Origin of the sequence: Proteus sp. fly-1067 (assembly GCF_040139345.1) — a bacterium.
GTDB lineage: Bacteria > Pseudomonadota > Gammaproteobacteria > Enterobacterales > Enterobacteriaceae > Proteus > Proteus vulgaris_B.
In genome coordinates this window covers 57,672-115,342 of sequence record NZ_JBEEUL010000005.1, presented here as the reverse complement: position 1 = coordinate 115,342, position 57,671 = coordinate 57,672, and the positions used below count along the sequence as shown (strand labels likewise).

Sequence of the window (57,671 nt, the reverse complement as noted above, 5' to 3'; positions counted from 1 at the left end):
GGTAACAACAAGGGTAATTGCAATGCCTGCGGGTAACATTTGCTCTGGGTGTAATACCATGACATTTTTTGCTTCACTAAGCATATTTCCCCATTCTGGCGTCGGTGGTTGTACACCTAATCCTAGAAAAGAGAGCGCCGAGATCATTAAAATAACACTACCGATATCGGTTGATGCTAAGACAATAGTTTCAGCAAAGGTAACGGGTAATAAATGACGTCGTAAAATATGGTGAGAAGGTGCACCAATCACCTGTGCATATGCAATGTAATTACGATGGGAATATTGGCGAACAACCCCTCTGATCATTCTGGCATACCACGCCCATTTCACTAAAATAACGGCAATTAAGATATTACCAATACCCGGCCCCATTATTCCCACTAATGCTAAGATCATAATTTCTGCAGGAAATGACAAAACCACATCACATAATCGCATAATCAAGGTGTCTGTTTTTCCATGGAAAAAACCAGCTAACATGCCCATTAACCAGCCAATAATTAATGTCACGCTCATGGCTAATAAGGCATAAAATACCGTCGTTCTTACACCAAACAATAATCTTGAAAAGATACAGCGCCCTAAATTATCCGTACCTAATGGATAATCAAAACTCATAGGCTTAAATTTCAAACGTATTGAAGTTAAAGAGGGATCATGCGGTGCTAACCAAGGAGCCAATATTCCTGCAATAACCACAATAGAGATCACCAATAAACACAATTGTGCACTTTTGTCTTTTGCAAGTCGTTGCCAAAACAGTTGCCACATGATTATCTCCTTAACCGCGGATCAGCCATCATCTGAATGACGTCCATCAAAAAGTTAAAAAAGAGAAATAGCAATGACATCAATAAAATATAGGCCTGTATCATCGGATAATCACGACCAAATATAGCACTGATACATAGTCGCCCAATTCCCGGCCATGCAAAAATATTTTCAATCACGACTGTACCGGCAATAAGCTTTGGAATACTCATACCCAATGCCGTTAAACTGGAATACAACGAATTACGTAAAATATGGCGACGTAAAATAAGGTTATCCGGTAATCCGCGAGCTTTGGCATAAAAGACATAAGGTTGATGCCATTGATTTAACATCGCACCTCTTAACAGCCGTAAATAAGTACCGATATATCCTAAAGAAAGCGCCAATGCAGGCAAAATAACAGATTGTGGTGATAACATTCCACTGACAGGGAGCCAATTTAAATAAACAGCGACTCCCCAAATCAATAGCAATCCCAGCCAATAATTCGGTATAGCCGTTAGAATAAAGACAATAAAACGAATGCTTTTATCTGTAAAACTTTGGGGTTTAACCACACACCACAATGCTAAAGGCAGTGCCAAAACAATCGTAAAAAATAAGGCTGTTGAAGCCAACCAAAGCGTTGGAGGTAATGCTCTTAGCATCTCTTGAATAACTGGGGTTCTGGTAAGAAAAGAAGTACCAAAATCAAGCTGGAACCCTGCTATTAACCATAAAAAATAACGGGTAAAGAAAGGTTTATCTAAACCTAACTCATGACGCATACCCTCAATGGCTTCAGGGGTTGGAACAATTTCATTAACACGTAATGCGACTTCCGCAGGATCAGACGGCGCTAATTCCAACAGAATAAAAGCAATAAATGAAATCATCAGTGCCAGCGGAAATATCGCCAACACTCTCCAAAATATATAACGTAGCATAAAGTTTAATTAGTGTGACACTTTCATGTAAGGTGCCACACATATCTAAGTTAGCGTTTTAACTACGGCTTAAAATGCATTTTTTCAAACGGTATTTCATATTGAGACGGATTAAAGCCAACATTTTCTAATTCACTTCGGTGGATAGCCTTAGTACGAGAATAGGTTAATGGGATATAGACAGCTTGATCAGCTAATGACGTAAATAAGGTTTTATATAATGCCTGACGTCGCGTTTCATCAGGTGTAATTAATAGCTCACCAATCATGGCATCTAATTGTGCTTTATTCGCTAATCCTTTTTGTCCTTGGTAATCCGCATGAGCGGGTATTCTAAAAGATGAAACAAAGGAAGCGGGATCATAAGGTGTTCCCCATGAAAGCGAATATTGTAAATCAAAATCACCATTTTTTTGTCTATCTAAATAAGCTTGTTTTTCTTCACCTAAAATCGTCAGACCAACACCAATCTTTTTAAAATCATCTTGAATGAGTTCGGCAATTTCTTTTTCTACTGCGTTATTTACATTATAAGAGAGCAATAATTGTAGTTTCTGACCATCTTTTTGACGGATAGTCTCACCTTTTGGTAATACCCAGCCCGCGGCCTCTAATAATTCAACCGCTTTTGCCGGCTGATAAGCATAGATTGGCGAGCTAAAATCACAATAAGGCACACTGCGCGCCATTAAGGTATCTGCGACTCTTTCACTGCCCGCTAAAATACCTTGTGCAATTCCCTCTTTATCGACTGCATATTGCAATGCTTGGCGAACATGTTGGTTTGATGTCATTGGACGACTACTGTTTAGCACAATAGCACGAGACGCAATTGGAGCGCTCATTTCAGTTTTAAATTTATCTGATGCCATAAGGGCTTCAAATGAATCCATATCTAACATGTCACCATCAGCACCAAATATAAGCTGAATATCTCCCTTTTGTAGAGAAAGTAGCATCGTTTGTCGGTCTGGGATCACTCGCCACATTACCCCATTTAATACAGGTTTTTCTCCCCAATAATTTGGGTTAACTTTAAACTCTGCGTATTGGTCTTTTTTATGTTCAGTTAATACCCAAGGCCCCGTACCAATATAGTTCGCAACGCCTGTTTTTGTTTTGCCATTAATAAATGAATTTGGCGAAATAAAGCGGAATGGGCGAGTTAAACCTAATTCAGTTAATGTTGGGTAGTAAGGGTTTTTTAAATTTAATTTAACGGTAAATTCATCAACAACTTCAACGCTATCAATTTGACGAACTAACTCTAGCCACGCATGTCGTTCATAGTTATCTAATACAGCTTCAATATTTAATTTTACGGCTTTGGCATTAAACGGTTCGCCATCACTAAAGGTCACATCATGGCGTAAATAAAAGGTATAACTTTTGCCGTCAGGGGAAATATCCCAACGCTGAGCTAAATAAGGTGCAACACCTTTTTCGGTATTTAATACAAGGGATTCAAATACCATGTTTTGAGCGGCCATCTCACCAGAGTAGAGATGAGGGTTAATATCACGAATATCTTTTGTGCTGGCATAATCCAATATGTTATTGCTTTTATCTGCAAGTGCTGGAAATACACATGCAAGTGTTAATAACAGGGTTGGGATCACCGAAAATAAAGGCTTCACGTTATTCTCCTTTCATTATTTATATGTTGTTTTTTGTGCGTGGATCATAAACATCGGTGTTGATCCATAATTAATTTTTTCTTCTTCATTCCACACAAAATCACCAATGCGAGTGTCTATCATGTATCGATTAAAACCAATCTCTAGCAAGGTATTAATGTCCCATTGAGGACGTTTTATTTGACTCAATGGAAGTTGGCGTGCAATTCGCTCCATCTCTTTTGTATCAGTATTTACATAGTGATCTTCAACTTGTTCTTCTATTGAACGAGCTCTATCTGCCACAAAACCTTGCCAATATGCCTCATCAAAAAGGTGTAAATACCAGTTAGCATCAAAATTAATTAAACTACCGCCCGACTTTAATACACGAAACCATTCTGAATACGCCACTTGTGGTGCTTTTAAATTCCAAGTGACATTACGGCTGACAACAAGATCAAACTGCTCATTGGCAAAAGGCAGTTGATGTACATCTCCACGAATAAATTGAATATTTACCTGATGTGTTTGTGCATTCTGTTTGGCTTCCTGCAACATGCCTTCAGTTGCATCAATTGCTGTTACATCATGTCCAGATAACGCTAATAAAATGGCAAAAAAGCCTGGGCCAGTTCCAATATCTAGTACTTTTAAAGTTTCGCCCTCTTTAACATGCCCCAATAATAAATGACGCCATTTTTGTTGTTTTTCACTCAGCAATTCTTGTTGATTAGATTCACTATAACTTTCTGCTCTGATATTCCAGTAACGAGTTACATCATTAAGTAATGGGCTATTATTTATTTTATTTGTCATCAGAAACCTACGGTTGTATCTACGTAAAGAGGGGAAATAAATTCCCTCAAAAGCGAATGATTTGGCTATTTTATAGTGTGGGTAACATACCTTGTAACCCGTCGATACTCTATGTGCTATATCAATATTCATCAGCACTCAATGGTGAGAGTTAGTTGATTTGTAATCTTCGCCTTTAACATAAAGGCGTCATCCTAAAGGGTAAAAAGAGAAATAAGCAAATAGATTATTTTGTCTGTTAAAATAGAGAAATAAATTGAGCGAATTTAGCAATAAACTAAAGCCTAAGTACTATAAAAATTTATTTTGCCTTAGATTAAAAAAATGAACGCTTTAATTTCACCTTTTCAATAAAACCGTTATAGTCAGTAATATTGATATCTTAAATTTCTCTCTTTAAACGAATATAGCCGTCACAAAGGCTCTCTAAAATATGAATCGAATTTCACGATTAACAGCTGATATTTCCCGCGCCGATTTTGCCTTAACTCATCAACAGCAGTTACTTCAATTGCTGATACAACATTTTCCGACTAAGTATCGAGCACTATTTGCCACGCCAGAAAAGAAATCGGATGACGTTATTGAATGGTATTCTGCAATTTCTGGTAATCCTGTTGCTTTGACCTCGTTACAAGGCCAAGAACAACAAGAAATAAGACGTATTTTAGATGAACGCCTTAACGATATTAAAACACAAACAGCGTTATTAGCTTCGCAAAACAGAATTACAGATGAAGAGCGCCATCTTTTAGATACGGCATCAACGCTACCTGATAGCGAAAGTGTCTATGTGATTAATGGGCAACCTGTTATTACATGGTGGCCACGCACAACCCCATTACCACCACCAATTGCACAAGTTACCGCTGGTGCAAGTGCCGCAGCTGCGGGTGCCGCACTCGCGGATGTGCCAGCCAAAACACGCAATCGCTGGTTACGTTGGCTATTACTCTTCTTATTCTTGCTGTTTTTAATTTTATTGGCATCTTGGCTAAAAGGGTGTTTTGATCCCACGGCCGTTCCTCCTGTTGTGGAAGAAAAACCTGCCGTTGTAATACCACCAGAACCCGTACCTGAGCCAGAGCCCATTCCTGAGCCAGAACCAGTACCAGAACCTATTCCAGAGCCGATCCCTGAACCCGTTCCAGTACCTGAACCTATTCCTGAACCAAAACCTGTGCCAAAACCTGTGCCAGTGAAAAAACTTACGCCACTAGAAGCTTGTGTACAAGATGAATTAAAAAAAACGGGTGTAACAGAAAAGGCAGCTAATGCAACCTGTGAAAATCGCTTAGCCAGCAAGATAAAACAAATGTGTCCAGCTGATCGCCCACCAGAACTAGCACCACAAGTAATTATTATCTTTGATGCTTCAGGCTCAATGGCGCTGAGTATGAGTTTAACAGAAGACGATTTAGACTTTATTTCAAGCACAGGAAAGCTCTTCGCGGGCTATGATGCCGAACCTCGTCGAATCACTGTAGCAAGAAATGCAGCGACAAAGATTATTAATAGTATTCCTTCAGATATGAAAATTACTACCGTTGTGGCATCAGACTGCGGTGTAGTGAAATCAAGTCCTGCTTACGGCGGCAATGAACGCTCAAAATTGCTTAACTACATTAAACGTATTGAACCTGATAGCGGTACACCATTAGCCGAATCTATTCAACGAGCTGGCTCTCTAATCAAAGGTAATAATCGTGACACTATTATTGTCTTATTATCTGACGGTTTAGAGTCTTGCGATCAAGATCCATGCGCAGCTGCCAGAACATTAAAACGAGCTCATCCTCGCGCCGTAATTAACGTTGTTGATATTTTAGGTACAGGCGCAGGCAACTGTGTGGCGAATGCAACGGGAGGGAAAGTCTTCACTGCGCGTAATGCCAATGAAGTCAGTTTAATGACTCGAAAAGCAATTGAAGATTATATTCCGAAGAACTGTAAATAATGATTGATTACTATTTTTAATATTTATTTCACCCTCTTTGTTTCAACATTGAGGGTGAAGTTTTTCACGTATTTCGCGTAATTTATTATTATATTGAAGCTAGTAGGTGCTATATCTTATCTATTTAAGACTCTTCTTTAATTGATTATTTTTGTTTCTTTTCTTATTCACTCATTATTAAGAATAAACCTATTTTGTGATTACTATCACAACGACCAGATGTTACCTGATGGTTTACCTTTTTATATTTTGTCTTTTTTTTCTCCCATTTCATTATTTTTTAATGTAAAAATCAATATATCGGTGATTTTATCCATATATTTAAGAAAATATAGCGCAACCTGTAACGTCATTATTTAATTAACATAATCGTTATCTCAATATTCCTCTTTTACTCAAGAAAAATAAAAAAGTCTTTAATAATAATCAGTTAATTAACCCTAAATAATCCGCTAGATAGACACTCAATTTCTGATAATATAAAATGTATATAAATTTTATATCTTTATTTTTAGCCTTAAAGCCTATTTACGGATAAGCCAACTTACCCATAGATAATCTTGCCTAGCGGAATGATCGTCGTGAATAAAGCATTCTTACGAAGTGGTAAATTAGAAAGTTACCTCCCTATGGGAGAAAATGGACAGGCTGTTTATATCTCTGCACTGCAGCTACGTGAAACTTTGCGTTTAAGAGGAAAGGTACATATTTCTCAATGCCTTGCCATTCCTCAGCCGAATGAAACCGGCGAACGCATTGATTGGTATTCACCGATTGACGGCTCTGTTATCCCTTGGTCTGCGGCTTCAGAAGAAGAGCGTACTGCCGCTTATGCTGTGCTGAAAAAAAATCAAGATGATTTAATCGCCTTTAGCGAACAAGAACAGCAAAGAGCTGGAAATAAAGAAAGTCAGCTTTTTGGCGCACTCCTCAGTAAGACAATCCAATTTCCTGACGAAAACCATATTTTTATTGTTGATGGCCAACCGATTATTACCTTTTGGGGATTTGTCAGCGCCAATCAACAACTAAGAGTTGACCCTGTTGCTTGCTTAAAACCTATTGTTGCGCCAATCGCACCAACATCAACAGCCGTTCCACCCGTACAAGAAAAAGTCATCATTACTGATACAAAGCGCCCTTGGTGGCGTTTTTTATGGTGGCTGTTACCTTTATTATTACTTCTACTCGCTATTTTCTTCTTAAGAGGCTGTTTCTCAACACCCACATTACCGACAATCGATATTAAAACACCCGATATTGAAGCGCCTAAATTACCTGATCCTACGCTTGAAAAGCCAAGAGTCCCCACTGTGGTTACTAATGGGCATACAGTTGGCGTACCAACAGGCACCGTTCACACAGGAACATTAGGCACCGTCGATGCAAATGGAAATGTGATTAATGCCACTGATGGGAACGGCGCAGTAATTGATCCTAATACAGGTTTACCGGTGGTTGATCCTCAAATAGACAATAACCAAGGTGCTTTACCTGAAGGAGTAGCGCCCGACGATGCGCAACAACCGAATGTGTCTCCCGTTGATCCCGCAACACAAAATGAGCAACCGAAAACAGATACTCCTCAAAATGCAGGAAATGAGAACAATACTGCGATTCCTCCGGTTGATCCTAATGCGCCACCAGATGTCACACCACCAGCCACTGCTGATAACACAACACCACTGACTATTCCTGCAAATGCGCTAGCTAACGGCTCAACCCAATTCCTTAATGGCCAATGGAAAGCAGGTGCAGGTATTCAAGATCAAAAAACAGGTAAACCACTGAGCCTGAACTATCAATTAGATAATGGCAAAGGACAAGTCGTAATGACACGCAGTGATGGGGTGACCTGTAAAGCCCCTGTTAACGCAGCCGTCAATCAAGGTGGGCTGAATATAAATAACCAAGGCCAGGCTCTGTGTAGTGATGGTTCAAACTATTTGATGCCAAACATTATTTGCCAACCAGGAAGCCAAAATATTGCTGATTGCCAAGGGAAATATGAGAACAGTCAGCCATTCCCATTATCAATGAAGCGGGAGAATAATTAATTCATGTTAGCGCCACTGACCGATTATAAAGATAAAATAACCCTTATCCGTGACAGCAATATTCAGTTTCTGGATTTTGGTTTTACGCTACCACAGCGCAAAGAGTACGGTGAGTTTGTTAAAAAAGGTGAAAACGGTCCGTTAATGCGACTCATCTACAATGAGCGAGACGATAACTATCTTTACCCAGCGCCGAAAAATCAACCACAAACACCGAGAGAAGCAGAATTTAGCTTCTCTCTTGATGAATCATTAAATTTACTCAATGACACTTGGTTGCCAGTGCCATTTTTCCGCTTTAATCCGCCTCGTTCATTCTCTCAAGGCCCTGATAACTGGGTGAGAATGATGTTTCACCAACTGCCAGAGCCAGATGAAGACGGGCATACGCATCGCATTGTCGTGGCTTTTGATACTCGTATTGAACCCAATCGCACCAATACGGCTTATCTAGCACCAAACGAAGAAGATGTTCGCTCTGGTGTTGCTTTTGCACTAGCCTATCTAGGTTATGAGGTAGAAAATTTCCTTGAAACACCGTGGATTGATGGTTGGTTAAAGGAAGTCTTTAGTGAAAGAGCGCTGGCGGTCACTAAGATATATCACGATGAACTTGAGGAAGCGCTTAAAGAGTTTCAACATCAAGCACATTATCTCAATTTGCTCAATATATTAGGTGAGAAACTCCACTTACCTGAAATCAAAATTAATGAAACCAAACCACAAGAGCCGGCCATTGAAGTCGACCTTATCCTTGATGTGGGTAACTCACGTACATGTGGGATCTTAATTGAAGATCATATCAATGATAATAAAGGGTTAACTCAACTTTATGAAATGACATTGCGTGATTTAAGCCACCCTTATCAAATCTACAACGAACCTTTTGAAAGCCGTGTTGAATTTGCACAAGCGGAATTTGGTAAACAAGACTTTTCAGTCAGTAGTGGTCGAAATAATGCCTTTATGTGGCCAACTATTGGTCGTGTTGGCCCTGAAGCTAACCGCATGGCAGCGCAACGCTTAGGAACTGAAGGCTCAACGGGTATTTCAAGCCCTAAACGCTATTTATGGGATGACTCTCCTTATTCTCCAGGTTGGCGCTTTAGTCGCTCTTTTGGTCAAACAGACAGAGAGCCTCTGGCAACTGCTGTACCTATGACCTATCTGCTTAACGATCACGGTGAACCGTTATTCCGTTTAGAGCCTGACTTTCGTATGCCTGTCTTTACGCCAAACTACACGCGTAGTTCATTAATGACCATGATGTTAACCGAAGTGTTAGCTCAGGCATTAACACAAATGAACAGCCCGGCTCAGCGTCTTAAAATGAGCCATGCTAGTGCGCCTCGTCAATTACGTAATATCATTTTGACTATTCCACCCGCTATGCCAAAACCAGAGCGTGCTATTTTTGAAACATGCATGGAAAACGCATTAGGGCTAATTTGGAAAGCAATGAATTGGGATCCAACTGATGAAAAACTGAATTTTGATGGTAAAGATACCCAATGTCGTATACCGATGCCCAATATCCACGTTAAATGGGATGAAGCCACTTGTGGTCAGTTAGTTTACCTCTACAACGAAACACAAATTAAATTTGGTGAACGTACTGAAGCTTTTTTTGCTAGCCAAGTGCGAGAGGATAACCGCGCATTAACAGGTGATAGCACGTTAAAAATTGCATCAATTGATATTGGTGGTGGCACAACCGATCTCGTTATCACTCGCTATAAACTGGATACGGGAACAGGAAGCAACGTCAAAATTATTCCAACACAATTATTCCGCGAAGGATTCAAAATTGCAGGTGATGATATTTTATTAGATATCATCCAGATTTGTGTTTTGCCTGCATTACGCACAGCATTAACGGATATTGGCATTTCTGATGCCGATGCCCTAATGTCTTCTCTTTTTGGTAGTGAAGGTTTAGATGCAGGTCAGCAAGTATTGCGTCAACAGCTTACCTTACAAATCTTCAATCCAATTGGATTACGTATTTTAAGCCAGTACGAAAATTTCGATCCATTAGTGCCTCATGAAGGTATTAACAGCACCTTTGGAGAATTGCTAGATGTCCAACCAACAGAGCATGTGCGTCGTTATATTGACGACGCTGCCAATAAAGAGTTAGGTGGCGGAGAGAGTTTTTCTATCTTGAACGTGCCAGTGCAAATTAATTTTACACAACTACATGCTGAATTTATTTCAGGTGAACGTATTAATATCACCCGTAGCTTAAAAGCGCTATGTGAGGTGCTTTATTACTACTCATGTGATGTTTTACTGCTCACAGGCCGCCCTTCTCGCTTACCGGGTATTCAAGCACTATTAAAAGTATTACAGCCTGTACCACCTTCTCGTATATTGCCATTACATGGTTACAAAACAGGGGGTTGGTATCCGTTCAACAAAAAAGGCCGCATTGACGATCCCAAATCAACCGCAGCAGTTGGTGCGATGTTGTGTTTAATGGCTGAAAATGCACGTTTGCTCAACTTCTATTTCTCAACAGGTAACTTTAAAACTTACTCAACAGTGCGTTATTTAGGAATGTTAGATAATAACAACACCATTTCCGATAATGACGTTTATTACCGAGATATTCAGGATAAGTTTGAGCCTGATCCAGATACCTATTTTGAAGTCAGAGGCGGGATACGTTTAGGTTTCCGTCAATTAGATAATGCCCGTTGGCCAGCCTCACCACTCTATACATTACGCATTAAAAATCCAAAATTGGCACAACAATTAAGCCAAGAGGACAGTGTATTACATATCAAGCTAGGAGAAGAGCGCGGAGCCTCTAGCCATAATAATGACAACAAATCTGAAAAATTACGTATTGAAGAAATGGAACTTATTAATGGTAAAGGTGGCGTTAATAAGAGTGGTTTAAGCTTCAAACTCAATACGTTAGCAGACAGTGGTATTGGCGAAACATCCTATTGGCTGGATAGCGGGAGTGTATTAGGTAAATGAATATGATGGATGAAAAACAGTTAACAGCTAAATGGGATGCCATTTATCAAGGCGCAGGCAAAGCTATTGATTGGGTTAGCGCAGTAAGAGGCAATGCACCTCGTTTAAATACAGAAGCTGATAGCCTTATCTATCGCCTGCGTCGTAGCCGTAATATGGCGAAGAATCTCAGCTTAGCGACCCAACGCCCAATGTCAGTCGGCTTTTTTGGCCTGTCTCAGGCAGGAAAATCGTACCTGATCTCAGCCCTTGCTGCTGGGCAAGAAGGACGATTAAGAACCAGCATGTCAGGTAAAACTCTTGATTTTATCGACCATATCAACCCACCAGGGGGTGGCAAAGAGGCTACGGGATTAGTCACTCGCTTTAGTCGCAAAGCAACAAAAGGTACGCAAGAGTTTCCAGTAGAGCTACACCTTTTTAGCGAAATTGAAATTGTTAAGATCCTTGCTAATGCTTACCTGTATGACTTTAATCAGGAAAAAATTGATTTTGAATTAGATGAAGAAAAAATCTCTCGTTTAATCAATTCATTAAGTTCACAATGTAGTGCCACCGCTGTCGCAGGTATTACGCACGATGATGTCGTTTCATTATGGGATTACCTGCAACGTCACGCTGAAAAAAGTCAGAAGAAATTAGCGACAACCTATTGGCCTAAAGCGATTGAATTAGCACCTTATCTCAGCATAGCTCAACGTGCTAAGTTATTTTCAGTGTTATGGGGCGACATTGCAGAACTGACATCTGCTTATCAGCGTTTTAGCACCACACTTGCCTCTTTAGGCAATGCATCCTTGGTTTTGGCTCCGCTTTCTTCTTTAGTCAAAGAACAAGACGGTGTGTTAATACAAAACGACAGTATTATGAACGTAGATATATTAGAACGTCTCAATACTGCCAATGATAACCAGATCAGTATTTGTCCTATTCATGGTGATCGTATTGATGCCCCTGTAACCCTTTCTTTAGCGGAACTGACTGCACTCACCGTTGAATTAGTCGTACCGTTATTAGATGCACCAAGCAAAACACTATTTGAACAGGTTGAGCTACTGGATTTTCCGGGTTATCGCGGGCGTTTAGGTGTTGAAACCATGGCGGATGTGCGCCGTCAAGTCAATGATGATAGCGCAAACCCACTCGCTCAACTTATTCTTCGAGGCAAAGTCGCCTATCTGTTTGAACGTTATACCGATAACCAAGAAATGAATGTGCTGGTGGTTTGTACTGCATCAAACAAACAATCCGATGTAAAAGAAGTCGGCGCAGTACTCACAGAATGGATCAATAACACACAAGGTAAAGATGCACAAACTCGTGCTAAACGCCCTTCTGGCTTGATTTGGGCGATGACTATGTTTGATATGCGTATTACCAACTCCTTAACCATGAATGAAGCGTTATTACGCCAATCATGGGGTAAAGGTGGCATGATAAAAATGGCGATGTTAGAGCGCTTTGGTCAATACGAATGGATGTCATCGGATTGGATCAATGGTGAAGCGTTTAATAATACCTTTTTAGTACGTAAACCGGGTGTCCCAACACCGTTTATTCAAATCAGCAATGGCAAAGAAACGGTTCTAAATGAAGACAGTATTTCACAATTACATCTGATGAAAACAACATTTGCTGAAGATGAAACTGTCCAACGTTATATTCGTGATCCAGACCAAGCATGGGATGCCATGTTGTCGCTTAACGATGGTGGTATGCAACGCCTTGCTGATTATATTGAAACCGTTGCCTTAAAATCACTAAAGCTTGAACGTATCAATGAGCAACTACAAGAAATTCAACGTGATTTAATCGGTCATCATCTTGAAAAATGGTATCAATCAGGTGGTGAAGAAGAATTACAGGTAAAACGCCGTAATGCCGCGACTATTTTGCGTTTTATGCAAAGTCGTCCTTATTTACAAGGTGCATTACTCGACTATCTGTTGCCTTCTCGCAAATCTCTCTACGACCTATATATGCAGGAAAAAGAGGTTATCGATACCCTTTCAGACAACAAAAAAGCAACACAAGCCCCAGTTTCTGCCTTTGCTGCTATGGAACAACCGACATTTGATCTCTTTAGCGATGCACCAATCTCTTTGGTACCAGAAGAAGCCCCCAAAGGCCACGGCAATGAGGTTAGCTACCCTAAAAAAGTGATGGCATTATGGATAAACCATCTGCGTAGTCTGCCAGATAACAGTACATTGTTAACCTATTTAGGTATCGACCAAGAAATTATGGTGCTGTTAGTCGATGAACTTATTACAGCTATCAATCGTCTTGGTGTTGAACAACGTATGTTGAAAACTCTAGCAGGAACAGAAGCCATTGCCCGTCGTGATGACTTAGCCGAACAACAATCATCTCGCGTTTATAATGTACTGGGTGATTTTATTACTTGGTTTAATTTCAAAGATAACGGTGTTGAGAAGCCAGATAGCAAAATCAATGTGGGTCATAAGATCTTTGAAAGACCCGATAACACTAGCGTGCAATGGGGTGATGATGAGCGTTTGGTCCGCTTACCCACCAACCCTGTTAACTACACCCTTTTATTTGTGATTGATTGGCTTATCGCTTTATCAGCGGTTATTACTGAGAATGCAGGGCATTCTGCGGGAAGAGAGATCAGTGCTGAACAAAACGCACTATTAGGCCAAATCATTCAAACCATGAAATCATCCGTTGTGGAGTCATAATTCGTGTTTAATCCAGAATTAAAACCCGTACAACCAGCTCGTCCCGGCTTTGCGGTATTAAGTATTCGTAATTGGGAAGGTGACGCTTCCCCTGTTTATTTAAGCATTCAGCGTAACCAAGATCGCTATTTCTTAAATGATAAAGGGGAATGGGTAGGTAATGCCTTTTTCCACCAGCTTTCACTTGAAGATGCTGATGATGGTTATCAAATCGTTCTTGATAAAACGTTAGTTGATCCACTTGTTAGTAACTTACAAATGGCGTATCAATTTACGTTAAAAGACGATAACGAAACACAAGATATCGGGCGACTACGTATTCGTGATGGTGTATTAGCCTCTCAAGCACAAGGTCAAAGCGAAGCATTAAAATCAACGGCGACATTAGATACTCAAACTGTTCCACCTGCTCCCATTGTCGAAACATCACCGGAGCCGGAACCCGAATCAATCAAAGAGCCTGAGCCTGAGCCGATTATTCCTGAAATTAAGGTAGATGAACCGCCACAACGGCCAACACCACCTGCACCGAAAAAATCTAAAATTGGTTTAATTTTAGCGATTATCCTGATCTTAATTTTAGCGGGTATCTTAACGTGGTTCTTCTTACTAAGAGGCAACCCAGCAGGTGAACCAGCCACACAACCGACAACAGAATCATCAACACCAAGTGTGTGTAGTGTTGAAAATATGAAATCAGGTACGGCACTCGCTTTTGTACAAAGTTGTATACAGAGCCAACCAGATAGCAAAACCATTCTTACAACGATTGAACAAGCTAAACAGAACAATCAATGTGACGTTGCTCAGCGTTTATATGCATATAAAGCGCAATCAGGTGATGTTGAAATCGCACTAAATTATGCTCGTGAATACGATCCAGAAACAGCATCAGCACAAGGTTGCTTTGGTGCAGACAAAGAAACAGCTATCTATTGGTACGAAGCTGTTCTTAATCATGACTCACAAAACAGTGACGCAAAAGCGCGTCTTGAAGCACTGAAAAAATAGGAAAGTCGTATGAAAAAGGCGCATTGGCTTACTCTTATTCTCAGTGGTTTAATTCTGACAGCACCGGCAAGTGCTGAAGAGAAAAAACCGCTATTACAAGAGGGTAAAAAGACTCTCTATCAGCGTGTATTAACCTACCCAGGTTGCCAAGTGGCAGACACAATTGGCGCAGCAGGTAAAGAACAACCCGCATTTAGCCGTTTTTATGTATATCAGCGTCAAAAACAAGGCGCTAATGAGTGGTTACAAGTCGGCCCTGATAGCTTGGGTCATATCAGTGGATGGATGAATGCAAGCTGTACATCTGAATGGAAAATGCAATTAACGCTGGCTTTTACTAACCCAGCGGGTCGTAACCCAATGCTATTTTTCAAAGATAAACAAACGGTTGAAGGCTTACTTGAAAGCCCGACACCCGAAAAACAGTATCAACCTTTTTTAGCTGATATCAAAAATCAAAAAGTCAATCCTGCTGTTTTAGCTAAAGAGCCGGATTATATGATTGATCAGAAAAGTAATTTTTATCTGTTACCTGTACTAGGTTCAGATGAAGTCTTTACTGATGCGGGCTATAAAGTGCGAGTCCTCAATGTGGCCTCTGTCTCTTCTCAAACCAAAGACAGCAAAGAGGCACAGAATACAAATGCAACCGCAAACAATACAAAACCGGCCACGCCAGACAGCAAAGATGCTGACAATATGATGCAAGGTTTTTCTGCGGCTGTCGTGTTTGTTATCGACTCAACAATATCAATGGATCCTTATATTGATAGAACCAAAGAAGCGATTCAGAAGGTTTATGCTCAAGTCGAAAAAGACAATATGTTGGATAAGGTAAAATTTGGTTTAGTGGCATTTCGCTCTAATATCAAAGCTGTCCCCGCATTGGAATACGACAGCAAAATGTTTGTAAACCCCAATGACGTAAAAGATGGCCCTGATTTCCTAAATAAAGTAAAAGAGTTGCGCCAAGCAAAAGTCTCAAGTAGTCGTTTTGATGAAGATGCATATGCTGGTGTTATGCAAGCCCTTGATGATGTTGATTGGACACGTTTTGGTGCACGTTACGTTATTTTAATCACTGACGCGGGGGCATTAACGGGAGATGATCCTCTTTCATCAACTAAGCTCGATGCTGAACAAATTCGCCAAGAAGCCGCTTATCGTGGTGTTGCACTTTATACACTGCACTTAAAAACCCCATCGGGGGTAAAAAATCATGCTTCTGCACAAGCGCAATATGAGACATTGACGCTGAATCCGTTCTTACACAAATCCCTTTACTACCCTATTAACTCAGGGGATGTAAATAGTTTTGGTCGGATGGTCGATAGTCTTGCAACCGCAGTAACCACGCAAATTCAAACCGCTTATCGCGGTGAAGCCACCGTAGGCAGTGCACTAAATGCCGATCCTACTTATAGCAAAAATAAAGAAACTGATGCCTTACTTAATGATGCGCATGATTTAGGTTATGCCATGCGTTTAGCATATTTAGGTGAAAAACAGGGCACAAAAGCACCTCCGGTCTTTAAAGCATGGATTAGTGATCGAGACTTATTACAACAAAATATCCCAACAACAGAAGTACAAGTATTACTCACCAAAAGTGAACTTAGCGATTTAAGTGATGTGATGAAAAAAATCGTGAATGCTGCTAATGAAGGGTTGATCTCTCCTGACAATATGTTTGCTGATTTACGTTCGATTGCCGCAACAATGGGTAACGATCCAAATCAAATCAAACAAGGCTCTGCGACTAAATTGGGTGAAATGGGCTTGTTGGGTGAATATATTGAAAACCTGCCCTACTTAAGTGAAGTGCTTGGTTTAGATGAAGAGACTTGGAAAAGTTGGGATGGTCTTGAGCAAGAGAAATTTATCCGCCGATTAAATACAAAGTTACAATATTATCAACGTTATAATGAAGATGTTGATCGTTGGATATCCCTTGCGCCACAAAGTGATCCACGCGATCACGTTTACCCTGTTCCACTGGAAAACCTGCCTTAATGATCCAGATTGAAGGCATGGCAATTACGCGTGGTGATGCGCAACATGGTTTTCGTGTTGCGCTTCCTTCATTGATCCTTGAAAAAGGAGAAATTGGCGCACTAACCGGATTAAGTGGCTGTGGAAAAAGTACCTTGTTGGAAATGATTGGGCTTATTTTACGCCCTGATGAATTAACCCATTTTCAACTCGATGATGATTTAACTCTCACACAATTCGTACTAAGTAATGAGCAAGCACAACTCGCATCATTGCGAGCAGAGAAATTGGGTTTTATGCTTCAAAGTGGCGGGTTACTGCCTTTTTTAACCGTTATGCAAAATATTCAATTACCTCGCAAAATGCTGGGGTTAACACCGCACTCCGCTTGGCTCGATCATGCAATTGACCATCTGCAATTACGCCCACTGTTAACTCGTCTTCCACGCCAACTCTCCATTGGTGAGCGCCAACGCGCAGCGTTTATTCGCGCTATCGCACACGAGCCAGCATTATTACTTGCTGATGAACCCACAGCAGCCCTTGATCCCCATAATGCACAAGCGCTGTATGCACTCATTGTAGAGATGGTAAAACAACTGGAGATCTCTGCACTGGTTGTTAGTCACGATTGGTCTTTAATCAAGCGTTTTGGGTTTAGCCACTATCACGCGCAACTCGAAGGAGGCGGTAGTGTCTTTATCAAACAATAGTGCCAATCCTAATCGTCTTGGCTTACTCAGCTCACTTGCTTGGCGTGACTTAATTTACGATCGCAAAGTTGCACTCTGTATTGTGTTTTCACTCGTTTCTGTGATTGCCCCATTGTTACTGCTGTTTGGCTTAAAAAATGGCATTGTGACACAGCTTCATAATCAGCTACTCAACGATCCCCGTAATCTTGAAATACGTATGTTAGGCAATGGTAATTACCCACAAAGTTGGTTTAATGAAATTGCACAAAAAGAAGAAGTCCGCTTTGTTATCCCATTAACACGAAGTTTAAATACACAAGCTGATATTGTGATTGATGGACAACATTTTATTGATAACGCAGAAATCATACCAACAGCAGAAAACGATCCTTTATTAGAGGGTGTGGCTATACCTAACAATGCAGACACGTTAGTACTCTCCGCCAATGCTGCGCAAAAATTACAGGCTAATGTCGGTGATAACATCCGATTATTTATCAGCCGCAAACTTAATGGCGTCAATGAACGCGCAAAGCGTACCTTTACTGTGGGCGCCATTATCAGTGATAGCAAATTTTCAAGAGCAGCAGCCTTTGTTTCTCTTGATGTTTTAGTCGCAATGGAAGATTACCGAGATGGTTATCAAGCCCCTCTTTTTGGTATTACACAAGGTGTTGAGGCAAAACCAAGAACTCAGTTTGCTAAAGCTCGTCTTTATGCCAAAAATTTAGATAGCATCGCACCATTAGATGATTGGTTTCGGCAACAACACATTGATGTGATAACACAAAAAAGCCAAATAGATTCTGTAAAAGCAATCAGTTATGTTCTTAATGTTATTTTCTCTGTCATTGCTTGGGTCTCACTATTAGGTTGTATCGCCTCATTAATTGGGGCCTTTCTTGCCAATATTGACCGCAAACGCAAAGATATGGCGATCCTACGCCTGCTGGGTTTCCGTCAATTTGCTGTTTCTTTATATATTGTATTGCAAGCGCTGCTATTAACGAGTGTTGCCTTTATTTTAGCCCTTGGGCTTTATGGGATTGGTAGTCGCTTATTTACCACATTATTAGGCACCCATTTACCTGAACAAGCCTTTGTTTGCCAGTTAACGTTTTGGGATCTCTTGATTGCTATGTGCAGCGCCTTACTTGTGGCCTTAGTCGTTGCCAGTATTGGGGCATTACGTGCCGTTTCAATTGAACCTGCGGAGAGCTTACGTGAAATTTAATTTATCGCTTTTAACTTTATCATTTGCGCTGTTATCTAGCAGTTTTATGGCATCAGCCAAATGGGATGATAAATTTGTTAACCCAAAAGCCTTACCTGATGATGTGATATTGCCATTCCCTTGTGAAGGTTCTATGGTCTTTCGGCAAGTGACTATCCCTCTCAGTCAGCCTTTACAAGACTACAGCGTTACATTAGGGCAAGAAGGCGATGAATGGGGTTATTTAGAGCAATCAAGAGCTGAACATATTGCGGGTAGCTTCCCACTAAAAGGCAAAGAAAAAGGCCGCTATTACCTTATGGCGAAATATCCCGTTACTGATCTGCAATATAACGCTATGCAAAGCACCATTAATGGTAAAGAGTGCCCTGTTGCTTCCAATAAATTACGTTTACCGAAAGTGAATATTAGCTGGTATGAAGCCATGCAGTTCGCTGATCAATATAATCAATGGTTAAGAAGCCATCATCCAGAAGCATTACCCATTGAAGATGGCGCAAAAGGTTTTGCTCGATTACCAACAGAAACGGAGTGGGAATTTGCCGCCCGCGGCGGTTTAAAAGTCTCAGCCTCCGAATTTCGTGATGTGCGCTTTCCAATGCCAGAAGGCACCAAAAACTATATTTGGTCAGCAGGTAGCCAATCTGCTAACGGCTCTTTACAGCTAACGGGTCTGTTATCGCCAAATCCTCTAGGCTTACATGACATGTTGGGTAATGTCGCTGAAATGATGTTTGAACCTTTCAGACTCAATAAACTCGATCGCTTACATGGACAAGCAGGTGGCTTTATTGTGCGTGGTGGTAGTTATCTCACCCCAGAAAGCGATATGCGCAGTTCATGGCGCCAAGAAGAGCCTTATTACACCAATACGGGTGCGAATAAAAATAAATACACAGGCTTTCGTTTAGCAGTTGTTGCTCCAGCATTAACATCACGCGATAAGATCAAAGAAATAGAAAAAGAGTGGCAGCAATTAGGTAATGAGAAACCTGCCAGCAACAACTCAAAAACTAATAGCGATAGCTCCATCAATAGCCTGAATACACTCTCAACCCAAGTGCAAGATGAAGCATTGAAAAAACAATTAGCTGAATTAAAAAATACCTTACGGGCAAATGCACAACTACGAGATGAACAGCGTGATCAAGCTATCCGTACCTCACTACAATTAGGTGCTTTTTTATGTACCAAATTAAAAGATGATGGCGAGTTCTATGACAGATTAATCGCATTACATGAAAAAAACTGTCCTTCAGGCACTAAAGATGCCACATGTGAACGACGTCAAGAACAAGTTAACGACCATAAAAAAACGCTCGACTTTGTTGTGAGCTATTACGCTGACACATTAGTGGATATGGCAACCACATATGACGCCTCTTTAGTCAAACCGCAAATTGACGTTGTACGCCAATTAATGGAAGCCAGAGGTAAATCAAATTTAAATACGTACCTTTCAACGTATATGCAGGGGCTACAAGGATATTGGGCTAACGGTAAAGTATCACGGAATGAATGGCTCGAAGCATGTAAAAAACAATAACAGAGACTTGGGATAATAGGTGTGGTATGAACAAACAACTTATGGCGGTACTTGGCATTAGTGCATTACTTGCCTTATCAGGATGCCAAAGTAATAACGGTACTGATCCTCGTTTGAAAAATAATAGTGATATGGAGTTTTTCAGCAAATCAGGTATTACTGCTTGTGCAGGCGGTGCGGCAATTGGTGCATTAGGCTGTTTAGTCTCAAACTCCAGCAATAAAGGCGCTTGTATGCTCATTGCAGCTGTAGCTGGTTGTGGTGTCGGTATTGGTGCAAATGCCTATTTAGACAACAAACGCCAAAATTACGCGACAAAAGAAGAGATGCTCAATTCTATGATTGCTGATATTCAAAATGAAAATCAGCGCTTACAAAGCGCCTCTAATACGGCAAAAGCGGTTATTGCTGATGATAAAAAAGCCCTTGCAAAAATTGAGCAAGATATGAAACAACAACGCCTTAATAAAGCCGCAGCTGAAAAACAATTAAAAGGTATTGATGCCAATATCGCAGCACTTCGTTCTCGTTTAGCGGATATGAAAAAACGTGAAGGTGAATGGCGTGATATTGCTGCGCAAAGTCGCCAAGATGGCCTAAAAACGGCACAGCTTGATAAACAAATCAATGGGATGAAACAACAAGTAACCTCTTTACAAGAAGAACTTGATAGCCTTTATACCCAACGTACAGCAATAAAACTTAGTTAACGTTAAAAAGGATGATAATGAAACTTTTACCTCTTTCCCTTGTTGGCATGACCTTACTTTTAAGCGGTTGTGTCACCAATCCTGCTGATTGTGATCCAACAACGGGTGATGTCAGTATAATTACTAAATTTAACTGTAATTATTCAGGGACTTATGATAATCGCATTGAACAAAAAAAAGCGATTTTAGGTAATGAACAAGCATTAAACACCGAATTTAAAGCTGTTCTTGCTGCCATTGAGAAAGAAAAACAACAGACCAATGCAGATCTAAAAAGTAAACAAGCTAGCCAGCGTGCATTAAGCCAATCAATGAATAATCTGTTAAATCAAATTCGCCAAAAAACTAAAGGGCAAAATGATATTCAAAAGCAGATCAATGAAATTGATAAGCAAATGAAAGTGGCACAAAACAATCCATCAAAATCAGTGATGGAAAAACAACTTGAGTTAGAGAATTTACAAAATCAAATCATTAGTCTACAAAGTGATCTAGGACTTAAATAAATCCCCAAAGGCTCTCTAGAAAATAGAGAGCCTTCCTTTTATGTCAACTTTTTCGTTTTATTATTGATTCTTATTACTAGTTATATTTATTTCACATTAATTATTAATAAATTTATTAATAATTAAATAGACACTTTAATAAAATAACCTTATTTAAGTATATGTACTATTTTTTATTCCATTAAAAACAAACTCATTATTATAATCTCCTCGCTTCATAATACGTTCTCCGTTTTTTATTTATGGGATATAACTAATGAAAAAAAAATTATTATCAACTTTATTTATTAGTGGCTTATTATCGACCTCTTCTGTTTATGCTCAAGATGATTTTAAATTAGATAAAACCACACTTTCAGCGGGTTATGCACAAGTCAAAATGGCAGGTCAAAATCCAATGCATGGTGGTGTCTTTTCTATTCGTCAAGAAATCAATTCACAATTTGGTATTTTAGCAACAGCCACTTATGCTCAAAATGAATATGATTTAAATAAACCTGTTAATACTTTTTTTAAAGATGTGAATGCACGTTATTATTCTGTAATGGCGGGTCCTACATTACGTTTAAATGATTTTATGAGTGTTTATGGCACCGCAGGTATGAGCCAAATTCAATTTAAATCTGAAAGTTCAGAATTAAAACAATTAAAGAAAAATGCATTTAGTTGGGGTGCTGGCTTAATCATTAATCCAGCAGAAATGGTTTCGATTTCTGTTGGATATGAAAATAGCCGTTTTAAATTCAAAGATACCGACAATAAAATTATTTTAGACGGTTTTATTGCTAATATCGGTTATCGTTTTTAAATAAACTTAAGCACATATTATTTTATGATATGTGCTTTCTATTAACTTATCATTTAAAACTATATTTATGAAAAATATTTTATTATGAGCTTGCTTACCTTTTTCTTTATTTTTCACTACATCAATTTATGCAAAGAAATAGTGATACTCTAGTTTCTATTGGCTACGCCCATATCAAAATAAAAGATTTACCCACAGCTAATGGGATCAATTTGAAGTATCAGTTTACTAATACGAATAAAAAATCTCTCTGCAACTTTCAGGATCGATAGCCTACAAATCGTAATCTCATAATGAGAGATTACGTTATGCCTCACTTGCAGTGGTCCAGCCTATGTATTAACACCTTTCGTTGAGCTATATGGCGTTATTGGGGTAAGTGGTATGAGTTATCAAACACTAGGAAATATAAATAAAGATCACTCATCTAAATCAGTAAGTTGGGGAACGGGTATCACGTTAACATCACCACAAAATATTACACTTGCTTTAAGCTATGAGGGCAGTTATTTCAAAATGGAAGGAAAAAACCATCCAAGTAAGGTGCTTATCGCCAGTATTGGTTATAGGTTTTGATTAATAAGAATAATTTTTATTTCATTGTTACATTCTATTTTCTGATTATTCTCTCAATTATTAGATTACCCTCTAGATTTTATATCTATTTAGTATAAAGTTTTCATCTTCAAGCTATTAAATATAAAATATTTAATTAACCTCATGAATTCTAATAAAAAAATGTTTTTTATTTAGCGAGTAGTATCATGATACAATCATAATTAATTATGAATAATTATCGGATATATATTGAAATGAATAATAGATCAAATAAACATAATTCACTTAAAAGCAAAATGGCTTCACAGCTTTTTACGAGTCAATCTATTCATAAGATTACTCAAGGTGACTTTTCATTTCTTTATACATTGATAAATAATTATCTTTCGTTAAATAATCATCCAATAAAAATCGCTGATATCTTTGAATCAACATTTAAACAGTGTAAAAAAGATTATAAATCAGAATATTTTTTTAAGAATATTGTTGCACAAAAACTATTTTTAAAAAAACACAATAATAATGCAACCATGATAACAGAATTGAGAGTAGGTAATAACAAAGCCGATTGTGTCATCGTGAATGGATGTACTACTTGTTATGAAATAAAAACTAAATTTGATTCTCTAGTTCGATTACCAGAACAAATATCAACCTACCTCAAAATCTTTGAAAAAGTATATGTTGTATGTGATAAAAGTCATACTCAAAAAGTAATATCTATAGTTCCTGAAAATGTTGGAATTATTGAATTAACCGATAGAGATGCACTGATAGAAATTCGAAAAGCTAATAAAATACAAGTAGACATTGATAGAGAGATAATGATTAATTCATTAAGAAAAGCAGAATACGTATATATTGCTGAAAATTTATCAAATAGAAAAATAGTATCATCAAATATGTATTTATTTAATCACTGTTTATCTATTTTCAATCAATCATCAAATGATGACATAAGAAAACTATATATAGCTGCACTAAAAAAATATAGAAAAGTAAATTTTTCCATGCTCGAATCACTACCATCATCATTAATTAACTCGGCTATTAGCTTCAAGTTATCTCCAACTCAACAAGAAGCTTTTAGAAATATTTTATCTTTATATCTAAATAAGGATGATTTATGTACTTCCCCTTTATAAGAGGTAAGCAGTTCGAACTTAATGCATTACGTGAATTAGCTCCTTTATTAAATAATAAAATTTACAAACCTATAATAGAACCCGTTAGAAAAAATTTATTACCACTAGTAAGAACAATTAAAGAATTAAATGAAAACAATATTATCCCAATAATTATTATTAATCCAAACTTAGGTGATTTTGAAAACGAATGTATTAATTTAATTATAAAATTATCTTCGATGGATAATAAAATAAAATTTATTCCCTGTGTAAAGATAGCAGATAATACAATTAACTATAGTCTAGTACTTAATGAATTGCCTACTGTAAATGCTATATTTATAGCTGATATCCTAGAGAAAAAACACTTCCAATATTTAAATCGTTCTACTTACTCTATCATTCCAAAACAAACTGTAGATGATGAACTGTATCAATTAAAGAATAACATTATTCTAATAGATGATCCTTTTCAAAAGAAAACAAGAAATGCTGATTATAAAGAACGTTCAAGTTTTTCCAACTTACATATTAATTATTTGACTAGACCGAATGTTATTGGTTTCAGTGACTATGCAATTGTTGGTGCTGAATATTCTGAAGCAGGAGGCCCTGCTTATGTGGTAACAATACACCTTTCTTATATAGAAAAAGACTATAACCAAATGTTTATTAGACATTTTTCCTCTGAGAAAAGTAATAGCCCAGCAAACCCTGGTGGTAAATTCCATGAGGCTCTAGCTAGATATATTAATTTTATAAATTCATATCCTAATACTTTTGATAATACTCTTGGAACCAGAGAACTTGCATATTTATATAATGAAAAACATTTTCCAGGACTTGGCCAATTAAAGAAAATCTCTATTGAGCATCATATCGAAACTCTTTGTAATTATTTATCTTCTAATATCGAGGTGGATAAATGACACTATGCTGTTCTAATTGTTTTCATGATTCTGCCATTATTAAAACTATTGGCCTTAATCATACTAATGATAGATGTGGATATTGTAAAAAAGAAAATGCATTTACAATAAATCCTAAAGATTTATCTCGATTTTTTGAACCATTTTTAGGAATTGTAGTTGAAAGCGAAAAAGGGGAGTTATTATCTGATATTCTACAAAATACTTTTAATATCTTTAATGAAAAAATACATAACACAAAGAAATTACTTGGTGAAATATTAGGAAATGAATATATAATAAAAAAATACCTATTAAAAGAAGATTATTTAGGCCATATAAGCAAATGGGAAGAGTTCAAAAAAGAGATTAAGTTTAAAAATAGATTTTTCCCTAAAAACTCAATTTACTCTTCCCTGTTTAACATACAAAATAATAATGCTGATGAGGATTTTTTCCAAATTATAGAGCAGCTAAAAGTAAAGTATGATAAAGATGAATTTTTCTTTAGGGCAAGAATACATGAGCATCAATTAGAAAAGACAAAAATGGGAAAACCTCCCGCAGGAAATGCTACAGCAGGCCGCGCAAATCCGATTGGAATATCCTATTTATATTTAGCTAATAACGAAGAAACTTGTATTTCAGAAGTTAGACCTAATAATACTAGCATTATTTATATATCTAAGCTAATTTTGGAAGAAGATGTTTCTTTAATTGACTTAACATCTCCAAGAAAAAAAATATCAATATGTTCTTTTGATGAAACAAGATACAACAATGTTATAAGTATTTTAAATTTATTAGAAATGCTTTCTAGTGAATTATCCAAACCTGTTAGACCAGAAAGTTCTAATATAGATTATATTCCTACTCAGTTTTTGTGTGAATTTCTAAAAAGCTTTAGTAACTGTGATGGAATAATATTTGAAAGTTCATTTGGCATGGGTAAAAACTTTGTTTTTTATGATGACTTATGTTTTAAAATTGAAGATCCAATATCTTATAAAATAACAGAAATAGTCCACTCGTTTGAAAAAATTACAACTTAGTTTTTTTCTTCTGAAAACAAAAATGCCTCTGCTTTATAAAAACAGAGGCAAAATAATTCAAAAGACCCACACCAGGGGAATAACACAGACTCCGATTGTCTAAAAACCACTACATTAAATCTTGATACGTGCCTAGCTGATAATCTCTTTCCAAAATAGCATGCTTTAATGCGCTATCTGTTAATACTTCAAGTTCAGTTAGACGCTGAAAACAATAACCACTTGCGCGTAATGGATTATCGACAAAAGCAGGATGCGTCATCACTTCTAACGATTGCTCATGACGTGCTTTAGACTCATCAAGCACCTTTAAAAAGAGGGCTTGTGTAATTTCATCACCATAAAATTGACTATCAAAACCATCACTGCTTATTACACCTTGGGTATCAATCCCTTCTTTTTGTGCTAACGGTCTATCAACCCGCATTGGTAATGACTTTTCTTTGGCAAACTCCGCCACAATAGGAAAGATTTGCTTAAACATATGCACATGGTGATGACTATCAATATGGTCGGGAGCACAACCAAAGATCTCAATGAAACGCTGATATTGTGCGTTAAGCTCAACACGAATTTCATCAAGCGGTAAATTGCCCTCTTCTGCCATTTGCCACACCCATTTTCCTAATACACCTTCACGAGTTAAAGAAGGTAAAGGAGACAGTGGTTTACCCATCGTCAAAGTAAAGTGAAGCCCAACACCTAAGTCAGGCAACTCATGACGCAATTGTGCTGCGTGTTCAATTCCCTCAGCATTGACAAGTGCCGTTGTTGAGCTAACAACACCATGACGAAAACACTCTGCAATACCGTAGTTTTGGCCTTTACTAAGCCCAAAATCATCCGCATTCACAATCAATAAACCAGCCATTCTGTCTCCTTATTACTTATATTTATCCGCCGACAATTAATGAGAGGCTTTTTCTAACGCTGCAATTGCTTTAGCAAAATGAGGTAGATGGGTTTTATGCGCTAATAACATTTCACGTGTAAGCACTTCTGCATCTTTGTCGGAAAGCACTAATGGCGTTAAATTCATGGCTAATAAAGCGTCATTTAATTCACCGCTAATAGCCGCTTTACTGGCTGCGATTTCAAAGGCTTTAATGGTGTGAATTAATCCCATTACTTTTTCATCAAAATGCGTTAAACGAGGATGAGGTTTAGCACCATCTCGACCTAAAATAGCAGTCACTTCAATTGACCAATCTGCGGGAATATTATCAATATGACCATGATGTGGAATATTCACATAATGCTCAGCTTGTTTATCATTATAAATAGCATTAATCACTTCACAGGCCGCATCAGAATAATAGGCACCACCACGTAATTCCAACTCTTTCGGTTTGATATTTAAATCAGGATCTTTATATAACTCAAACAGTTGTTTCTCGACCTTTTGAACTACTTTAGCACGAGCCCCGCCTTTGTAATATTCACCCATTTCTATAGCCAACATCTCTTTTTGCTTAAAGTAATAAAGCAAATAAGAACACGGCAACATATTAAGAGAACGGATTAGCCCTTCACTAAAAGGTAAATCGAAAATATTTTTCACCGAGCCTGCGGTTAATGTTCCTGAAGCAACACCATCCAATAATTCAGGAAAACGGGATTGACCATTTACAATGACATCTTTAATAAACACCATATGATTTAAACCAAACAAATCAATGGAGAGTTCATCTTTATCTGTTAACTTAAGAACATCTGTAATAAACATCTTCATGCCAATTGGGATATTGCAAACCCCAATAAATTTCTTAAAGTTAGTATGACGATAAACGGCTTCAGTTACCATGCCCGCTGGATTGGTAAAGTTAATGATCCATGCATTAGGGCAAATGTCTTCAACATCTTTAATAATATCGAAAATAACAGGGATCGTGCGTAGACCTTTAAATAGCCCACCCGCGCCATTGGTTTCTTGTCCTAAATAGCCGTGACTTAACGGGATCGACTCATCAAGCTCTCTTGCTTTCAATTGACCCACCCGCAATTGTGTTGTGACAAAATCAGCATCTTTTAACGCTTCACGGCGATTAAGAGTTTTATAAACGGTTAAAGGAATACCCGCTTTTTTTACCATGCGTTGGCAAAGCTCAAAAATAATATCAAGCTTCTCTTTTCCTTCTTCTACATCCACCAGCCATAATTCAGTGATTGGTAATTCATGATAACGCTTAATAAAACCTTCTAACAATTCAGGCGTATAACTGCTTCCACCACCAATGGTAACGATTTTTAATTTATGACTCATAAAATACTCCCATACAGCACAATAATGCTGTTATTTGTGTATTAATGGCGAAATTAAGACGTAAAGAGCCCTGAAGAAAATAAGCTTATTTTCTTCTTTCTCTCTATTTCAAATTAAATCAATCTTTATTATTGATTAATTTTTTACGCTTAATAATGAATTAGTTTGTTTCTTTAATACTGCACAAATTTTTTCGATAACTATTTGGCGTCAATGATGTTATTTTCTTAAATGTCTTAATAAATAGACTTGGGCTACTATAGCCAGAATCAAAAGCAATATCGGTTATCGAATAATTTGTTATTTCTAACTGTTTTTTTGCAAAATTAATTCTAATATCATGAATAATTTGCATAGGCGTTTTATCGTAATAACGCCGTGTTGCCCGTGTTAAATACTCTTGTGATTTTCCTGATAGCATCACCATATTAACCAGTGCATTTTCACCAAACTTTTGTTTATCATGCATCTCGCTTACGGTATCTCTTAGCCATAAGGGAATATCATCTTCAATACGATTATCTCGATGGTGTCGTAATCTGTTCACCACATTAAAGGTGACAATTTCAATAAATTCATTAAATTCCGTATGGCGAAAATTTAATGAGCTAATAACAGATTCAATATAAGAGAGAAACTCATTTTTTAATTCATAAACCTGTGAGGCAATAAAATAAGAAGGTAATAACGAGAAATAATGTTTATCAAAAAAAGCTTTACTGATCCCTACATTTAAAATACGTGTCGCACCAAAATCATAAAAACTCTGATGGTGAGAGCCAATGGGAATAAAAACAAAATCACCACGCTCTAATAAAACCTTTTTGCCATTTATCTCTTGATAATAACGCCCTGTTAAAACAATGGTGAATTCATAATAATCATGTTGATGCAGTCCACTGACACTTTCTGTTTTATTATAAATAAAGACATGAAAATTTTTGCCATTAAATAGCTGATCTTCATAGACCATACGTATTTCGCTTTGTGCTCTCAATGACTCCACCACAGCATTCACCTTATTTTATCTTTTCATGCAACTCGATTAATTCTGTCACTAACTCTCTGGCTAACATTGAAGTCATTAAATGATCTTGTGCATGGACTAAAACTAAACTGACTTTCGTTTTTCCGATACCTTGGTCATCACCAATTAAACGTGTCTGTATTTTATGAGCTTCATTTAAGGCTTCGCGTGATTGCTCCATTAACTTTCTAGCACCTTCAAAATCACCTTCTTTGGCTTTTTTTAATGCACCATAAGCGACACTGCGTGCTTGGCCTGAATTAATGATAAGGCCCATGATTATCTCTTCAAATTCATCTTCTGTAGCACTGCTATCAACTGCATTTTCAATATCTAACATGGTATATCCTCTTTGACTCTAAGAAGTGCAGATAAACCTCTGCACTTCTTTTTCTATGACTTAAAATTTCAATGCATTGGCAATATCTTCTTCACTCTCCTCTTTCTCAATTTCAGTTTGTGCTTTGTTTGAGATGATGACAAAAGGAAGATAAATCAGTGTTGCTACACCCAAGTTAAACAGCGCTAATAACAGTGCTGCAATACTGCCGTTAGTATTAAAGAATGCACCTAACCCCGTTGGCATCGTCCATGGCGCTATATTTGTTACTGGTGGGATTATCCCTAAGTAATAAGCAGTCACAGTAATTGCAGCAAGAATAGGTTGAATAAGAATAAAAGGAATAAACATCACTGGATTCATAATCACAGGTAAACCAAAAATAATCGGCTCATTAATTTGGAATAAACCTGCGGGTAATGCCAGTTTAGCAACTTGGCGATGATCCGCACGACGGGATGCGATAAAGATTGCAATAATAAGCCCCAGTGTTGCCCCTGTACCGCCTAAGAAGATAAAGGAGTCTAACATCGGTTTCGCCCAGAGATGGAACGTTTTACCGGCTGCCAAAGCGGCTTCTACTGAACCGTATTCGGTATAAAGTGATACGTTTTCTAATGCCCACGGTGTCATAATGCCACTATCAAGTGCAGCAAGTGCCAGTGAACCATGAATACCAAAGAACCACAGTAGAGAGGTAAAAATAACGTATGCCCAACCTACAACAGAACCCATTGATGCTAATGGTGTTGAGATAGAATCTAAAATAATTTGATGGAAGTTTGTTTCATACGTCGCTAATCCCCACGAAATAATCCCCATAATTGATAAAATAATAAAACCGGGAATTAACGCAGAAAAAGAACGCGAAACAGAAGCGGGGACACTATCAGGTAATCGAATAACCCAATTACGACGCACAATAAAGGTAAACATTTCAGCCACAACAAGACCAATAATGATCCCTGAAATAATATTTGCCCCACCTAGCCAATTAGCGCCAACAGCATAAGCCCCAGCTGCATTGTAAGGTGTTACCGTCATAAAGGCAGCAATAGAGAGTAAGCCTGCTGCAATTGGATCAACTTTTCGCTCTTCTGCCAATGCCATTCCGATAAAGAACGGCGCCATCAACGACATTATACCTAATGTACCGTTATAGACATTCCCTCCAATAGCTTTAAATCCATTGAGTGTTTCTATTGTTGACGCATCAAGGCGGATACCTAGAGAATAAAAAAAGGAGCCATCACCAAAACTAAGAAAAACGTTATTGATAAGTACAAACATTGCCCCTGCAAGGGTTAACGGCATTAAACGAATAAAGCCATTTTTAATCGCATTAACGTGAGGTTGCTTTCCAATTTTAACCGCAAAAGGAAGGAGTACCTTTTCAAGTGAACCAATGAACTTACTCATAGAAAAATACCCTTTAAATGCCGCTAATTACTCGGCTTGCTGAAAAATTCGCTCTTTGACTGGAATAAAAAATTTAAATAATAAAAAAATAAAATTAATTTGTTGTTGCAGATGCTTTTTTAATAGAGGCAACAGCGGCTTTTAACACGCCTAAGCCATCTACTTTTCCATATAACAGAGAATCGATCACTTCGACCGGTTTATTCGGGAGTAATTTTTGGATATCAGGTAACATCCAGCTAATTTGTGGACCCAGCAAAATCAGATCCGCATCCTGCCCTTTTTGTGCAGCTAACGTTTCAGGAAAAGCTTCAATGACCACAGGCACATCATATTTTTCTGCTTGTGCTCGCATTTTGGTCACGAGAAGGGATGTTGACATGCCAGCAGAACAAAATAAGTAAATATATTTCTTTTGCATAAAACCCTCTTGAATTGGCAACGATTTACCTTAGAGATAACAAGGTTTTCTCTTGTGCATTCATTACTGTGTCAGTACAGAAACCAAAGTAAGATTAAAATAAGGATTGTTTCTGCTTGAATGAAGTATACGCAATGATACTAGCTAACGATATTTCTTATAGGTTAAGAATTGTCTCTCCTTGACCTGCTCTTTTGACACTCTTCACAAATTGAGCAAATAATCTTAAGAGTTCTTTCACGTCACAAAATTTGTTCTTTATTTTCCTTTAATGATCTCTCGCAAAATTTCGCCATTTTAGTCAAGTTAACCCTTTATTATTATGAGAATGTGAATTAGTATCATTACTCTTTATACTTTTGATGGTATTATCATCTTCTTTGTGGATCGACATTTAAGCCACTGCTGTAAAGATCCGTCTTATTTCGTGTTGCAACAATATGGGAAAGAGAATGTTTAAAAAGTCATTAAGCCCACTGTTTTTACTGCTTTCTTCACTTGTTATCGCTGGTTGTGATAACGCTCAAGACACATCAACAGCACAATCAGCAGAGAAACAAACTCTCACGATTGAACATTTTCAAGGGACAACTGAAATTCCAGCTCACCCACAGAAAGTGGTTGTGATGAATATGGAAACCCTTGATATTATTGATGCATTAGGTGCTCCTATTGTTGGTCTGCCACAAACCAATGTTCATTTACCTAAATTCTTAGAAAAATACACCAACCCAAACGACTACATCAATGAAGGTGCGTTATTCGAGCCAAACTATGAAAAGCTCAGCACAACAGCGCCTGATTTAATTTTAAGTGGTAGTCGTGCTCGCGATGCGTATGCGAAATTAAGTGAAATTGCGCCTGCGATTTCAATGGATATCGACCCTAAACGTTTTGTTGAAAGCCTTGCTGAACGCACAACAACATTAGGTCAAATTTTTGGCAAAGAAGAACAAGCCAAAAAATTACTGGCTGATTTCAATAGTAAAATTGATACTGTAAAAGCCAAAACACCGGATGCTGGTAAAGCAATGGTTGTGTTAGTCAGTGGTGGTAAGATTTCAGCGTATGGCCCAGGCTCTCGCTTTGGCTTTATCTATGACGTATTAGGTTTTGAACCTGCTTATGTTTTTGATAGCCCAGGTTCACACGGCAACATCGTCAACTCTGAATTACTGTTAAAACTTAACCCAGATTGGATGTTTGTTATTGACCGTGACGCTGCGATTGGTCGTGAAGATTCACAACCTGCGCAACAAGTCCTTGATAATGCGCTGGTAAGAAAAGTAAATGCTTGGAATAAAGACCAAGTTATCTATCTTGATGCAAGCTCTATTTATATTTCCGGCGGGATCCAAACTTACTCTCGCTTAATGGATACTATCAATCAAGCACTGGATCAAAAAAAATAAAGTAACTGAATGAAAACGTTCCATTTATCATTGGGGATAGGACTTGTTGCTATCCTCTCAATGATCAGTCTATTTGTCGGCGCAGGAGATATTACTCCTGCTTCGCTTTTTTCTGATCCCGATATGCGCGATATCTTTTTTATCAGCCGTGTTCCAAGAACCCTATCATTATTACTCGCCGGTGGTGCCATTAGTGTTGCAGGCTTAATTATGCAACTACTAACCCAAAATCGTTTTGTCGAACCCTCTCTTGCGGGAACCACTCAATCGGCAAGCCTTGGATTATTAGTCGTTATGTTGCTCTTTCCAGCAGCTGGCATCTTTACCAAAATGTTGGTAGCGACCGTTTTCGCCCTTCTTGGTACTTTGTTATTTATGTTGCTTCTACAAAGGATCACATTAAAAACGACACTAATAGTGCCTTTAGTGGGGATTATGCTTAGCGCTGTTATCGGTGCATTGACTATCTTCTTAGCTGTTTATTTCGATTTATTGCAATCTTTAGATGCATGGACAAGTGGCGATTTTTCAAGTGTATTACAAGGCCGCTATGAACTCTTATGGCTTGTTGGTGCACTTGCGTTAATGGCATGTTGGGTTGCTGATAGCTTTACTGTGGCTGGTATGGGACGTGAATTCTCCATTAATGTGGGACTTAATTACCGCAAGGTGATGATCATTGGATTATCCATTATCGCACTGATTAGTGGTGTAGTTGTGTCTGTTGTTGGCGCCTTACCTTTCCTTGGCTTAATTGTACCTAATCTAGTGAGCTTAGTGATGGGTGATAATATTCGTAAAACTATTCCGTGGGTTTGCTTGAGTGGTGGTGCGATTGTTTTATTGTGTGATGTGATTGGCCGACTTATTCGCTACCCATTTGAAATTCCTGCCAGTGTTATTTTAGGCGCTGTGGGTGCCGTCATTTTCCTTTTTTTACTACTAAAGCAGCAACGTTATGCAAAAAGTTAATTCATCCATAATTAGCAAATGTACTGGCGCTGCCGAACATAAGAAAATGCGCCTTTCACCCATGTCTCGTATCTGGTTATTGTTAGGGGCATCGTTATTATCTATTGTGTTATTTATGACGATAAACCTAAACGGCAATATCTCTTATATTCTGACTCATCGTGCCTACATTATTCTCACCATGATTGTAGTGGCATTTGCAGCTGGTGTTTCGACTATCCTGTTTCAAACCATTGCCAACAACCGTATTTTGACTCCTTCATTAATGGGTTTAGAAGCGCTGTTTGTATTATTACAAACCGTGTTTGTCTTTTTTGAAGGCGATATGCCTGCATCATGGATGTTGAACTTATCAAAATTCTTTTTAGAATCAACATTATTGGTGCTATTTTCGGTTGTACTTTATCGTTGGTTGTTTAGCTCCGTACGTTTTAACATCAATTTAGTCCTGATGATTGGGATTATCTTAGGTACGTTATTTCGTAGTTCAGCCACACTATTACAACGTTTAATGGATCCTAATGAGTTCTCCATTTTACAGGGTCGCATGTTTGCTACTTTCACTCGAGCAACGCCTGATCTTATCTTTTGCGCTTTAGCCATTATCATTGTCGTCGGTATCTTACTTTGGCGGATGCGCTATAGTTTTGATGTAATGGCATTAGGTCAAGCGAATGCGATTAACCTTGGTATTAATTACCGCAAGCAAACCACTTATATCTTATTACTGATTTCTGTTTTAGTCGCTGTTTCGACCGCTTTAGTCGGCCCATTAACCTTCTTAGGTTTAATTGTCGCTAACCTTGCTTACCATATCAGTGGTAGTAGTCAGCACCGTTTCTTAATGCCTGTTGCCTTTTTACTGGGTACTATCGCCTTAATTGGTGGGCAACTCGTTTTAGAATATGGTTTAAAAATGACAGGAACACTTTCTGTTGTGATTGAGTTTGTCGGTGGGATGTTCTTTATCTATTTGGTGTTAAGAAGACTTTAATATGATTGAAATCAGCAAGATATCAAAGCATTATCAAGATATAACCGTTCTCGATAATATTACAACGACTATTCAACGTGGCGGTATTACTTCGATTATTGGTCCTAATGGTGCAGGTAAATCTACACTGCTGTCTGTTATTGGACGTTTATTAATTCCTGAAAGTGGCATGGTCAGTGTTAACGGCATGGATGTTGCGGCAACAGATAGTGATGTGCTGGCAAAAAATCTCTCAATACTGCGCCAAGAAAACCAATTCGTCAGCCGTTTAACCGTAGAAGAATTAGTTGGATTTGGGCGTTATCCTTACAGCAAAGGCCGTTTAACGCTTGAGGATAAAAAAGTGATTGATGAGTCATTAGCTTTTTTAAATCTAACTGAATTTCGTCATCGCTATCTAGATGAATTATCGGGTGGGCAACGTCAACGTACCTATGTTGCGATGGTACTATGCCAAGATACAGAATATGTCATGCTTGATGAGCCACTGAATAATCTTGATATGAAACATGCGGTAATAATGATGAAACTTCTGCGAAAAGCTGCAGATGAATTAGGGAAAACTATTATTATCGTTATTCATGACATCAATTTTGCCTCTGTTTACTCTGACTATATTTTAGCCATGCGTAATGGACAACTGTATTATCACGGCTCACCTAAAGAGATCATGAAAGCAGACATTATCGAAGATATTTTCGACACACCCGTTGACGTTAAAGAGATCGACAATAAGCTAATTGCTATGTATTACTAATTCTAGCCCATTATCATCAATAAAAAGCATGTTGTTCTCTTAACAATATGCTTTTTTATTGCCTTTTTTCTTTTTCAATCAGTACTGAATCAATATCGTCAAAGATAGATTGCCACTCATTATCGTTAATATCCATTAAGCCTAAATAGCGTAATAAAAATGTTCCCTCTGTTGCTAAAAAAGCCAATCTTGCACGTTTTCCTGTTTCTGTCGTGAGATCTAAACCCGCTAATCGCTGTTGATACCACGCTTTGGTACCTTGTAGATATTCAGGGGTTTGTAACAGAGCCGCTAATAAACTTGCCCCTTTAGCAAAAGAGATTTGATCATGAGCCTGAGTGGCATAAATATGTGCTGTGACGCGATTTTCAGGTGAGTCATCCTGTTTAATGACTTCCTTAAATTTGGTTTCATAACTCTCTTCCCAATGCTCAAACATTGCATCAATCATCGCTTCTTTACTGCTAAAACAGTATTGGACGCCCCCTTTTGATATTCCCATTCTTTTCGCCACCGTATCGATGGTTAATGCCGCAGCACCTTGCTCCATTACAATGTCGAAGATAACTTCTAACAGTTTTTCTCTATCAATAGTTCTTTGACGCCCCATAAAAAAACCTCTTTTAAATACGGTCGTATGGATTTATATTATAGCCGCTAGTAAAAATAATACACATAAAAATAACTGAGATTTCTATGATAAAAGATTATAAACGTTGGATAGTATTACTTTTGGTATCTAGCATGCTGTTTCTCATTGTTGTTGATGTAACCGTGCTTTATACCGCATTGCCACGTTTAACTCATGATTTAAACGCAAGTGCTTCAGAAAAACTTTGGATAATGAATGCTTATCCATTAATTGTTGCTGGATTATTACCCGCAGCAGGTATGCTGACCGATAGGATTGGTCATAAAACGCTGTTTATCTGTGGTCTTCCTCTTTTTGCAATTGCCTCTCTATGTGCTGCTTTCTCACCGACAGCAACCACTTTAATTGCTTCCCGAGGTTTTTTAGCCGTGGGTGCTGCAATGAGTATGCCTGCAACACTATCAATAGTTCGCCAAGTTTTTAGCGACCCACAAGAGCGAGCTATTGCGATTGGCATTTGGTCTGCGGTTGCTTCTGGCGGGGCGGCTTTAGGCCCTTTAATTGGTGGTATGTTACTTGAACATTTTTGGTGGGGCTCTGTCTTTTTAATTAACGTCCCTATTGTGCTGATTGTCTTGCCGTTCTCTATTTGGCTTATTCCTACATTTGCAGGACATGGTCGCCATAAAATCGATTATTTAAGCTCAGTACTTATCTTAATTGGTTTGATCAGTGCCATTTATGCCTTAAAAGAGATAGGAAAACCTTATACACAGTGGGATGAAGCTACTATTGCCACCATTATTGCCGTCGTTTTCCTCACTCTATTTACTCTACGCCAACGTAAACAGGCTTATCCGATGATTGACTTTAGGTTATTTAAAAACCGCTTTTTTAGTATCGGTATTTTAATGGCCATACTTTCAATGGTAATTATTGTTGGGATTGAACTACTGCTAAGTCAGCGCTTACAGCTCGTCGCCGGATTTACACCTTTAAATGCGGCATTAGCCATATTACCTATTCCTATTGGCTCTGTATTAGCATCACCTTTAGCGGGCTATTTTTTAACACGGCTAGGTGAAGTTCGCCTGATCATCAGTGGATTTCTACTCACTTTAGTGGGAAATCTATGGTTAATTGCTATTTATCAAACAACATCTCCAATAGTATTAATTGGTAGCTTATTCTTAATCGGCTTTGGTTTAGGTCTGATTTTTACCACGGCATCTACGTCAATTATGTTAAGTGTCGCAGATAGGCAAGCAGGAATGGCGGCCTCAATTGAAGATGTGGCTTATGAGCTGGGCAGTGTGATTGGTGTAACATTTATGGGCAGTTTGATGAGTACGGTGTATACCTTAAAACTGATATTACCTGACTCATTAGCTATCAACGATGCAGCTTATGACAGTTTAGATGAAGCCCTGATTGTGGCAGAAAAATTACCCATTGATATGGCTTCTCTTGTGATATCTCAAGCAAATTTAGCCTTTGAAAATGCCTTTTTTGTGGTATTAGTTACTACCGCAATTATTACAACACTTAGTTTGATTTTTTTACCTTATTGCTTACGCCATTCTGTTAGGAAAACCATCGTTTAATAGAGTAGGCATATTATGCAAAAACGCACTTAATAAGTGCGTTTTTATCATAATTATCTGATATATACATTAACTAAAACCTATCGATATCCAGCGCATCCATACTAAAATGAGAAGGCGATTGCCCCATCTGTTTTTTGAACATTGTCGAGAATGAACCAGCACTGTTATAACCCAAGTCAAAGGCAATTTCAGTAATACCGCGTCCAGATAAGATTTGTGTTAATGAATTCAATAAGCAGACTTGTTGTCGCCATTGTGAAAACGACATTCCTGTTTGTTGGCGGAAAAAACGGCTAAAAGAGCGCTCACTTTTATGTAATCTATCTGCCCACTGTTGCGGTAAAGAATCTATTTTCGGGTTACGAATAAAATCACGACATAATTTAGCTAATTTACTATCTTGTGGAATAGGCGCAAAAAATGGTAACGGTTTTGCTTTCGCTAATTCGCATAAGATTAACTGCATTAAAAGGCCATCTCGCCCTTTTTTATCATATTCTGCAGGCACATCTACAGCTTCAAGCAATAGTTGACGAAAAAGAGGGGAAACACTAACTACTTCACATTGTTTACTATGGCGAGGTGCGGCGGAAGGCTCGATATACAAGCTTCGAGTACTCACATCTAACATACGAGTTTCATGCCCAGTTTCTGGTGGGATCCACACACCACAAGATGGTGGAATAACCCACTCACCATCATCTGTACTCACTTCAATTAATCCCGTAGCAGGGTATAAAAATTGCGCTCGACGATGTTGGTGTGTTTCTAGCAACGTATTGGGCAAATAGTCTGTACCCAGCGCAATAACATCTCGGTCAAGTGAATCAACGCTTTTTAACGGTACATTTCTCACACTTTGGGCCACTCTCTTTTTATTTTCGTCCTTTTTAATATAGCAGTTCTCACGCACTCTACACACTGGCAAATAATGAGCTATATAATTAAAATCGCTATATATTTAAATAAATAGCGAAAGTGTATTATGTGAAATTTCAACCTTCTTGATATCTATTTTACAAACCCTATTAACAATCAAAAAACGAGCCCTTAACACCCTTAGTAAATAGGCTGAAATTCAAATGTCATTGTCTGGTTTTAGAATGTTGGCAAAAGATTAATCAACTACTATCCCTCTCGCAGATGTTATTTCGAGCATGCTGCACTTATCTATGCATTCAATAATAATGCAGCGGATACCAGACATTCCCTTTATTCATAGCCTAGAAAAATCACGCACATTCTTTATATCAAGTATCGGGTATATCGGGATCCGCCTATTATGTTTAAGGTAGAGTTCATTATGAGCAATCAGTCCGATCACGATAGTGATACAAAGAGCATTCTCAACGATGTTAGCCGCCGTCACTTTATTCAAGCGAGTTCAGCATTAGTTACCCTTCCTTTTCTCGCATCAAACTCTTTTGCTGCGACAACAGATGACGCTATTCCCGTAAAACCAATAACAACTGAAGATGGTGAACGCGTTGTTTCAACTTGCAGTAGCTTTGACTGTGGCGGTAAATGCGATATTCGTGCCCACGTGAAAGATGGCAAAGTCACCCGTATTAGCACACGTCCCGATGCTGATCTAGATGAAGAGATGCCTATTATGCGTGCCTGTGTTCGAGGCCGCGGTTATCGTAAATTTGTCTATCATCCAGACCGTTTAAAATACCCAATGAAACGCGTTGGTAAACGTGGCGAAGGCAAATTTGAACGTATCACTTGGGAAGAAGCGACCACTCTTATTGCACAAAATATGCAACGTATTAACCAGCAATATGGCCCTGCATCACGCTTTGTAAGCTTAAGTACGGGTGTCACTGGCGGTATTTTCTCAGGTGCGAATATGTTACGTCGCCTGTTTAATATCACCGGAGGTTTTCTGGAAAACTATCACTCCGTTAGTAATGGCAATACCTTAGCTGTCACCCCTTACACTTATGGAACTGCTGCCAGTGGCAGTACGCTAGACACCTTAGAAAATACACCACTGGTGATTTTATGGGGTCATAATCCCAATGAAACTATTTTTGGACATTCAAACCATTTCTTCCAAAAAATGAAGAAAAACGGCACTAAATTTATTGTCGTTGACCCTCGTTATTCTGATACCGCCTCTTCTTTAGCTGATCAATGGATCCCGTTACTGCCAACAACAGATAATGCCATGATGGATGCGATGATGTATGTCATCGTAAGCGAAAATCTGCATGACCAAACTTTTATTGATAAGTACACAGTTGGCTTTGATGAGCACCAAATGCCTGAAGGGGTGGGTGAAAATGAATCGTTAGTTGCCTATTTAATGGGTAAAAAAGATGGTATTAAGAAAACCCCTGAATGGGCTGAAACCATCACTAAAGTACCCGCAGATACTATTAAACAATTAGCGCGTGAATATGCATCCACAAAACCCGCGGCATTAATGCAAGGCTGGGGACCACAACGCCATATTTGTGGTGAACGGACGGCACGCGGTGCAACATTACTTGCAACTATCACCGGCAATGTGGGTGTTCGTGGTGGTTGGGCTGCAGGTTATGGTATGGCATTAAACTCTGAACTGCGTAAAACCATCGCAGGGCCAAGTCTATTAACCAACCCCGTTAAAGCAAAAATCAATATCACCAACTGGGTACAAGCCTGTGAAGATAAGAATTTAGTCACACCACAAAATGGGTTACTGAATGCAGAGAAACTTGATACTGAAATCAAGATGATTTTCTCAATGGCGGGTAACTACATGACAAACCAAAATACCGATATTCTTCATGCTGCGAAAGTCCTTGAAGATGAATCAAAAGTAGAGTTTATCGTCTGTAGTGATCTGTATCTGACACCAAGTGCAAAATACGCCGATATTTTACTGCCAGAAACCAGCTTCTTAGAGCGCTGGAATATCGGTGGTACATGGAGTTATGGCGACTACATTATTCTTTCTGAAAAAGTGATTGAGCCTGAATTTGAACGTCGTACTGACTACGATTGGTTACGTGAAGTTGCAGATAAATTAGGTGTGGGTGAACAATTTAGCGAAGGGAAAGAGACTGACCGCGATTGGATTGAATATTTAGTTAATGACGCAAGTGTTAAGCGTCCTGAAGATGGTATTCCAACCTTTAAAGAGCTATTGGTTAAACGTCGTCATTTATTAAAACATCGTCCACACACTCAAAATGTGGCATTTGAGAAAAATATTCAAGACATTAAGAATAACCCATTTCCAACACCATCAGGCAAAATTGAGATTTTCTCTAAACGCTTATATGACATGAATAATGTCGATATCCCTGCGCTTTCTCATTATGTGCCTGCCATTGAGGGCCCAGAAGATACGTTGACGGATAAATTCCCGCTACAACTTATCACATGGAAAGGACGTAACCGCGCTAACTCAACACAATTTGCCAATCCTTGGTTGCAAGAAGTACAGCGCCAAGAACTCTGGATTAACCCATTAGATGCCCAAGACAGAAACATTAAAGAGGGCGAAAAAGTCAAAGTGTATAACGATCGTGGGGTAACGATGGTTCCCGTCAAATTAACACAACGAATTATGCCTGGAGTCGTGGCCTTGCAAGCAGGAGCTTGGTGGCAACCTGATGCGAAAGGCATAGATCAAGGTGGATGTGCCAACGTATTAACATCATCTCGTAGCACCGCAATGGCACACGGCAATGCTCACCAAACATTATTGGTCGAGGTAACAAAAGCATGAGTAAATTTATCGTTTATCCCGCGGTGAGCAGCAAACAGTTAGGGTTTTATATCGACAGCGCTCGCTGTTCAGGTTGTAAGGCGTGTCAGGTTGCGTGTAAAGATAAAAACAACCTTGATGTCGGACGTAAATTTCGCCGTGTCTATGAAATCACAGGCGGTGGTTATACTCGTAATCCGAAAGGCGCGCTGGTCAATAATGTCTTTGCTTACACCTTATCTATCTCTTGTAACCATTGTGACGATCCAATTTGCGTTAAAAACTGCCCAACAACGGCAATGCATAAGCGTGAAGGCGACGGTATTGTCATGGTAGATACGGACAAATGTGTCGGTTGTGGTGCTTGTGCGTGGTCTTGCCCTTATGGCGCGCCACAGATGAACCCAGAAACCAAACAGATGTCAAAATGCGATTTTTGTATCGATTTACAGCAAAAAGGTGAACAGCCAGTTTGTGTCGCTACTTGTCCGCTAGGTGCGATCCAATTTGGCCCTATTGATGAACTACGTGAACGCTATGGCGATTTAGATTATGTCACGGGTTTACCTTCCCCTGAAATAACGCATCCCAACCTTGTTATTAACCCACATCAGGGTGCAAACAATGACGGAATTAATAATAAGGGAGAAAGAAAATGAATGAATGGTCATTATTAATCTTCACATTTATGATGAATGCGACCATTGGTCTTGCACTAACAACAGGGCTTTTTGCTCGTCGCCTTTCTCATTATCTTAGTGCAGAAAGCTACTACCGCTTTATGCTGTTGGCCTTATTTGTTATTTGTGGATTGGCGGGTTTAGGCTCTATCGCCTCAATCACTCACTTAGGTGTGCCATTAAATGCTCCTAATGCCATTAGAAATGTTTTTTCTGCTTGGTTGAGTCGTGAAGTCGCCGTCACTGCTATTTTTGTCGGTTGCCTAGGATTAACCTTTTTATGGCTCTGGCGCACTCGCAAACTCTCAATGCTGTTATTAAGTACCAGTATTCTGATTGGGCTATTTGATATTTATTGTATGGCATCAATTTATCGCCATACCTCTATTTTGACATGGATGGATCTCAATACCTATGTGATGTTTTTTGGCGCCATGTTCACGCTAGGTGCTACTATCTTCTTCTTGTTGCTCAAAATATTACAACGTATAGGAAGTAAATTAGGTATAGAAATACCTCAAGACTCGTTCCCAATATGCTGGAAATGGCAATTATGGGGAATAATGGCATTTAGCTTAATCGGTCGATTACTGTATCAACCTTTTTATGAGCAATATTTAACTAGCACACTCTATAGCCAAAAATCGGTGACATTCCCGTTATCGCCTATTCAAGCGTATTACTCCATTGGTTCGTTACGTACTACCTGTTGGATCTTAGCAACCTTTGCAGTATTGGCTTGTGGCTATAGTTTAGTGAAATTCCTAGCCTCTAAAAATCAAGGTAAATCAACTGAGTCTATCTTTGCGTTTGGCTGTGTGATCGCAATTATCGCTGACTTTATGTTGCGCTATGTTTTCTACTCAATTCACTAGTAGTCATTGAGCAAGGCATTTAAATAATAAAAAAACAAACCTCATTAATTGGGGTTTGTTTAAGGAAGTATCAAAAATTATGAGCAGACTCTCTTATTATGCGGCTGCATTTAATTTATTGGGAATTTGTTATTTATTCCCACCTGATGATGACACCAATAAAACTGCACTCAACTTTTTTAAAACTGGGGATTTTGCAGCGCAGTGGCCTTGTAAAATTGAAAGCGGTCTGTGTGAACGTTTAATTAATTCCGTTTCTATCGATACAGAGCAATTAAAAATCCAATGGCAAAATCTTTTTGTTGGCCCTAATGCTTTACCGGCTCCTCCTTGGGGGTCAACCTATTTAGATCCTGAAGGTTTATTACAAGGGGATTCTACCCTTGCACTAAGTGAGTTTTTAAAACGGGAACGTTTAAAAGTAAATACGCCTTTTCCAGAGCCTGTTGATCATATCGGTTTGATGCTATTTCAAGCTGCGGTATTAGCATCAGAAAAAAGAGAAGACGCGGTTAATGAATTACTTTCCCTTCATTTGACTACATGGCTACCTCACTATTTAAATAAATTAAAAATGAGTGGATATAGCCAATTTTATAGCACATTAACAGAACTGGTAACCATCACGGTGAACGCATTCAGAAAATAGAAATTTATTAACAACTAATCATCCTAACATAATTATTTAAGGTAATTTGGACCACGCACCCAGATTACCTTTTTTCGTTTAGGACATTCTTTTTTAAAATTATTATGATTTTAACCCTAAGCGTTTTGTTAAACGACGTAAGTTAGCCGGATCAAGGGATAATTCTCGTGCAGTTGCCGCCCAATTTTGGTTATTCCGCAGTAATGCTTGTTTAATTAAATCTCGTTGAAACTCATCCGTTGCGTCTTTTAAATTTTTTTCCTCAGAAGGTAACGATTGTGATATTGGATGAGTTAGATTTTCTGTACCTAAAGCAAAATGACTGACTTGTAAAATAAGGCTGTCTGTCTTATTCCCTGCCCTCGCTAATACGATTGCTCGATGAATGGTATGTTCTAATTCACGTACATTACCCGGCCAAGAATAATGCAATAAATAAAGGCGTAATTCAGGGCTAATAATCACTTGAGTAAGATTAAAGCGCTGACGATATTGCTCGCAGAAATACCCCACTAATAGCAAAATATCTTCGTCTCGCTCTCGTAATGGCGGAACATGCAGAGGAAAGATACTTAAACGATGGAAAAGATCGGCACGGAAATTTCCCGCTAATACTTCCTCCCATAAATCACGATTCGTTGCTGCTAATACACGTACATTAACGCGTAAATTACGATCGTCACCAATTCGTTGAATATCACCATATTGTAAGACACGCAATAATTTGGCTTGGAGTGATAATGATAATTCTCCTATTTCATCAAGGAATAACGTTCCATTATCCGCCATTTCAAATTTACCACTACGATGGCTAATTGCGCCGGTAAAAGCCCCTTTCACATGCCCAAATAGTTCACTCTCTGCCACACTCTCAGGAAGCGCAGCACAATTTAAATAGACTAACGGATTATCTGCACGATTAGACATTTCATGAATAGCTTTAACCACCAGCTCTTTACCCGTTCCCGTTTCACCACTCACTAAAATATTCATATCTGCGGGTGCAACAATTTCTATCTCTTTTTTTAGTTGCATCATCGAAGGCGATAAACCAATAATTTCTGTTTTTACGGTGGGCTTAAACGTATTGGTTGGTGTAAATAACATATTTTGATTTTCGAGTTGTTCAATCAATAACGCATTATTTAATGCACCAGAAGTTAATGCCGCAATTAAACGAAGCTCTTCATCACTGAAAGTATCAAACTGATGAGGGTCCATTCCATCAAGTGTTAAAGTACCAATTAAATCTTGTCCTGCAAATAACGGTAACCCCACACAAGCATGAACTTTTAAATGCTCTCTGTCTGGAATAAGGCCATCATAAGGATCGGGTAAATCACTGTCCGCTGGAAAACGCACCACATCCCCTGCTCGCGCTATAGTTTCGAGACGAGGATGCCCTTCTAGTAAAAAACGACGCCCTAAGACATCAGGCACAAGGCCATCTATGGCTAATGGAATAAACTGGTAAGGCTCATAGCGAAGCAATGCTGCGGCATCGCAATTTAGCACCTGCCGAAGTGTGGTCACCAGTCGCTGAAATCTATCTTGGTGACCAACATCTTTTTGTAATTCAATGGCAATTTTAGCCAACACATCAACAGAAAATCCCATAAAAACACCTCATAGTCATTATGACCGTTATTATGGTCATTTTGACATGATAAAGATAGTCATATTGACAATATATAAATAGTCACAAAAACAAAAATCATTTTAAAACAACAAGATAAAAATTGGCACGCTTCTTGATTATATCAATACATATCCCTATGAAAAGATTAATGAGAAGGAACAATACAAAATGGCTATTCATGTTAAAAATAATGTTAATTGGGTTGGGCAACGTGACTGGGAAGTTCGTGATTTTCATGGCACTGAATACAAAACATTATTAGGTAGTAGCTATAACAGCTACCTAATACGTGAAGAGAAAAATGTGCTTATTGATACCGTTGACCATAAATTCAGTCGTGAATTTGTACAAAATTTACGAACACAAATTAATCTAGAAGAGATTGATTACATTATTATTAATCATGCAGAAGAAGATCACGCAGGTGCATTAACTGAGCTGATGTCCTTTATTCCTAATACCCCGATTTATTGCACAGCAAACGCCATTGATTCAATCAATGGACATCATCATCACCCTGAATGGAATTTTAATATCGTCAAAACAGGCGATAGCCTAGATATTGGTAATGGCAAGCAACTCATTTTTGTTGAAACGCCAATGCTACATTGGCCTGACAGCATGATGACCTATTTAACTGGTGATGCGATTTTATTTAGTAATGATGCCTTTGGTCAGCACTATTGTGATGAACGGTTGTTTAACGATGAAGTTGATCAAACAGAATTATTTGAACAATGCCAACGTTATTACGCCAATATTTTGACGCCATTTAGCCGCCTTGTAACACCGAAAATTAATGAAATTTTAGGCTTTAATTTACCTGTCGATATGATTGCTACGTCTCACGGTGTGGTATGGCGTGATAATCCAACACAAATTGTTGAATTATATCTAAAATGGGCTGCCGATTATCAAGAAGATCGTATTACTATTTTCTATGACACCATGTCTAACAATACCCGCATGATGGCAGATGCCATTGCACAAGGTATCAATGAAATTGACCCTAATGTGTTTGTAAAAAGCTATAACGTCGCCAAAAGTGACAAAAATGACATTATCACTAGTGCGTTTCGTTCTAAGGGCGTGCTTGTTGGTTCATCAACAATGAATAATGTCATGATGCCAAAAATTGCCGCCATGCTTGAAGAAATGACAGGCTTACGTTTTCGTAATAAAAAAGCAGCTGCTTTCGGAAGTTATGGCTGGAATGGTGGCGCAGTTGACCGCATTCAAACTCGTTTAATGGACGCTGGATTTGAAACCGCACTAGCACTCAAAACTAAATGGCGCCCAGATATGCAAGCACAAGAAATTTGTCGTGAATATGGACGTGAACTTGCACGCCAATGGGCTTTAGCGCCACTTCCTGCGACTCAACCTTGTTGTACAACCTCATCACAACCTGAAGTTATCACAGATGTTGAAGCAATCGACTTAGGCCCACGTATGCAATGCAGTGTATGCCAATGGATTTACGATCCAGCAGTAGGTGAACCAATGCAAAACGTTCAACCTAATACACCATGGAGCGAAGTCCCTGATAACTTCTTATGCCCTGAATGCTCATTAGGAAAAGATGTCTTTGATGCACTTGCAAAGGAGGCAAAATGAGTACAGACCTCCTCAGTAGTGGGATTGTCATTATTGGCGCGGGCTTTGCTGCGCGCCAATTAGTCAAAAATATTCGCAAATTTAATGCAGATCTTCCCATTACCTTAATTGCATCAGACAGTATTGATGAATATAACAAGCCAGATTTAAGCCATGTTATTAGCCAATCTCAATGTGCAAATGATTTAACCAAACAAACAGCCCAAGAGTTTGCACTACAGTATCAACTCGCGATCCATCCATATACGCAAATTGTCGATATTAATACGGATGAAAAACGGATCCAGAGTGCCAAAGGTGAACAATGGCATTACGATAAATTGGTATTAGCCACTGGAGCGAAAACTTATTGTCCTGCTATTTCAGGCCATGAGTTAATGTTTACGCTTAATAGTCAACAAGAGTACCGAGCTTATGAAGCACAAATTCGCCAAGCTAAACGTATATTAATTTTAGGGGCAGGATTAATTGGTACTGAATTAGCCATGGATTTTAGTCGAGCAAACAAAGAAGTGATCCTTGCTGATATTTCAGGGCAATTATTATCCTCTCTGATCCCTTCCGATCTCAGTGGTCGCTTACAATCAAGCCTTACTGAAATTGGTGTACGCTTAATGCTGAAATCACCATTACAGTCATTAACACAAACCGATAACGGTATTTTAGCGACATTTAATCAGCATCATCAATTAACAGTTGATTGCGTTATTGCCGCTACAGGACTCGCACCCAATATAGAATTAGCTCACCTTGCGGGTTTACATACCGATCGTGGGATCATGGTAAATGAATATCTACAAAGCAGTAATAGTGATATTTATGCCTTAGGTGATTGTGCACAAATCAACGGTAATTTATTACCATTTTTACAGCCAATACAATTAAGTGCGATGCATTTAGCCAAATCACTTGTAGGTGAAAATAATGCACCGCTGAATTTACCACCAATGATTATTCGGGTGAAAACGCCACTAATGCCTCTACATCTTGCCGGTGAAACCGCACGTAATGACTTAACGTGGAATATTAATACAACACAATCTGGTGTTATCGCTAAAGGCTTTGATGAGAATGACGTATTACGTGCCTTTGTGGTTACAGAAGAACAGGTAAAAGAAGCTTTTGCTTTATTGCGAGCACTGTCCGCTTAATTTAAATAACATACGAGATACCGATATGAATTTACGTGATAAAACTCTCGGTCAACTAGCCCTGTCTATTTCAGGTGCCAGTGCTATTTTTCGTCAATATAACCTCGACTTTTGCTGTGGAGGTAAACGTACATTAAGTAAATCTGCAGAGAAAGCCGGATTAGACATTGATGAAATTGAAAATAAATTACTCGCACTTTCACAACAACCATTAGAAAAAGATTGGCGACAAGCGCCATTAAGTGAAATTATTGATTTTATTATTGTTCGCTACCACGACAAACACAGAACACAATTACCGGAGCTTATTCTACAAGCAGAAAAAGTAGAACGCGTTCATGAAGCAAAACCGACTGTCCCTAAAGGGTTAGCTCGCCAATTAACACTATTATTAGATGAGCTAACAAGCCATATGATGAAAGAAGAGCGTATTCTTTTTCCTATGATAAAAAATGGTTTAGGAAGCCAAGCTGGAGCCCCCATTAGTGTTATGGAACACGAACATGATGATGCGGGTGAAATTGTTGAAGTGATTAAATTTATTACCAAAAATGTCACACCACCCCCTGAAGCCTGTACCACATGGCGAGTACTTTATAATGGCATTAATGAGTTTATCGACGATTTAATGAATCATATTAGCTTAGAAAATAATTTATTATTTCCAAGAGCATTATCGGGTGAGTAATTGCTTAATCTTGATAGGCAGGGGATTTGTTATCCCCTGTTATTTTATTCTTATTGAAGTTAATAAAATCTACCGCTCGCCTTGAGTATCTATCAACAAACGCTGGTTTATATATTCGATAGTCTCGTCTATCGTCATAATATTATTAACGACATTAGTAATGCCTTGCCCGATAATAATTTCGGCTTGGCGTAAATTAAATAACTTACCATTAGGCACCGAAGATTCTCGTATTCCCTTATTAATTTCTTGATAAGCCAATGTCATCCATGGATAACGATGGCTAATCTCTTGATTATGGCTGAAATTTTTATGATTACTGTTTCCACCTAATAAAATAAGGTGATCCATAACCATTGGGGAATAAAGCCAACGATAAAATTGCTCTGCATATTGTGATTTTTGGCTATAACGTGAAACCCCTAATACGCCACCGCCTAATTGTGGAATACTGCCGGGTACAGGTGCAAAACCTGTTTTAGGTAAAATATTGCTATGTGCAACATCGTTAAATAAATTCATATAAGCAATAAGCATAGCAAGATGCCCTTGCTCAAATTGTCTAACCGATTCACTCCACCATTTATTATGAATATTCTCAGTGATCGACAACTGTTTTAAATATTCTTCTAATATTTCACCTGCTAAAGGCATTTCTAATCTAGGAATATTATGACTTCCTATTAAACATCCACCTTTGGCGTAATAACGTAATAGATACTCTGTTGCAATTAACCCCGCGCTACCCAATGTTGTTGATGCCCCCATTGGGCAACTTAATTGCCCCTCTTCATGTTGCTCAGTAAAAAATTGCGTCACATTATCGTATTCTTCAAATGTTGTCGGTACAGTTAACTCATTACCTGTTTTTTCGTAGTACATTCTTTTTAGAATAGGATCTTCAAACAAGTCTTTTCGATAAAATAAGAGTTGTGCACTGGCATCAAAAGGCATGGCATAAGCAACATTATTCACTAAGCTAAATTTTTGCTGAGTAGGTAGTGAAAAATTATTTAATAAATCCGTTAATCCATTACCAATCTTATCTAATGGCTGTAATATTCTTTCCGCAAACCAAGGAAAACAGGCCATATCAATACGCAATAAATCATAATAGGGATGTAAATGTAACTGACTTAAAATTTGATACACTTCATCGTAAGGATGAATTGCTAAATTAACTTTAATCCCTGTTTGACGATAAAAATGAGGTAGTAGCTTTTTTAATGCACTGGTTGAAGGGCTAGGTAAAATTAATAAGTTAAGACTTATATCTGCTTTATCCTCACTGATAACCGCTGGCGTTAAAGTATAAAGATGATCACTTTGATTACGCACACAAGTTACATTATTCTCAATAATTTCCTCTTCATCTTGGATAAGTGCATCAATCACTTCTAACCCAAGTTGAGCGTAGTTCATTGGAAAGCAATATAACCCTTTTAATACAGGTGGAATATTATCACTCAATGCAAAAATAGGTGGGCAATCATTGTGGCTACCAAAATAACTCGCCTGCGTTAAATAACAAGCTTTTTCAATATCTTGCGCAATAAATAGGTCCGGAATTTGCTCCATAGAAAAGAAGTCGAACGCAATTTTATAGCTCTCTTCATCTGATGCACAAAGCACCACATTTTTCTTATTGGGTGCATACTCTAAAAGTCGATTTTGTAATTCATTGGCAAAGTTTTGATTATTTAAATAGTCGCTACTCCCCATAAAAATACCCACTAATTTACCTGTAGTTTTTGCAATCTGTTGGCAAATAGCTTCAACTGCTTGAGCAAAATCTAGCGTAAAAAATCGTTGAGTATTAAGTGGCTGGCGATAAACAAATGCAACTTGAGATGGGGGTAATTTTAACGTGTCAAAATAGATATTTGCATCTTTGAGACAACTTACAGTGATTACTTGTTTATAACCACCCGCGGCAATTTTCTGTAATGCCTCCAATTCTGTAGTTTCCAGATCATCCGTTAAGAAAAGATCGTAAGTAACCTCAGGAAAATGAGCAATAGATTGTCTTAAAGAATTAAAGAAAACAGCATATTTTTCAGAAACTAATTGAGGTAAAAGTATGGCTATTTTATGGCTTTTATTGGTTCTTAACAGTTGAGCCTGTGTATTTAACTGATAACCCATTTGTTTGGCAGCTTGATACACAGCTTCAATCTTCTCAACACTTACATTTCCACGTTTATTCAATACGTTAGAAACCGTTCCATGAGAAACACCTGCTAATTTTGCAATATCTTTAATCGTTGCCATTGACCTTTTTCCATCTCAATTTCTGCTTTCACTAGCATACCTGAATTATTTATCGCGACTACCGATAATTGATTTGAACGTTCCATTTTAAAATAGCTTATAAAACAATCTAATACTATTTATCACAAATAAATGATTATCAATATCAATTACAAATTATATTCATATTAATCAAATATATAGAAAATTTAATTTGAATAAGATCACTGATCTGATCTTCCTTTATTGGCAAATGGTCATCCTCATTTTATCATTGGAACGTTCAAATTAATCTACAGCTTATAGATAATCAACACCAGATAGTTAATAAAATCATAATAAAACAATAGGATAAGGGGATTTCTTATGAAACTTCATTTTTTAGGGACGGCGGCCTCCGAAGGTATACCCAATCCCTTCTGCCGCTGTGAACACTGCCTGAAAGCAAGAGAACTTGGTGGGAAAGATATCAGAACTCACTCTTCTGCCATTGTCGATGACATTATGCTAATCGACGTATCACCTACATTTAGTTACCAGTTAATGCGTGATGGAATGGATGCTACCAATTTTGAAAGCCTTCTATTCACTCACACTCATCCTGATCATTTCAATGTCGGCGATCTGTTTAGCCGAATGGAAGGTTATGGTTTTGAAATTAACCATCCCCTTCATATTTTTGGTAACGATCGTGCAATTAATGGCTGTATCGAAGTTTTACCCGGTTACAGCAAAGAGCGCTTTGCTTTTCACTGCTTAATTCCTTTTGTTACCGTAGAAAGAAACGGTTATAAAATTACGCCATTACTCGCTAATCATGCGAAATGGGAGCTTTGCTACGTTTATCATATTGAAAAAGATGGCAAAGTAATTTTTTATGGCCATGATTCTGGTTGGTTCCCTGAATTAACATGGAAATGGTTAGAGAACAAACCACTTGATATCGTTGTTTTTGAATGTACTTATGGACTCAATGGTAAAGATCGTACCGATAATCATATGAGTCTAGAAACCGTATTTGCTGCGAAAGAAAAACTGCAACAACAAGGTTGTTTACATCAAGAAACACAAATTGCCGTTTCGCATATTTCACATAGTGGCAAATTGCTTCACCTCGAATTAGAAGCTGTTTGTGCTCCTCACAATATCCGTGTTGCCTACGACGGATTAACGTTAGAAACAAATTAAGAGGAGAACGATGATGGATATGAAAATAACCTCTCGCTTACTGATTATGATGTTTGTGCAATATTTCATGCAAGGTGCGTGGAATATGACTATGGGACTGGTATTAAGCAGCTATGGTATGGCAAGCATTATTGGTAATGCCTACGCTTTATTAGGTGTCGCAACAATTATTTCCCCATTATTTATAGGTATGGTGGCAGACCGTTTCTTTGCTTCACAAAAAGTCATGGGCATCCTTCATTTAATTAATGCGGCTGTCATTATTTGTGTTCCTCAATTTATTGAGGCACAAAACAGTGGCATGACACTCTTCTTAATTTTCATTATTGGATTATTGTTTTATCCAACAACTGCGCTTTCAAATAGTATTAGTTTCTCCCATATTAATGGGGTGAAATATTTCCCTATTATTCGTGTATTCGGTACGTTTGGTTTTATGGCTATCGGATTTATATTAGGAGAAATGGGCTTCTCAGGTAGTACGATGACTTGGTATATCGCTTCTGCTGTGGGTGTTTTACTTGGTTTCTACTGCTTTACCTTACCTAATACGCCCCCTAAAGCAAAAGGTAAGCCATTCTCTGCTCGTGATATTTTATGTTTAGATGCGCTTTCATTATTTAAAGACCGCTATTTCGCTATCTTAATGTTTAGTATCTTTATTTTAATGATCCCAAAAACAGCTTACTCCGCTTATATTCCTGTTTTTATTAAAGCATTAGGTTTTAATAATGCGGCGTCTATTATGCAAATAGGTATAGCCTGTGAAGTTCTGTTTATGTTTGTATTGTCATTCTTCTTAATGAAGTTTGGCTTCAAAATTACATTACTTTTAGGTGCTGTTAGCTGGATCATTCGCTCAATATTCTTCTCTTATGCTGCGGTAAATACAGAGTTTTATTTTATCGTTATCGGATTAATGTTACAGGGATTATGTTGGGACTTCTTCTTTACTGCTGGTGATATCTATGTTGACCGCAAAGCCAAACCAGAAATTCGTGCTCAAGCACAAGGCCTACGCTTTATTGTCTCTAATGGTTTCGGCTTATTATTTGCTTCCACTATTTGTGGTCAAATCTTTAATTCAACCGTAACCGAAACGGGTGATGCTGCATTACCACAGTGGTCAACATTCTGGATATATCCAGCAATAGTCGCTGCCGTTGTAACCATATTCTTTATCTTCTTCTTTAAAGATGATGTAACAAAAAAGAAAAATAATGAAGATAAAAAAGTCCAGGAAGGCATTGCAACACCATAGTCTTAAAATAAAGGAATAAGCCAACGTTAGGAGCAAACCTTGGACGCATTAATTCAGTTTGTTGACGGCATTGGCCCTTTATCACTATCAAGTATCGCTAAATTACTGGCCGCCTTTATTTTGGGCGGCTTTATTGGCTTAGAGCGTGAATCAAAGGGAAAGCCTGTCGGTTTTAAAACTTGTGTCATTATTGCCGTTGCGAGTTGTTTATTAACTATTGTTTCTATTCAATCCGCAGAATATTACGCCAATATCTCCGACAACATTCGTAGTGATCCTATGAGATTAGCGGCACAAATTATCAGTGGTGTGGGTTTTCTTGGTGCTGGTGTTATATTGCATCGACGTGATGATGCAATTTCAGGCCTGACAACCGCCGCAATCGTATGGGCTTCTGCGGGTGTTGGTATTGCTTGTGGCTCAGGTTTTTATTGGCATGCCATGATTGTGACGGTTCTATTTTTTATGGCTATTCAACTTAGCCCACAAGTGGTGCTATTTCAGATGAAAAACCAACGTTTAGGTAAAATAAAGGTGCGTATGTTATTTACTCATGAAAATGGCGTACCTCTTTTAATTGAGTACTTAAAAAGCCATAAAGATGTAATTGAAAATTTAACAATCCGCGATATTAAAAAAGAGCGCGTTGAAGTAAATTTAAAATTATTAGTTAGACAAAAAATTACCTTACCGGAATTTTATTGTTCTTTAAAACAGCTTGAATATGTTCATTCTGTTTCTTTGGATCATTAATTTCTACTCACCCATAAAAAACACCTCAAAAGTGAATATCCTACTTTTGAGGTAAAATCTGATTTAAAGTATCCCTGCACATTCAGATGTGTTACTGATTACTCTTCAATTAAATCATCTCTAAATTTTGGTTTTTGCTTAATATCATCACAGTTTTCAATTTGTGTTTTTAGCCCTAATTTCCATTGCTCAAAAGCATAGGTATCAGCAAGATCAATTTTAAATTTAGTATCACTTACTTTTGTCACTTTAATTGAATCTACACCTAACTCATTTAACATATCCAATGTCAGCAATTCTCTAGCATCTAAACCAAAGACATCATGTAATATCCATTTCCCTAAAATAGATTGAGGATTCGTTTGTAATCCTTTTCCATTATCTTGTGTCACAATAGCTGTGATTATTCGATCATCTGGTAATTGCAACTCAAATCCTTTAGCTGCATTTCTTTCTTCTTTATCTAAGGCATTAAAACCAAAAAAATGAGGATAAATATGATGGATCCAGATAGGAATAGGAATATAAGCTTCAAAGTCTGGGCGAGGTTTATTTGAGCCTTTAATTTTCGGTGCTGCATTCCATGCATTAAAACCTGATTTTTCTTCTACTTTCATTGAAGAGTCTGAATAAATAGGTAGATAAATCGTTTTTTTCGGATCTTCTATTTTTTCTTTTAGAGGGGCTAATTTATTTACCGATGAATTAGCTACATATATATATGACAATAAATCAAAGGGATCTTTATATTGAGTAATAGGAATTTTAGTTACAATCGATTCTTTAGAAGCATCAAATTCTTGCAATAGAACACTTTTACTAACATAAAATTTATATTTTTTATTTTTATCCTTAAAATTAAAAATACCTTTACTTTCATTGACTGATATTATTTTAATTGAATTTAAATCAATTAAATCATAATTGCATTCAACAATATTCATCACATTACTGTCTCTTGTAATATTATGATATATAGTATGTGTTGTGTTATAGGTACGTTGGTCAAGCTCAATTCGTTTGTTTCGAAGTAAAGCTACTTTTTTAACAACTTCAAGTGCAGTCCCTTTATCAATTAAAGGCCTAATTTCTGTAGGTGCCACTTTATTAAATTCTGCAACTTTTTGAAAAGTTTTATCTCTTGAGTGTATCCATGTTTTTAAACCAACACCAATTCGGTTTTTTCCCATCTTAGCGATAGCATCAAATGCAGAATCTTTACGTGTTAGATCTTCTACATCAAACACTCGGGCAAAAAGTTGTTCATGGTTTCGATAATATAGATAAGGTTTATCTGCACTACTTCCTGCTTCTGTATCTTTAAAAAGCCCCGATAATGCACCAAAAATCTCTAAAAACTTGATGTATTCATCCCTTCTATCTTGAGGAAATGAAGACCATAAATCTACATTTTTTGCCATATTCCACTAAGACCTTTTAGAAATTTATCATAAAAAACAAATCAATCTATCATATAAACAACACAATATATTAATACTATCTCACAAAAATAGTTAATAAGTATTAAATCATAATATTAAAATAAATATGGGTATTAATATAAAAACAATTAAATAAAAAACCTTGAATAAAACAAGAAGAATATTAATATAAAAATCTAATTTTAAAATAATATACTAAGGAAAAAAAGATGAGTTTTATTTATTTACCTCTTTATTCTGATTTCTATGGTACAGTAAAAGAAAAATCAGGACTTAATACATGGAATGCTGCTTCTAAAAACCCTCCAGACAATGATCCTAGACCTGAAAATGAAGTTTATATACCTATTCCTAAATGGGTTCATGAACATTTTCCTTATTTCTTTGGTTTTAATGCATTAGATCCTAATCAACAAGATGCATCTATCAATAATTTTTATCTACATTCTCCTATTGGAAGATGGAACGCAATTATCACTCAACAAAATAGTAAAGCTCTTCAAACAAATCCTCAATCTAATCTAGGCCATTGGCTTTTACGTGATATTCTCAGATTAGACTATGGCACAGTATTAACGATGAACACACTAAATGAAAAACGTATTGATTCAGTAAAGATAACTAAAATAGATAATTCTAATTTTAGAATTGAAATTGCGCCATTTAATGCATTTAGAAATTGGAAAAACACCCTATAGTTAATAACTATACCCTAGAAAAACGCTAGGGTTTTCATAGTTAGTTCTTAATATGTTTTTCATTTTTTTACTTCTTTTGTAGGCAATTATCTAAATAATTCAATACTATTGCTCCAAACCATCAACAGTTGCTGCTTTTTACTTAAGAGTTCTGTAGAATACCCCTTCGAGTTTAGCGAGTTGGGATGTTATTTATGAAGTGTGCATCATTTTTTGCAGGTGTCGGTGGTATTGATATAGGCTTTGAAAAAGCAGGTTTTGATACAGTTTATGCTAATGAGCTGGACAAATTTGCAGTTACAACCTTAAAAGAAAACTTCGATTTTATCATTGACCATCGAGACATCAGAGATGTAAAAACAAATGAGATCCCTGATTTTGATATCATGTTGGGTGGTTTTCCATGCCAAGCATTTTCAGTGGCTGGTTACCGTCAAGGCTTTGATGATGAAAAAGGCCGAGGTAATTTATTCTTTGAGTTAGAACGGATCTTCGCAGAGAGACAGCCACCAGTTATCTTCCTTGAAAACGTTAAAAACTTAGTGTCTCATGATAAAGGCAACACCTTTAAAGTGATTTTAGACTCACTTCATAAATACGGTTATCACGTTTCTCATCAAGTATTAAACGCTGCCGAATATGGTAATATTCCACAAAATCGAGAACGTATTTATATTGTATGTTTTAAAGATGAGCAAGCACATAAACGCTTTGTTTTTCCAGAGAAAATACCATTAACTAAGCGTATTTCAGATTTATTAGAAAATGAAGATACAATAGATGCACGTTATTTTTATACTTCCAAAACACCGTTCTTTGACCAACTAGTTGAAGATGTTGTTGATGCTGAAACGCTCTATCAATGGCGTAGGAAGTATGTAAGGGCCAATAAGAATAATCTTTGCCCTACATTAACAGCCAATATGGGGACTGGTGGCCATAACGTTCCCTTACTCAACGTTCAAAAGAAATCAAACACCATCAGAAAGCTCACACCAAGAGAGTGCTTCAATTTTCAAGGTTATCCTGCTAACTATAAATTACCCAAAGATATGAGTAATGCTAATTTATATAAACAAGCTGGGAATAGTGTTGTTGTACCAGTAATTGAAAGAATTGCACAACAAATAAAGCTAGCCTTACGATAGATTTAAAAATTAAATCCCAAACCTAAATTTTTTCAAATTTATTATAATCAGTATTGATTAATATCCGATAAAATAAACAATTCTATCGGATATTATTTTTAACTAATCTATATTTATTACTTTTTCTATTTTA

The 57,671-nt window shown here is 37.8% G+C and carries 49 protein-coding genes (2 of these 49 cut by a window edge); 33 read left to right on the top strand and 16 right to left on the bottom strand.

The window, feature by feature from the left end; genetic code table 11:
• From opp1C to ABN217_RS09230, 4 genes are all read right to left on the bottom strand, one after another.
• Positions 1 to 774, bottom strand: the 5' portion of a protein-coding gene (gene opp1C / locus ABN217_RS09245; protein ID WP_196554413.1) for a nickel/cobalt ABC transporter permease. 96 nt of this gene lie to the left of the window's left edge; only the first 774 of its 870 coding nucleotides appear in the window; its start codon is at positions 772 to 774; the stop codon falls past the left edge of the window.
• 2 nt (positions 775 to 776) lie between these two features.
• Positions 777 to 1,703, bottom strand: a complete 927-nt coding sequence (gene opp1B / locus ABN217_RS09240; RefSeq protein ID WP_349459343.1) for a nickel/cobalt ABC transporter permease — start codon at positions 1,701 to 1,703, stop codon at positions 777 to 779.
• A gap of 62 nt (positions 1,704 to 1,765) precedes the next feature.
• On the bottom strand, positions 1,766 to 3,340 hold the full coding sequence (gene nikA, locus ABN217_RS09235) for a nickel ABC transporter substrate-binding protein (protein ID WP_196554414.1): 1,575 nt from the start codon (positions 3,338 to 3,340) through the stop codon (positions 1,766 to 1,768).
• Positions 3,341 to 3,355: 15 nt separating this feature from the next.
• Positions 3,356 to 4,138, bottom strand: a complete 783-nt coding sequence (locus ABN217_RS09230) for a class I SAM-dependent methyltransferase (protein ID WP_197269763.1) — start codon at positions 4,136 to 4,138, stop codon at positions 3,356 to 3,358.
• Between the two features lie 433 nt (positions 4,139 to 4,571).
• Between ABN217_RS09230 and ABN217_RS09225 the strand changes: the two genes are divergently transcribed.
• The 16 genes from ABN217_RS09225 (at position 4,572) to ABN217_RS09150 (ending at position 25,992) form a co-directional block, all read left to right on the top strand.
• Positions 4,572 to 6,095: a vWA domain-containing protein gene (locus ABN217_RS09225; protein ID WP_349439500.1), complete on the top strand. Its 1,524-nt coding sequence runs from the start codon at positions 4,572 to 4,574 to the stop codon at positions 6,093 to 6,095.
• A 581-nt stretch (positions 6,096 to 6,676) separates the two neighbouring features.
• Complete coding sequence (locus ABN217_RS09220; RefSeq protein WP_196554416.1) at positions 6,677 to 8,152, top strand: SrfA family protein; 1,476 nt, start codon at positions 6,677 to 6,679, stop codon at positions 8,150 to 8,152.
• A 3-nt stretch (positions 8,153 to 8,155) separates the two neighbouring features.
• Positions 8,156 to 11,140, top strand: coding sequence for a virulence factor SrfB (locus tag ABN217_RS09215; RefSeq protein WP_340894295.1), 2,985 nt, complete (start codon positions 8,156 to 8,158; stop codon positions 11,138 to 11,140).
• A gap of 2 nt (positions 11,141 to 11,142) precedes the next feature.
• On the top strand, positions 11,143 to 13,845 hold the full coding sequence (locus ABN217_RS09210; RefSeq protein WP_349459342.1) for a putative virulence factor: 2,703 nt from the start codon (positions 11,143 to 11,145) through the stop codon (positions 13,843 to 13,845).
• A gap of 3 nt (positions 13,846 to 13,848) precedes the next feature.
• Positions 13,849 to 14,856, top strand: coding sequence for a hypothetical protein (locus ABN217_RS09205; RefSeq protein WP_196554419.1), 1,008 nt, complete (start codon positions 13,849 to 13,851; stop codon positions 14,854 to 14,856).
• 9 nt (positions 14,857 to 14,865) lie between these two features.
• Positions 14,866 to 16,869, top strand: coding sequence for a vWA domain-containing protein (locus ABN217_RS09200; RefSeq protein WP_349459341.1), 2,004 nt, complete (start codon positions 14,866 to 14,868; stop codon positions 16,867 to 16,869).
• On the top strand, positions 16,869 to 17,561 hold the full coding sequence (locus ABN217_RS09195) for an ABC transporter ATP-binding protein (protein WP_231619345.1): 693 nt from the start codon (positions 16,869 to 16,871) through the stop codon (positions 17,559 to 17,561). The genes ABN217_RS09200 and ABN217_RS09195 overlap by 1 nt, the downstream gene beginning before the upstream one ends.
• Positions 17,542 to 18,777, top strand: a complete 1,236-nt coding sequence (locus ABN217_RS09190; RefSeq protein WP_349459340.1) for an ABC transporter permease — start codon at positions 17,542 to 17,544, stop codon at positions 18,775 to 18,777. Before ABN217_RS09195 ends, ABN217_RS09190 begins: the two co-directional genes overlap by 20 nt.
• Positions 18,767 to 20,323, top strand: coding sequence for a formylglycine-generating enzyme family protein (locus tag ABN217_RS09185; RefSeq protein ID WP_349459339.1), 1,557 nt, complete (start codon positions 18,767 to 18,769; stop codon positions 20,321 to 20,323). The genes ABN217_RS09190 and ABN217_RS09185 overlap by 11 nt, the downstream gene beginning before the upstream one ends.
• A 26-nt stretch (positions 20,324 to 20,349) precedes the next feature.
• The gene (locus ABN217_RS09180; protein WP_072068892.1) at positions 20,350 to 21,033 is read left to right on the top strand and encodes a hypothetical protein; all 684 of its coding nucleotides are present in this window, start codon (positions 20,350 to 20,352) and stop codon (positions 21,031 to 21,033) included.
• Between the two features lie 17 nt (positions 21,034 to 21,050).
• Positions 21,051 to 21,539, top strand: coding sequence for a coiled-coil domain-containing protein (locus ABN217_RS09175; RefSeq protein WP_072068893.1), 489 nt, complete (start codon positions 21,051 to 21,053; stop codon positions 21,537 to 21,539).
• A gap of 256 nt (positions 21,540 to 21,795) precedes the next feature.
• Positions 21,796 to 22,347 carry an Ail/Lom family outer membrane beta-barrel protein gene (locus ABN217_RS09170; RefSeq protein ID WP_196554422.1) on the top strand — a complete coding sequence of 184 codons (552 nt, stop codon included), beginning with the start codon at positions 21,796 to 21,798 and terminating at the stop codon, positions 22,345 to 22,347.
• A 384-nt stretch (positions 22,348 to 22,731) separates the two neighbouring features.
• Entirely contained in the window at positions 22,732 to 22,923 is a 192-nt protein-coding gene (locus ABN217_RS09165; protein ID WP_196554423.1) for a hypothetical protein, read from the top strand.
• Positions 22,924 to 23,159: 236 nt separating this feature from the next.
• On the top strand, positions 23,160 to 24,050 hold the full coding sequence (locus tag ABN217_RS09160; protein ID WP_340894314.1) for a sce7726 family protein: 891 nt from the start codon (positions 23,160 to 23,162) through the stop codon (positions 24,048 to 24,050).
• On the top strand, positions 24,032 to 24,961 hold the full coding sequence (locus tag ABN217_RS09155) for a sce7725 family protein (protein ID WP_349439506.1): 930 nt from the start codon (positions 24,032 to 24,034) through the stop codon (positions 24,959 to 24,961). The genes ABN217_RS09160 and ABN217_RS09155 overlap by 19 nt, the downstream gene beginning before the upstream one ends.
• On the top strand, positions 24,958 to 25,992 hold the full coding sequence (locus tag ABN217_RS09150) for an RES domain-containing protein (protein WP_196554425.1): 1,035 nt from the start codon (positions 24,958 to 24,960) through the stop codon (positions 25,990 to 25,992). The genes ABN217_RS09155 and ABN217_RS09150 overlap by 4 nt, the downstream gene beginning before the upstream one ends.
• 109 nt (positions 25,993 to 26,101) lie before the next feature.
• Here the strand turns inward: ABN217_RS09150 and chbG are convergent, their stop codons facing one another.
• The 6 genes from chbG to ABN217_RS09120 form a co-directional block, all read right to left on the bottom strand.
• Positions 26,102 to 26,863 carry a chitin disaccharide deacetylase gene (chbG, locus tag ABN217_RS09145; protein WP_196554426.1) on the bottom strand — a complete coding sequence of 254 codons (762 nt, stop codon included), beginning with the start codon at positions 26,861 to 26,863 and terminating at the stop codon, positions 26,102 to 26,104.
• Positions 26,864 to 26,899: 36 nt separating this feature from the next.
• Positions 26,900 to 28,255: a 6-phospho-beta-glucosidase gene (locus tag ABN217_RS09140; protein ID WP_196554427.1), complete on the bottom strand. Its 1,356-nt coding sequence runs from the start codon at positions 28,253 to 28,255 to the stop codon at positions 26,900 to 26,902.
• A 160-nt stretch (positions 28,256 to 28,415) separates the two neighbouring features.
• On the bottom strand, positions 28,416 to 29,264 hold the full coding sequence (chbR, locus tag ABN217_RS09135) for a transcriptional regulator ChbR (protein ID WP_196554428.1): 849 nt from the start codon (positions 29,262 to 29,264) through the stop codon (positions 28,416 to 28,418).
• A 10-nt stretch (positions 29,265 to 29,274) separates the two neighbouring features.
• On the bottom strand, positions 29,275 to 29,622 hold the full coding sequence (chbA, locus tag ABN217_RS09130) for a PTS N,N'-diacetylchitobiose transporter subunit IIA (protein ID WP_072068898.1): 348 nt from the start codon (positions 29,620 to 29,622) through the stop codon (positions 29,275 to 29,277).
• Between the two features lie 60 nt (positions 29,623 to 29,682).
• A complete protein-coding gene (gene chbC, locus ABN217_RS09125) occupies positions 29,683 to 31,041 on the bottom strand; it encodes a PTS N,N'-diacetylchitobiose transporter subunit IIC (protein ID WP_072068899.1) in 1,359 nt (452 codons plus the stop codon).
• 94 nt (positions 31,042 to 31,135) lie between these two features.
• Complete coding sequence (locus tag ABN217_RS09120; protein ID WP_072068900.1) at positions 31,136 to 31,462, bottom strand: PTS sugar transporter subunit IIB; 327 nt, start codon at positions 31,460 to 31,462, stop codon at positions 31,136 to 31,138.
• Positions 31,463 to 31,914: 452 nt separating this feature from the next.
• On the opposite strand from ABN217_RS09120, the gene ABN217_RS09115 reads away from it, so the two are divergent.
• Genes ABN217_RS09115 through ABN217_RS09100 form a run of 4 tightly spaced genes read left to right on the top strand, consistent with a single transcriptional unit; the run spans position 31,915 to position 35,597 of the window.
• Positions 31,915 to 32,874 carry a siderophore ABC transporter substrate-binding protein gene (locus tag ABN217_RS09115; protein WP_109409029.1) on the top strand — a complete coding sequence of 320 codons (960 nt, stop codon included), beginning with the start codon at positions 31,915 to 31,917 and terminating at the stop codon, positions 32,872 to 32,874.
• 9 nt (positions 32,875 to 32,883) lie between these two features.
• The gene (locus tag ABN217_RS09110; protein WP_196554429.1) at positions 32,884 to 33,846 is read left to right on the top strand and encodes an ABC transporter permease; all 963 of its coding nucleotides are present in this window, start codon (positions 32,884 to 32,886) and stop codon (positions 33,844 to 33,846) included.
• Positions 33,833 to 34,840, top strand: a complete 1,008-nt coding sequence (locus tag ABN217_RS09105) for an iron chelate uptake ABC transporter family permease subunit (protein WP_196554430.1) — start codon at positions 33,833 to 33,835, stop codon at positions 34,838 to 34,840. The genes ABN217_RS09110 and ABN217_RS09105 overlap by 14 nt, the downstream gene beginning before the upstream one ends.
• Before the next feature lies 1 nt (position 34,841).
• Entirely contained in the window at positions 34,842 to 35,597 is a 756-nt protein-coding gene (locus ABN217_RS09100; RefSeq protein WP_072068904.1) for an iron ABC transporter ATP-binding protein, read from the top strand.
• 55 nt (positions 35,598 to 35,652) lie between these two features.
• Here ABN217_RS09100 and ABN217_RS09095 read toward each other — a convergent pair whose 3' ends face one another.
• Complete coding sequence (locus ABN217_RS09095; protein ID WP_196554431.1) at positions 35,653 to 36,207, bottom strand: TetR/AcrR family transcriptional regulator; 555 nt, start codon at positions 36,205 to 36,207, stop codon at positions 35,653 to 35,655.
• An 86-nt stretch (positions 36,208 to 36,293) separates the two neighbouring features.
• Here ABN217_RS09095 and ABN217_RS09090 point away from each other — a divergent pair, with 86 nt between their 5' ends.
• Positions 36,294 to 37,793, top strand: a complete 1,500-nt coding sequence (locus tag ABN217_RS09090; protein ID WP_196554432.1) for an MFS transporter — start codon at positions 36,294 to 36,296, stop codon at positions 37,791 to 37,793.
• Positions 37,794 to 37,866: 73 nt separating this feature from the next.
• Here ABN217_RS09090 and ABN217_RS09085 read toward each other — a convergent pair whose 3' ends face one another.
• Positions 37,867 to 38,652 carry an AraC family transcriptional regulator gene (locus tag ABN217_RS09085; RefSeq protein ID WP_072068907.1) on the bottom strand — a complete coding sequence of 262 codons (786 nt, stop codon included), beginning with the start codon at positions 38,650 to 38,652 and terminating at the stop codon, positions 37,867 to 37,869.
• A gap of 447 nt (positions 38,653 to 39,099) precedes the next feature.
• On the opposite strand from ABN217_RS09085, the gene ABN217_RS09080 reads away from it, so the two are divergent.
• The 4 genes from ABN217_RS09080 to ABN217_RS09065 all read left to right on the top strand — a co-directional run bounded on the left by ABN217_RS09080 (position 39,100) and on the right by ABN217_RS09065 (position 43,703).
• A complete protein-coding gene (locus ABN217_RS09080; protein WP_196554433.1) occupies positions 39,100 to 41,520 on the top strand; it encodes a DMSO/selenate family reductase complex A subunit in 2,421 nt (806 codons plus the stop codon).
• Positions 41,517 to 42,158 carry a DMSO/selenate family reductase complex B subunit gene (locus tag ABN217_RS09075; protein WP_072068909.1) on the top strand — a complete coding sequence of 214 codons (642 nt, stop codon included), beginning with the start codon at positions 41,517 to 41,519 and terminating at the stop codon, positions 42,156 to 42,158. The genes ABN217_RS09080 and ABN217_RS09075 overlap by 4 nt, the downstream gene beginning before the upstream one ends.
• Positions 42,155 to 43,054: a dimethyl sulfoxide reductase anchor subunit family protein gene (locus ABN217_RS09070; RefSeq protein ID WP_196554434.1), complete on the top strand. Its 900-nt coding sequence runs from the start codon at positions 42,155 to 42,157 to the stop codon at positions 43,052 to 43,054. The genes ABN217_RS09075 and ABN217_RS09070 overlap by 4 nt, the downstream gene beginning before the upstream one ends.
• 79 nt (positions 43,055 to 43,133) lie before the next feature.
• Positions 43,134 to 43,703, top strand: a complete 570-nt coding sequence (locus tag ABN217_RS09065) for a molecular chaperone TorD family protein (protein ID WP_072068911.1) — start codon at positions 43,134 to 43,136, stop codon at positions 43,701 to 43,703.
• Positions 43,704 to 43,805: 102 nt separating this feature from the next.
• Here ABN217_RS09065 and norR read toward each other — a convergent pair whose 3' ends face one another.
• A complete protein-coding gene (norR, locus tag ABN217_RS09060; RefSeq protein ID WP_072068912.1) occupies positions 43,806 to 45,320 on the bottom strand; it encodes a nitric oxide reductase transcriptional regulator NorR in 1,515 nt (504 codons plus the stop codon).
• 190 nt (positions 45,321 to 45,510) lie between these two features.
• Between norR and norV the strand changes: the two genes are divergently transcribed.
• From norV to ytfE, 3 genes are read left to right on the top strand one after another with little or no spacing between them, the layout of a single operon-like run.
• On the top strand, positions 45,511 to 46,959 hold the full coding sequence (gene norV / locus ABN217_RS09055; protein ID WP_197269753.1) for an anaerobic nitric oxide reductase flavorubredoxin: 1,449 nt from the start codon (positions 45,511 to 45,513) through the stop codon (positions 46,957 to 46,959).
• Positions 46,956 to 48,110, top strand: a complete 1,155-nt coding sequence (gene norW, locus ABN217_RS09050) for an NADH:flavorubredoxin reductase NorW (RefSeq protein ID WP_349459338.1) — start codon at positions 46,956 to 46,958, stop codon at positions 48,108 to 48,110. Before norV ends, norW begins: the two co-directional genes overlap by 4 nt.
• A gap of 25 nt (positions 48,111 to 48,135) precedes the next feature.
• Entirely contained in the window at positions 48,136 to 48,798 is a 663-nt protein-coding gene (gene ytfE, locus ABN217_RS09045; RefSeq protein WP_197269751.1) for an iron-sulfur cluster repair protein YtfE, read from the top strand.
• Between the two features lie 69 nt (positions 48,799 to 48,867).
• On the opposite strand, the gene ABN217_RS09040 is transcribed toward ytfE, so the two are convergent.
• Positions 48,868 to 51,069 (bottom strand): extracellular solute-binding protein, encoded by a 2,202-nt coding sequence (locus ABN217_RS09040; protein WP_349459337.1) that lies wholly within the window; start codon positions 51,067 to 51,069, stop codon positions 48,868 to 48,870.
• A gap of 345 nt (positions 51,070 to 51,414) precedes the next feature.
• On the opposite strand from ABN217_RS09040, the gene ABN217_RS09035 reads away from it, so the two are divergent.
• The 3 genes from ABN217_RS09035 to ABN217_RS09025 are packed head-to-tail and all read left to right on the top strand — an operon-like array spanning position 51,415 to position 54,250.
• Positions 51,415 to 52,236: an MBL fold metallo-hydrolase gene (locus ABN217_RS09035; protein WP_197269749.1), complete on the top strand. Its 822-nt coding sequence runs from the start codon at positions 51,415 to 51,417 to the stop codon at positions 52,234 to 52,236.
• A gap of 13 nt (positions 52,237 to 52,249) precedes the next feature.
• A complete protein-coding gene (locus ABN217_RS09030; RefSeq protein WP_072068918.1) occupies positions 52,250 to 53,497 on the top strand; it encodes an MFS transporter in 1,248 nt (415 codons plus the stop codon).
• A 39-nt stretch (positions 53,498 to 53,536) separates the two neighbouring features.
• A complete protein-coding gene (locus ABN217_RS09025) occupies positions 53,537 to 54,250 on the top strand; it encodes an MgtC/SapB family protein (RefSeq protein ID WP_349459336.1) in 714 nt (237 codons plus the stop codon).
• A 98-nt stretch (positions 54,251 to 54,348) separates the two neighbouring features.
• On the opposite strand, the gene ABN217_RS09020 is transcribed toward ABN217_RS09025, so the two are convergent.
• Positions 54,349 to 55,671 (bottom strand): hypothetical protein, encoded by a 1,323-nt coding sequence (locus ABN217_RS09020; RefSeq protein ID WP_349459334.1) that lies wholly within the window; start codon positions 55,669 to 55,671, stop codon positions 54,349 to 54,351.
• Positions 55,672 to 55,901: 230 nt separating this feature from the next.
• Here ABN217_RS09020 and ABN217_RS09015 point away from each other — a divergent pair, with 230 nt between their 5' ends.
• Positions 55,902 to 56,390: a hypothetical protein gene (locus ABN217_RS09015; RefSeq protein ID WP_349459332.1), complete on the top strand. Its 489-nt coding sequence runs from the start codon at positions 55,902 to 55,904 to the stop codon at positions 56,388 to 56,390.
• Between the two features lie 194 nt (positions 56,391 to 56,584).
• Entirely contained in the window at positions 56,585 to 57,538 is a 954-nt protein-coding gene (locus ABN217_RS09010; RefSeq protein ID WP_349459331.1) for a DNA cytosine methyltransferase, read from the top strand.
• 125 nt (positions 57,539 to 57,663) lie between these two features.
• Here ABN217_RS09010 and ABN217_RS09005 read toward each other — a convergent pair whose 3' ends face one another.
• Positions 57,664 to 57,671: the 3' end of an acyltransferase family protein gene (locus ABN217_RS09005; protein WP_349459330.1), read on the bottom strand. It continues 1,963 nt past the right edge of the window; 8 of the gene's 1,971 nt are visible here — the last part of the coding sequence; its start codon lies beyond the right edge, outside the window; the stop codon is at positions 57,664 to 57,666.

Coding starts and splice junctions, on each gene's coding strand:
- opp1B (WP_349459343.1), bottom strand. CDS start 1,703: ATGCTACGTTATATATTTTGGAGAGTGTTGGCGATATTTCCGCTGGCA.
- ABN217_RS09230 (WP_197269763.1), bottom strand. CDS start 4,138: ATGACAAATAAAATAAATAATAGCCCATTACTTAATGATGTAACTCGT.
- ABN217_RS09225 (WP_349439500.1), top strand. CDS start 4,572: ATGAATCGAATTTCACGATTAACAGCTGATATTTCCCGCGCCGATTTT.
- ABN217_RS09215 (WP_340894295.1), top strand. CDS start 8,156: ATGTTAGCGCCACTGACCGATTATAAAGATAAAATAACCCTTATCCGT.
- ABN217_RS09210 (WP_349459342.1), top strand. CDS start 11,143: ATGATGGATGAAAAACAGTTAACAGCTAAATGGGATGCCATTTATCAA.
- ABN217_RS09200 (WP_349459341.1), top strand. CDS start 14,866: ATGAAAAAGGCGCATTGGCTTACTCTTATTCTCAGTGGTTTAATTCTG.
- ABN217_RS09195 (WP_231619345.1), top strand. CDS start 16,869: ATGATCCAGATTGAAGGCATGGCAATTACGCGTGGTGATGCGCAACAT.
- ABN217_RS09180 (WP_072068892.1), top strand. CDS start 20,350: ATGAACAAACAACTTATGGCGGTACTTGGCATTAGTGCATTACTTGCC.
- ABN217_RS09175 (WP_072068893.1), top strand. CDS start 21,051: ATGAAACTTTTACCTCTTTCCCTTGTTGGCATGACCTTACTTTTAAGC.
- ABN217_RS09170 (WP_196554422.1), top strand. CDS start 21,796: ATGAAAAAAAAATTATTATCAACTTTATTTATTAGTGGCTTATTATCG.
- ABN217_RS09165 (WP_196554423.1), top strand. CDS start 22,732: ATGAGTTATCAAACACTAGGAAATATAAATAAAGATCACTCATCTAAA.
- ABN217_RS09160 (WP_340894314.1), top strand. CDS start 23,160: ATGAATAATAGATCAAATAAACATAATTCACTTAAAAGCAAAATGGCT.
- ABN217_RS09155 (WP_349439506.1), top strand. CDS start 24,032: ATGTACTTCCCCTTTATAAGAGGTAAGCAGTTCGAACTTAATGCATTA.
- ABN217_RS09150 (WP_196554425.1), top strand. CDS start 24,958: ATGACACTATGCTGTTCTAATTGTTTTCATGATTCTGCCATTATTAAA.
- chbG (WP_196554426.1), bottom strand. CDS start 26,863: ATGGCTGGTTTATTGATTGTGAATGCGGATGATTTTGGGCTTAGTAAA.
- ABN217_RS09140 (WP_196554427.1), bottom strand. CDS start 28,255: ATGAGTCATAAATTAAAAATCGTTACCATTGGTGGTGGAAGCAGTTAT.
- chbA (WP_072068898.1), bottom strand. CDS start 29,622: ATGTTAGATATTGAAAATGCAGTTGATAGCAGTGCTACAGAAGATGAA.
- chbC (WP_072068899.1), bottom strand. CDS start 31,041: ATGAGTAAGTTCATTGGTTCACTTGAAAAGGTACTCCTTCCTTTTGCG.
- ABN217_RS09120 (WP_072068900.1), bottom strand. CDS start 31,462: ATGCAAAAGAAATATATTTACTTATTTTGTTCTGCTGGCATGTCAACA.
- ABN217_RS09115 (WP_109409029.1), top strand. CDS start 31,915: ATGTTTAAAAAGTCATTAAGCCCACTGTTTTTACTGCTTTCTTCACTT.
- ABN217_RS09110 (WP_196554429.1), top strand. CDS start 32,884: ATGAAAACGTTCCATTTATCATTGGGGATAGGACTTGTTGCTATCCTC.
- ABN217_RS09105 (WP_196554430.1), top strand. CDS start 33,833: ATGCAAAAAGTTAATTCATCCATAATTAGCAAATGTACTGGCGCTGCC.
- ABN217_RS09100 (WP_072068904.1), top strand. CDS start 34,842: ATGATTGAAATCAGCAAGATATCAAAGCATTATCAAGATATAACCGTT.
- ABN217_RS09095 (WP_196554431.1), bottom strand. CDS start 36,207: ATGGGGCGTCAAAGAACTATTGATAGAGAAAAACTGTTAGAAGTTATC.
- ABN217_RS09090 (WP_196554432.1), top strand. CDS start 36,294: ATGATAAAAGATTATAAACGTTGGATAGTATTACTTTTGGTATCTAGC.
- ABN217_RS09080 (WP_196554433.1), top strand. CDS start 39,100: ATGAGCAATCAGTCCGATCACGATAGTGATACAAAGAGCATTCTCAAC.
- ABN217_RS09075 (WP_072068909.1), top strand. CDS start 41,517: ATGAGTAAATTTATCGTTTATCCCGCGGTGAGCAGCAAACAGTTAGGG.
- ABN217_RS09070 (WP_196554434.1), top strand. CDS start 42,155: ATGAATGAATGGTCATTATTAATCTTCACATTTATGATGAATGCGACC.
- ABN217_RS09065 (WP_072068911.1), top strand. CDS start 43,134: ATGAGCAGACTCTCTTATTATGCGGCTGCATTTAATTTATTGGGAATT.
- norR (WP_072068912.1), bottom strand. CDS start 45,320: ATGGGATTTTCTGTTGATGTGTTGGCTAAAATTGCCATTGAATTACAA.
- norV (WP_197269753.1), top strand. CDS start 45,511: ATGGCTATTCATGTTAAAAATAATGTTAATTGGGTTGGGCAACGTGAC.
- norW (WP_349459338.1), top strand. CDS start 46,956: ATGAGTACAGACCTCCTCAGTAGTGGGATTGTCATTATTGGCGCGGGC.
- ytfE (WP_197269751.1), top strand. CDS start 48,136: ATGAATTTACGTGATAAAACTCTCGGTCAACTAGCCCTGTCTATTTCA.
- ABN217_RS09040 (WP_349459337.1), bottom strand. CDS start 51,069: ATGGCAACGATTAAAGATATTGCAAAATTAGCAGGTGTTTCTCATGGA.
- ABN217_RS09035 (WP_197269749.1), top strand. CDS start 51,415: ATGAAACTTCATTTTTTAGGGACGGCGGCCTCCGAAGGTATACCCAAT.
- ABN217_RS09030 (WP_072068918.1), top strand. CDS start 52,250: ATGGATATGAAAATAACCTCTCGCTTACTGATTATGATGTTTGTGCAA.
- ABN217_RS09020 (WP_349459334.1), bottom strand. CDS start 55,671: ATGGCAAAAAATGTAGATTTATGGTCTTCATTTCCTCAAGATAGAAGG.
- ABN217_RS09015 (WP_349459332.1), top strand. CDS start 55,902: ATGAGTTTTATTTATTTACCTCTTTATTCTGATTTCTATGGTACAGTA.
- ABN217_RS09010 (WP_349459331.1), top strand. CDS start 56,585: ATGAAGTGTGCATCATTTTTTGCAGGTGTCGGTGGTATTGATATAGGC.